Genomic DNA, 57,671 nt, shown 5'->3' with positions numbered 1-57,671 from the left:
TGGTGGTACCGCCCGGAAGCGAGGACCCCGATTCGGCCTGGGTATCGCCGATCTGGCACGGATTTGAGTCGTACATAGGGTCCGACACAGTACACTATGGCGCTTTCGAGATTACTTCCCGTATAGTCCCGTCCGCTTTCACAGTCAGTCATGTGGACCCGGCCGATTTCATCAGCATCACAAACCCGACCGGTTTCACCCCTGACACGGTACACTTCACCGTCACCAGCACGGCCCAGACGGCGCCGGGTGTCTATTACGACACACTGAGTATCGAGGTCGAAGGCGCCTACAACAGTCCGCTTCGCGTGTTCGCCTTCCACCGGGTCGTGGAAGCACCGACCGGCGAGTCACTAATCCTGACTCCGGATACAATCGACTTCACCATTGCCCCCGGCACGGACCCGGTGACCGTTACCAGCTTCCTGAGTTCCACTGCTTCGCCGATGAACTACATCGGCTGGCTGGATACTGTCTCGACAATATGGATGAATCTGAACAATACGTCAGGCACCACCGACGAGGAAGTCAGCGTAACCGTATACCCGGCCGGATTCACCGCCGGAACATACGCGGGAACGGCCTTCTTCTCATCTCCGGACGCGGACAACACTGTCAGGCTGCTGATCAGGATGACTGTCGATACCAGCAGCGGACCGCCGCCGAGTGAAATGGCTTGGACAATACCGAATCATGTGTACGTGGCTGCCGATGAAGGTTCAACGACGCCAATTGAAGCCACGGTTAATCTGAATTCGAGCAATGCACCGGCCTGGTATTCGGGTTGGAGTATGAACGCTTCGGGCCTCCATTTCGTAACATTGCCTGATTCGGCCGGACAGACCCCCAGCCCTGTCTCTATCATGATCGATCCATCCGGATTGACGGCCGGAGCGTACGGGGATACGGTTATCTTCGATGTCGCAGGCGTGGTGGATCCGGCGGTGGTTGTGGTCGAGTTGACCATCACTGCCCCTACCAAGGCGCCGACCGGTGTGCAGAACTTCCCCAACCCGTTCAATCCGTTGACCCAGATCAGTTTCACCCTCGGCGCCCCCTCCCGTGTGAATCTGACTGTTTACAACATCGCGGGGCAGGTCGTCACCACGTTGGTCGATCAACATCTGGAAGCAGGCGAGCACGGCTTCCAGTTTGACGGCAGCAGAGTCTCCAGCGGCGTCTATTTCTACCGGCTACAGACGGAAACAGCCATTGAGACACGCAAGATGATCCTGCTCAAGTAGCACCCGTGGCGATTTCGCGATCCCGCGGCAAGTTGGGCCGCCTCTCACCCGAGAGGCGGCCTGCTTTTTTGTGTGCAGGTGGTGTCGGGCGACCCCGCCCGACACAATAAACTTGCTTCTCGCGGTGTGAGCGCTATTCCATTCTTTGCGAGGATTGGGTGGCACCCCCAAACCCGGTTTGGGGGTGGCCTTGGTTTTCACCGTCCCAAACAAAGTTTGAGACGGCCACCCGCCGCCACGCGCTATGTTCATCCTTCGACTCCGCTCAGGATGAGGTGCGAGGCGCTCTGGATCAGGTTTTGTGCTCGCGTGATCTTCAGATCGCGCGAGTATCCGTGGGCGAGTCTGAAGACTCGACCACCACAACTAAAACACGAGTGGAGCCGGTAGTGCGCCCAATGCTCACTGCACCATCGCTCTTCGGTACCCCACCCAGAGGCTCCGCGGCGGGTGGGTTCTTTGGCTGGGTGGCACCCTCAAACCCGGTTTGGGGGTTACAGGCGCAATCCTGTTTTTCGCGCTTCGCGGTGATAAATCACTTCCTCGAGCTTCGCGCGTTGTCAGGAGCACAAGGGCTCCTGACCTACGGTTGTCGAAACCTTGCTTCGCAAACCCTTCGGGTCAGGGGTTTCGACCTACAAGAGCCGTCACGCTACAAGAACCGCCACGCGAGGATCGCATGACGGCCCGAAAAGAAGATGGACCCCGGCCTTCGCCGGGGTGACAGAATCGAGTCACTCTTCGGTACCCCACCCAGAGGCTTTGCGGCGGGTGGGTCCATCCGTTTTTGTAGACTTCCCACAGCAAGCTGTGGGCCACCCGACCTACGAAGATCCGTCTCGTGAATTCGCATGACGGCACAGGCTACTGCAAGGTCACCAGAACTTTTACCGCGCCGGTTTCTTCATTCATTGGCTCCATCGCTTTACCAATGACAGAACCGAAAGCGCGCACTTGATCGGTCGCTTTCATGGCACGACCAGACTCAGAAGAAGTCACCAGCAGATCACCGACTTTGATAGCGCCATTCTCCGAACAAACTTTTACCGGCACAATTCCACTAAGCGCTATCGGCACCTGGTTGGCCGCATGACCAAAGGCGTTCGATCCCAGGTGGAAGCCCGGCACGGTAGAATACACACCCACTACCCGCTGACAGTACGGTTGCTCCGTAAGCTCCAGATGTCCGAGCGTCTTCTCAGACAGAACCAGCACATCACCCGGCTCGTAGTCGGCCATGTTGCCGATCACTGTCATGTTCTCGGCCACATCGCAACCACCCTGCTGCGTGACCGTTCCGTCGAGACAGAGGTTGCCGTCATTGTCAACACGGAGTCGCAGGTTCAGGGGGTTGGTGCTGGACAGTTGCAGCAGATCGCCGGTAGCGGCAGTACCTAGAATAGCGGGACCCGTACCTGTATTCACTGCCTTCACGCCGGCACCGTTACCGGCATTACGACCGGTGATAGCCGCCGTAGAATCGTCCTCGACAACATGCAGGGCCGACTGGGCGGATGTCGTTCCTATGCCTACGCGGCCTTTGAAGTAAGCCTGTTGATCCGATGAAGCAGCCACATCTTCAATAGACCCCGTCGTTGTTCCCGTTGGATCGATCGTATAGAATCCGGCCGCACCGGCATCGGCTCGGGCCAGCAAGCGATCTAGTCCGTCATAGGTCCAGAAAGTAGCTGATTTCAAATAGTCGGCTACAGTAGTAACAGCCGACAGAGTGTCACCGGTCAGTTGATCGATGACCAACATTCGTTCGGTCCCGGTGGGCGAACCAAAAGCTTTGGCGGCGCCGGTCCTTTCCAGGACTGTCTCCCATCGCGCCAACGTGTCACCCGAGGTGTCGGTGGAGACAAAGCAAGCCGATACACCGCTGGACGAATCTGAAAATGTGAAAATGTCACCGGCCACCCGCGCAGCTACTTCTGCAAATGGAACCGCACCAAGATGAGTCCGGGGAGCGATGGTGTCTGTTCCTCCTACCACAAGTTCCAACCACCGCGGCGTCAAAGGGGAAATCAACAAGTCTCCGTGAAACACGTCCGGACTGAGATTGTTGTTGAGACCCAGATAGAGTGAGAACAATCCCTGACTGTCAACATCTACCGGACGGGTCTCTTCCCAGATCGGAATTCCTCCGGCCGGTTGGTCATAAATCAAGAACGTAATACCATAGGTTCCGGCTGCCACCGGATCACCGCTGGAATCCAGCAGTTGTCCCTGATAGTTCATCAGGTCTGTGAAGTCCAGACTGAAAAGTTCGGAGCTAATGGCCGCAATCGACAGCAGACCCATGAAAGCAAGCAATAGCATTCTCTTACGCATGGCTGTGTACCCTTTTGTGTATCGACGTTTCTTTTCGTTCGAATTCCATAACACTGTGCTCACGACTCGCCGTGGTGAAAACACTGGTTGTCGATCCGGCAGTATGGCCGACGAGTTGTGGCTTTGTAGACTGTTGTCATTATAACCTCATCGGTTGAAAAGGTCAACACAATAAGGACCGTAGAACTCTCTGTTTTGGAACAATCAGCCGCCGGTGTGATCTTGAGCAGCCCGGCGCAAGTCGTCTACTACATGTTGAAAATCGGGTTGATCACGCAGGTTGTCCCAATCGGGGCGTGACTCGAAATCGGCATAGTGTCCCAACCCACAGTCCACGCCGCGCCTTAGGTGCTCAATAGCCTGGTCAGGCATGTTGTTCGTGGCCAGCAGCATGGCCGTATCGTAATGGTAGACGGCTGATCTTTCACGAGCCGCAACAGAACAGTTTTCATCCAGACCCTGGCGGGCAAGTTGGAATTGTTTATCGGCTCCGAAAGAACCCGACGACGACCGAAGCACTTGACCGAGTTTCTGATGAAGCGGGTACCGATCAGGAAGTCTCTTTAATCCTTCGCTCAGAATCGACTCTGCCTTATCGGCTTCACCCAGTCTGAGGTAGCAGTCGGCCAGATAGTACAGAAGGTGCACGTTGTTGGCCTCAACTGCACGCGCTTTTTCCAGGGAAGCGGCCGCCTGCGCCCAGCGGCGACGATACCAGGCGAGCGATCCTTCGGTCATCGAGCCAAGAAAACCACGACGATCATTGGCCAGGAGTTTTCGCATCACTTCGTCTGAGCGTTCCTGCTCATCCTGGTAGAAGTAGATTCGGCAGAGATGGGCTCGCGATATCTCCTGAAAGGGATCCAATTGCAGAGCCGTCTCTTCGTGTTCGGCCGCCAGTCGATACCGCCCCGAAAGGACGTAGGCGTGGGCCAGATAATGATGGGCTTCGTTATTGCCGGGATTCAGGGCGACCGCCGTGCGAAGCTCCGTAATACCGCGCCCGAGGTCCTCGCTGCGAATCACCAGGAAGAGGGCCATGTGGGCATCGGACGACCCCGGTTCCAGCTCGACTGCGCGCGTAGCCAGTTGGACCGCTTCGCCGGTAACGCCTTCGGGCCGCCCGTAACCGTAAGTTTGGTGCAGGCTGTGAGCCGCGGCCAACTGGGCATGGGCTTCGGCAAAACTGGAATCGAGCCGGGCCGCTTCGTTGAGCAACCGGATAGCCTTCTCAACCGACGTCTGATCTCTCTTCTTCATATAGTAGCGACCGCGCAGGAAGCAATCGTAGGCTTTGGGATCAACCGTCGGCTTACGTTCAATGAGTTGGGTTTCATTTCCGCTAAGGGTGACATTGAGAGCGGCCGCCACTTGTTCGGCGACGTCGGCCTGCAACTGGAGAACGTCTGCGATAGTCCGATCATAGCTCTCCGACCACAGGACTGCCTGGTCGTCGACCGAAGTCATCTCGATATTGATTCGGATTGTCTCTTCGTGCCGTCTGATGCTACCACCAAGAACGTGGTTGACACCCAACTCGCGCGCAATCTCAAACGGATCGTACTCCTTCCCCTTGAAGCGAAAGACAGCCGTGCGCGAGGCAACTTTAAGTCGTTCCAGTTTTGACAGCCGGGCGATAATGTCCTCACAGATGCCATCGGCCAGATAATCAATCTCGGCGTCGTCACCTGCAAACCGAAAGGGGAAAACGGCCACCGATGCCTGCACCGGCAGAGTGGCTGCGGGTGTCGGCATCGCCGGACGTTGTGCTTCGAGGTCGGCCGCCAGATCAGATACACTCTGATAGCGATCATCAGCCCGCTTTTGCAGCGCGCGGCGGGTGATGTCCCACAGGTATCCGGGAACATCCGAGTTCAGCTTGGTAACCACCTCCGGTTCGTCGTAGACTATTGCATTAATGGTCGCCGCCACGTTGGCTCGGGCAAACGGCGCGCGACCGCTAAGCATCTGGTACATCAGAGCGCCGATTGAGAAGATGTCGCTGCGATGGTCGCACTCCTCGCCACGGGCCTGCTCCGGCGACATATAGTTGGCCGTGCCGGGGGCGGTACCGGTGCGAGTCAATTGTGATTCGCCGATTATGCGGGCAATACCGAAGTCCAAAAGTTTGGCCAAGCCGTCTTCGCCGACAATTACATTGCCCGGCTTGATGTCCCGATGTACCACGCCCTGATCATGTGCTTTCTGAAGACCGCGGCAAATCTGAATGACAGTATTCGACACAACGTCACCATCCAACAAGTCATGTTCCAGCATCTCGTCAAGCGATCTACCGGCGAGATGTTCCATGACTATATACGGACGGCCATCAATCTCTGAAATCTCATGGATGGTCACGATGTTTGGATGGATCAGCATCGCCGCCGCCTGAGCTTCACGCAGAAAGCGGGCACGAATCATCTGGTCAGAGGCTACATGAGCGGGCAGGAACTTGAGGGCCACGAGGCGTTTCAGTCTGGTGTCTTCGGCCAGGTAGACCTGCCCCATGCCGCCTGAGCCAAGTTCTTCCGTGATGCTGTAATGCCCAACGACTCCCTCCTGGCCCGGCCACGCGCTTTCCGACGACACGACATCCAGAGCCAAACCATCCAACAGCGAATGCGACTGCTGATCGGCCCTGAGCATTCGGTTGACTTCATTAAAGAGCTCACTGTCGGTACCGCACTCTTTTTGTAGCCAGGCTTCACGATCAGCTCGGCCCAGTTCAAGGGCAGCTTCAAATAATTCTTGTATCTTGTTGAATCGCTGCTGACTCATGCTGTTGTTAAGTGTAAGGTGGCACCCTCAAAGTTGCTTCGGGGGTGACAGGCACTCCTGTTTTTGCGCTTCGAGGCGATAAGTCGCTCTCTAGTTCGAAACCTCACTCTGAGCGTCCCCACCTCACCCTGAGCACCCCCCACCTCACCTTGAGCACCCCCCACCTCACCCTGAGCGGAGTCGAAGGGTGATACCGTCCAGGTGGTGTCGGGCGACCCCGCCCGACAGTCTTGTGAATCAACCCACAGAACCGTCATTGCGAGGTATCCAGCGTCTCGCGGGATACCGTGGCAATCTCGATTCGTGGCGCGACTTGCTGTGTGAGATTGCCCCAGCCATGCTGAAACCGTGGCTTCGCAATGACGGCTGCCGGTGCAACTGGACAGACTTTGATGGCAAGCCATCACCTCGGCTCCTCGTCCTCGTTCAACTGGGCCGACAGCCAGGCTTTGGCCAGACGCCAGTCTCGGTGTACGGTGGGGACCGAGACTTTCAGCACCTCGGCGATTTCTTCGTGTGTCAAGCCGCCAAAAAACGAAAGCTCCACCACTCTGGCCTGCCGCTGGCTGAACACGGCCAGGTTTGACAACGCTTCGTCCAGATCGATCAGTTCTTCAGCTTTGGCTTGTCGGGTGTGAAATTCCTCATTGAATGTCGCCAGGGCGTTGCCTCCCCCCCGTTTTTCAGCCATCCGGCTCTTGGCGTAGTTGATCAGGATACGGCGCATGGCCATCGCGGCCACCGACATAAAGTGCGCTCGGTTCTGCCAGTTCACTTTTTCCTGCCCGACCAGCTTGACATAAGCCTCGTGAATCAGGGCCGTGGCGTTAAGGGTGTGATCGGCCCGTTCGCGACGCAACTGGCGCTCGGCCATCTGGTGCATCTGATTGTACACCACCGGCATTATGGCATCGACGACAGCCCGGTTGCCGCCAGTCAATTCGCTGAGCATTTGGGTTATGTTGCCGGAGTCGAGGGTCATTATGTTTCTGCCTGTCCGCCATAAACGGCCACTTTGTCGGTCCATCAGTGTTGGTTTTTACAATTTACACCGCGCCAGATCAAAAAGCAACGCTGCAAATCGGCCAACATGCCCCAACATGCCACCGTTGAGCTTATTCGTCCGGCAAGATTATCAGATTCGATCTGTCGGTAACAGCATGCGACAAAAGATGCCTGGACGGCAAAGTGCTACCACGAAAAACCAGCGGACCGGCCGTGTGGACGTGATGTCAAAAGTAATTCTGGACATTGTGGTCGGTGGTCTGTATTCTGGGTTGGCATTGAAGCTCAGCCGGGCTGAGTTCTTCGGGTTCGCAGATTCAAGTACGGGGTACGGTAGGCATGTGGTCTTGCGACGAGCAGGCCGGACTAAAGAGGAGGTTGGACTATGTTGTCATGTCAGATTAATACTATTCATTACTCTCTCCGAGTTGGCACAATTTTAGTCTGTGCTTTGATGGTTGCGATCGTCACGCTTTCCGGCGCGACAAAGGCCGCCTGTCCACCCGGCGCCTCGATTGCGGTTTCACTGAAGGCATTGCAAGACAGCCTGGAAAAATGCGCGCCATCAAACCACTGCTCAGACGATCTGTTGCTAATGGGGGGAATGACCGAGCTTACCGGCTATGTACTCGACAGAGAAAACCGCGACCTGATTCTAATCGGGCGATGTCTGCCCGATCTGCCGCCGCTTCATCTTGAGGACTTCGTTGTCGCCTTGCGCAACGCCTGGCTGAAATACGCCCCACTGGAAGGTAACACCTACATATACTCGTATCCCGGTTGTTCAATCGACCCCGATGTCGCAGTCATGAATCGGCTGAACCAGATCAGTCAGCGGATGAACTCCAAGCCGGGTATCGATGCAATGGACGGCGTGCTAGAGGACTGGCGTCGCGAGTGCGGGAATCCACAAGCGGTGCGAGTCCTGGGTATACCATTTGACTGCCGCTTTGCCTCGGTGATGGTGACTGCGGACTACGACATGAAGACTCTTGTAGATGGAAGCGACAGCCTGGATTTACCGGGGTTCACCTCCACCGTTGATGCGGCGCTGGCGCAGTTGCGCCGGGCCGTGATCACCGGTGGCGCCATGCCCGGACTGGCCAGCTATAACCGATTCTGGTTTTATCCAGGATCGATCCGCTTTGAGGCGCAGGGGAATGTGGTTCTTATCAGCCAGTCGCCCGTCAAACTTTTGACCGAAGCGATGCATTCAGGTGGCGGGGCCATGGATCCTCTGGCCGAGAGCTTCGCCGACCAGTTTTCCATACTGTATGATGAAGTAGCTGCCCGGCGGCCCATTTACCAAGAGTTGGAAGGCTTGTTCAGGTTTGTAGCCATTGCCAAGGCGATGAGATTCCGATCCGAACAAGATGACCTGCCGGTTGACCTGGGCTACCTGCTTGAGGGATTCCGTATTCCAAAACTACCTGTCGACCGCAGCCTTCCCGGCCGGAGTGCCGTTCGGACTTTCACTCACAGCCAGACAACAGACCGCGGCGTGGCGACTACCTACTTGTGGCTGCCCAGCTGCGGTGGTGTTGGTGTGGATATCGATGTGACTCCGGAGAGTTTTGATCCAGCAATGTCTGCCGACATTGATCGGTATCCACAAGCAATCGAGCGCGCAAGGCCATCGCCGTCGACACCTTCCTGGTCGTACACGGTACCGTGGCAGCAGCGGTGGGATTTCTTGCGGGCAGTGGACAAGTTCAAAACTGACAACCAAAATTGTCGTCTGGTCGTTCTTGAGTACGATCCGGTTCGGACCAAGGTAATTACCAAGTCGTCATCGTCACCCATCGAAATCCGGGAATTCGCCGAGCAGGTTAGGGATATGACACGGGCTGAACGATCCAAACCGATCTATTTTCTGCCGATGAATTTCCCCACACCGCAACAGTATGAGGCGGCGCTGTCTGCCGTTCGCACGGAGCTTCGCCACAGCGACCTAAATGTGAAAGACTGGGCACTCCCTGCCGACTTGAATCTCTCCCAAATCGAACCGCTGTTCAAGCCGGGCGTACAGATCGACGCTACCGAGGCTAACATTCAACCCTCCTCCGATGGTACAGGGTTCATCTCACAGTTTGGCATGAAGGTATCCAGTCGGGGCAGGATCGAAAAATACCGCGTCAAGGTTTTTGGCAGGCTCGAGGAGATCGTTCAGGATACTTTCAATCGTATCAAGGAACGTTTTTCATCGCCCACGGCTCAACCAACCAGCCTGTTTAACCAGATTCGGCAGTTCCTGCACGAAATGCAGATCGAGCACGACATGACCGACGAGGAACTCAGGAACCTGATCGAAATAGAATTGAGAGGCAGACATTTCATAGATATCTGTCAACCGGTTGTGGGAAGAGCCGCATGATGGCCGTACAGTCTTCCCTGCCCAATGTCAAACCCCACGAGTGCGTTCTTATCTGCGGTGTGCCGATCACCCAGGCGAATTTCGACCAAGCACGCGAACGGCCGGACAAGAGCTACGCCAAGCTGTACCGATCTGTCTTATACCGACCGGTGTGGGAAACATACGACTCCCGATTTGCCGGCATCTTCCAATCCGTTGCCAAGGACATGCGACAACTGGGGGTAAAAGTGGCCACGGAGGTGACGTTACCATTATTCCGGGAGTTGTGTGAACAGTTCCAAACCGGCGTAATCGTGCTCTTCACCCATTGCGAAGGAAACCAACTGGAGTTTCACGACGGAATGTATGATATCGAACAGGTGATTGAACTGATCCCACCCGAGTATTCCAGTCTGATGGATGTCTGTGCCTGCAATTCATTGCCGCTGGCTGCCGAGATTCGGCTCAGCCGTCCCACCTGTATTGTACATGATTCCGAAAAGAAAGCCCATCCGGTTTTTTGGCTTTACGTCTATCGCGCGGTGTTCGGTCAACTTAAGGCTAAGAGCCGGCCATACCTTTTGGTCATGGAAGAGGTACGAAGAGAATTGTTGAAAGCGTGGAGGAGAAGATGAAGAGACTGAGGACGCCCGTCAGGGAGTACCTTGACAAACTTGGCTTGGACCGCACTATGGAGTTTGGCGTCGAGGTACGCCAGGCCGGCGAGGCAGACAGCAAGGCTCTGCGAGGAGTGTTGAATGCAGAGAGGAAACATATCAATATCCTCTTTTACCTCTTGATGGTACTGCTGGTTGTGCTCTTCGGAGCCGGATTGTACCTGGTCATGACCACCCCCTATGAGCCGTTGATACTCTGGCTGATTTTCGGGACCGAATTCGCCGCGCTCCTGGGCATCCTGGCGATGCTGCGCAGAATCTGGTATGAGAAGTTCATTATCGCCACTGCTCTGGCCGTGTTGGAGGACTTGCCGCCGGAGGATGCGGCTCAGTTTATATTGCTGCTGCACTCGAAATTTCTGCGCAAAAGATGATCCGGGCATAGAACATTAGCGAGGTTGGCTCAGTCCAATTGTCCTGGGGCTGATCGACGGGGCTGTTTGACAGTACATCGAATTCAACCCGGCAATAACACGCCAAGGGGGCACCGGCTGTTTCGCACAGGTTCAACGGAGATCGACCGCTGCCGCGCCGCGGTCCTCTCACGAATCTCAGTGTGAGTTCGATTGTGTTATCACTTTTCGCCCATTCCCGTGCGTCTCTCTATGACAAACAAAGACAACAAGACTTGATATTACATTACTTCTAATACTTCGTTACGGGATCGGCGCCAACCGATCCCGTTTTTGTATCTAATTGCTTGCGCATTACTTACGCCGCCTATTTAATGTTTCACGCGACCACCCGATCAACTGAGTCCTCTCAAAAAAAGTCAAAATCACGTTATCAGTTCCACCCGTTTCCAGTGCGTTCCCTTTTGAACGACACAGGAACTAGCAGAAGATGAAAGGAGAAACAGATGAAAAACTCACCAACAAGACAAGAGGCACCAGCCGATTCTCGCAACCCTGACAATCAGTAGGAGCTACCAGATGTATATCGAACACAACGACAACGAATCAGCTGCATCGGCTCAGCGCAGCCGCTGTCAGCGCCCCAACAGTCATAAAGAGAATAACCGTTCACAGGAGAACAGAAAAATGTCGAACACAAAGAACTCATTCACAGCCGCCTCGGCCCTATTCGGCCTGATGGCGATTCTCATCGTTACGTTTGCCGCCCCGTTCACTCAAGCCTCAATTCCGCAGAAGATTAACTTTCAGGCGATCCTGACATATCCGAGCGGCGCGCCGTTGGCCAATCAAACAGTTGATCTCACTTTCGAAATCTTCGATGGCTCGACCAGCGGCACATCAAAATGGGGTCCGGAATCACACACAGCTGTCACGACAGACTCCTTCGGCATGATCCAGGTAATTCTCGGCTCCACCGTCACTCTCGACGCGCCCGTTTTTTCCGAAGCCCAGAGCTACCTGGAAATCGCCATCAATGGCCACTCGCCGGTTTCACCGCGTACCAGACTGGTCAGCGTCCCCTACGCCTACCAGACGGCTCGTGTCCAGTCTGTCGACTCCGCCGAGGGTGGTACTATCCTGAGCGCGGTTGATATCGAGGGCACTCTCACTGTTGAAAACCGCATCACGGTCGGTTCATTCAAAATGGAAGATGGCGCTTCGGCCGGTTACCTGTTCCAGTCCAACTCCTCGGGAGCCGCCACCTGGGTTGACCCCGATGAGAAATTCTGGAATGTCTGGGGCAACGACGGGCTGGAAAACTCTAACTGGCTAGGCACAAATGATTCGGCCGACTTCCGTGTTAAGGTCAATGGTCAACAAGCCTTCAAAATCAAATACTCGAGAGGTTCAAGTAACGGCTATTACAATAATGAGTCCCCAAGCATCATTGGTGGCCATCCGACCAACTGGGTCAGCGATGACGTCAACGGCGCTACTATTGGTGGCGGTGGTTACAAGGATGAGACGTTTGGTAAAGACAGACCGAACCGAGTAAGCGGTGACTTTGGTACAGTTAGCGGTGGCACCAATAACAAAGCCGGCAAGTGGGCTTCGGTTCCGGGCGGTACCAATAATCAAGCCACTGGTTATATGTCCTGGGCAGGTGGTTACAACGCTCGTGCTACCCACGATGGGTCTTTTGTCTGGGCCGACTACCGCTCCGATACCGTTTGGTCCAAAGCTGACAACCAGTTTAAGATCCGCGCCGAGGGCGGCGTTGTTCTTGGCGGCGGTGTTGACTCCAAGCTCTCAGTTAAAAGAGCCGACAAAACGACCACAATCGAGCTCGACGGTGCAACCGGCACCACCACCACTAAGATTCTCGAAATCACCGGCGGTTCCGATCTGGCCGAACCGTTTGAAATGACCGGCGGCAATCTCCTCCCCGGTGCGGTCGTTGTAATCGATGAGAACAACCCCGGTCACACTCGCGCCAGCACTAAGGCATACGATCAACGCGTGGCCGGTATTATCTCCGGCGCCGGTGGTGTCAACCCCGGCCTGACCCTGTCCCAGCAAGGTGTCTTGGATGGTGGTCAATTGGTCGCACTGACCGGTCGTGTCTACTGTCAGGCAACGGCAATCAACGGCGCTATCAAGCCGGGTGACTTGCTCACAACATCCGATATCGCCGGACACGCGATGAAAGCGACCGACGCGACTCGTTCACACGGCACTGTTATTGGCAAGGCCATGACCACGCTCGACGATGGTGAAGGTCTGGTCCTCGTATTGGTAAACTTGCAGTAAGGAAAGTGAGGAACATAAAATGACACTCGCAAACATACATAAGAAACTTGGCCGTCTCGTTGCAGGTACCACGCTCGCCCTTCTGATCGGCAGTTCCGCCGCCCAGTCCGCCCCGGTGGACGAAAGCGAAGCCGTCGCCCTGGCCGATGCCTGGTACTCAGCCGAGATCGACGCCAATTACACCAAGCTCTCGAAGTCCGAATGTGAAGAACGCCTGGCCGCCATTTCCGGCCGCCGGGTCCGCTACCTGGTCGATGAAGATGCTTTGCTTGATGTGTATCCCGCCGACGGCAAGCTGATGGCCTACGTCGTCAGCTATGAACCATCCGGCTACGTGATAGTTGCCGGTGAAGATGCTATCCAGCCGGTGGTCGCGTTCGATGTCGAATCCGAATTCAAATGGGATGAGGACGACAACGAAAACAACATGATGCGGTTCTTCGTAGCACCAGCAGTCAAGCGACAGATTGCAAACAAATCGCAAACGGTCCACGAGAATTGGTCACTCTTGCGTTCAAGCATGAAAGGTGGCGCCAGGCTGGACAAAGCGGCCGGCGCCGATGATACCGAATACTACAAGTGGCCGTCGGTGCTATGGGGGCAGGGTGGCTTCTATGACGATCTGGTGGTACCCCAAAACGGCGGCGCCGCTGTTCCGACCGGATGTGTTGCTACCGCTATGGCTATCAAGATGCGCTTCTGTGAATGGCCGCTTGAGGGTACCGGTTCTCACAGTTACACCGACAACAATGGCTCCATCCAGTTCAGTCATAGCGTCGCCTATTACACTCAGGAATATCCGTGGGAAAACATGCCTACCTCGAATCTGACGGCTGCCAACACCGATGTTGCCCGACTCATGTATCAGGCCGGGGTGGCCGTCGACATGAACTACGAAGTGGGCGGTTCGGGCGCCTTTCCCACCGTGGACGATCTCGAAGATCACTTCGGCTATCGAGGTACTATCGAGGTCACGGCGGATCACGACGTCTATCTGGAAAAATGCATGAAGGGAATGTTGCCGACATTGATCACCAGTTCCAATCACATGCTTGTTGTCGACGGTTACCGGTCCGATGTAGCGCCCTACTTCTATATCAATGCCGGCTGGTCCGGCTCAAGTAACGGTTGGATCGGTCTCTATGATCTTCCCTCACCCAGCGGATCAGACATCACGAGAACCTATGCCTATTGCAGTCCCACCGGTTGGGAATATATCGACGGCAGCTACGCTGGTCCGACAAATATCGGCACACTTCCGCAACCTTACGATAACTTCGAAGCTGGATACAACGCCGCTCCCACCGAAGGCGGGCGTCTGCTGGTTACAGCCGGTACCTATGAACTGGGCAGCAGTATGACTCTGGATAAAGCTATCAGAATCCACGCACTCGAAGGCACCGTCTGCATCAAGAAGTAGGATGAAAGGAGAGATCACAATGACACACTCAATAAAACACAAGTTAGGTGCCTTAGCGCTCTTGTCGCTGACACTACTGCCCGCACTTGCGGCAGCCGACAGCACGGTAGTAATCGCACGCGTTGCAATAGGAACCGGCGGCTCGTTCGCGGCCGACGGCGCGCACAACATCACCTGCGTGGTCGGACAGTTCGTGGCCGAGCCGGGCGGCGATGGTGAATACGGATGCGGCGGTGGTTTCATGGGTGGCGGCGGACCGGCTGACCCCGATCCAGGTTGCTGCCGGGTGCGTGGCGATTTCAACCATGACGGTTCCGACCCTGACATCTCCGATCTGGTTGAACTGGTCGCCTACATGTTCACCTCGGGCGTGGCCCCGGAATGTATGGAAGAGGCCGACATCAACGGCGATGGTTCCGAACCCGACATTTCCGACCTGGTCATGCTGGTCAGTTTCATGTTCACCGGTGGTGAAGCGCCGCTCGACTGCGGGCAGCAAGCGCCACTGGTGAAGGCGGCGGCGATTAGTGAAGAGAGCGCCCTTAAGTTCACCTACGATGGTGAAAAGACCACGATTCGTCTCGATTCCGAGGTTGCAATCCGTGGTCTGCAGTTTGATCTGCTCGGCGATGGCGCCCTGCAGGTTGAAAAACTGATCGACGATCATGTCGATATGGTGGCCGGTTTCGACGAACGTGAGGTGCGCATAGGTATCCTCGATCTCGACGGCGGTGAGTTGATAGCTTCCGGTGAGCAAGTCCTGCTAATGCTTGACGGTCGCTATGACGTAACCTCTGCCATGGCCGTGGATGCTGCAGGTCGAGCCGTCTATTTGAGCGCGGTTGAAGAAGAGGCGTTACCGGATGAATACGATCTGGGTGACAACTACCCCAACCCGTTCAACCCGTCGACGACGATTGCCTTCAGTTTGCCGAAGTCGTCCGAGGTTCGGCTGGATGTCTTCAACATGCTGGGTCAACGGGTGGCGACAATCGTCAACGCCCGTCTTGAAGCGGGTAAGCATGAGGTCACCTGGGGCGGCAAGAGCGACCGAGGTGGTACGGCGGCCAGTGGTGTTTACTTCTATCGTCTGACGACTACTCAGTTCAGCGATACCAAGAAGATGATACTGCTGAAGTAGACTGTCGTTGTAGCGCCTTGCGACAAAGGGCAGCGCCTCATGGCGCTGTCCTTTTTGTGATAAATCACTTTCTTGTGATAAATCACTCTTTCGCGCTTCGCGCGTTGTCAGTCTTGTAGGTCAGGAGCGCAGGGCCCCTGACCTGCTTCACTTGGGTGCACCCTCAAACCCTGTTTGGGGGTGATGAATCACATACCCTCGCTACGCGCGCCCCGCCGTCATTGCGAGGAGTCCCGCGCCACGCGCGACGACGCGGCAATCTCACTTGCCCGCCATGCCGGACTCGATCCGGCATCCATTCTGTGTCTTGGGTGGTGTCGAGCGACCCCGCCCGACACTGTCTTCGTTGGTGGACACCCCTGCCCCGCAAGGGGAAGAAACACGGCTTGACCGTGTCGTCCACGGATTGACCGTGTCGTCCACGGCTTGACCGTGTCGTCCTGAGCGCAGTCGAAGGATGAACTTCGGTAGCCCACCCAGAGGCTCTGCGGCAGGTGGGTTCTTCCGGTTTTGTTACCCTCCAACAAGACCGCTACCGACGCTAACATCGGGGAATCAATAATAGGGAAAACGGACCCATTTGTGGAGGGGCCAACTTGCCCACCGGTGTCATTCTGGCGAAGGCCAGAATCCAGTCTTTGAGTTCGGAACTGGATTCCGGGTCAAGGCCCGGAATGACACCCATAAATGGGTTTCTTGCCCTTCGCACCTTTGCAAACTCACCCTGAGCGGAGTCTAAGGATGACGCGGCGGGCAGCCTACGCCTCTTTCACGCTCTTTAGCAAGTCGCGGGAAATGACCAGGCGTTGGATCTCTGAAGTCCCCTCGCCGATTTCGCACAGTTTGACATCGCGCCAGATTCGTTCGGCCGGGTAGGGACCGGTGTAGTAGCCGACCTCGGCCAGTATGTCGACTGCCTTGGCGGCTGAGCGCGTGGCAACTTCGGAGGCATATAGTTTGGCCATGGCTGAGTTGCGCGAAAACGGCAGTTTGGCATCTTTCATCATGGAGGCTTCATAGATCAACAAGCGGGCTGCTTCGATTTCGGTAGCCATCGTGGCCAGTTCGAAACCTATCCCCTGCCGGAAGCCGATCGGTTTGCCGTCCTCTTTGGTGACAGCGGCATACTTTAGCGCACAGTCCAACGCACCCTGGGCCAATCCGAGCGCCATGGCGCCGATAGAAATGCGACCACCATCGAGCGTGATCAACATTTGCTTGAATCCATCCCCCATTTTGCCGAGGAGGTAGTCATCGGTTAACTTGACATCGTCGAAGTGGAGGGTGGCGGTGTCGGAGCCGCGCAGGCCCATCTTGTTTTCTTTTTTACCGACTGAGTAACCGTCCATCTCTTTGTCGAGAATGAAACCGGTGATAGTGGGATCTTTCGGGTCGGTGGATGTCTTGGCTGTGGCAACGGTCGCGATAGCGTAGCTGGCATTTGTAATAAAACACTTCGATCCATTGACGATCCAATGGTCGTTTTTGCGCTCGGCGTAGGTCTTGGTGCCGCCTGCATCGGAGCCGGCTTCCGGTTCGGTCAAACCGAAGGCGAGCATTTCCCCTTTGGCCGCGCGCGGCAGGTATCTTTTCTTCTGGCCCTCGTTGCCGAAGGCTACCACCGGGAAACAGCCGAGCGAGTTGTGCGCGGCCAGTGTGATACCGGTCGAACCACAGACGCGGGATGCTTCCTCGACGGCTATCGAGTAGCTGACGGTGTCTATGGGCTGCCCGCCGTAATCTTCGGAGATCAACATGCTCATGAGACCGAAATCGGCCATCGGCGCCAGGCATTCGGTTGGGAAGCGTTGTTCGAGATCGATATCGGCGGCTCGGGGAGCTATCTGCTCGTTTATGAAAGCCTGGACTTTTTCTCTATACTCGTGGTGTTTTTTCTCAAGCACTGTTTAGTCCTTAAGTATGTCGCGTGAGATGACCATCCGCTGTGCTTCAGTGGTGCCTTCATAGATTTCTGTGAGTCGTGCGTCGCGGAAGTATCGTTCGACCGGGTATTCTTTCATGTAACCATAGCCGCCGTGAATCTGCAACGCTTCGTTGACGACATAGTTGGCCATCTGCGAACAGAACAGCTTGGCCATGGAGCACTCGCGATGGCAGGGCTCTCCCCTGTCCTTCATTTCGGCGGCGCGATAGGCCAGCAACCGGGCGGCATCCAGGCGGGTGGCCATGTCGGCGATTTTGAACTGGATGGCCTGGAAGGCGGCAATCGGTTGACCGAACTGCTTGCGCTCCTTGGAGTACTTGATCGCTTCATCCAAAGCCGACTGTGCGATTCCGATAGCCTGAAAAGAAACACCCAGCCGTCCGGAGTTTAGAATCGTAACGGCCATTTTGAAACCGTCGCCCGGTTCGCCCAGCATGTTCTCTTTGGCAACCTTGACATCGGCAAAGTTGATCTCCCGCGTATCGGATGCTTTCATGCCGCACTTCTTCTCCGGCTTACCCAGCGTGACACCATCACTGCCGGGTTCGACAACAAAGCAACTAATCCCCTTGTGCCCCCCTGCAGAGTCGGTCCGGGCGAACACTATCAATGCTCCGGCCAGACCGCCGGAGGTGACAAAAGCCTTGGTGCCGTTGACCAGATAATGATCGCCTTTGTCTTCGGCCGTCGTCTTGATCGATGTCACATCGGTACCGGCATCAGGCTCGGTGAGACAGTAGGCGCCTACCCATTCGCCGGTGACCATGCGCGTGAGGTACTTCTTTTTGAGGTCAACGGAGCCGAACTTATCCACGATCTCGCAACAAAGTGAATTGTGCACCGACACGAGGATGCCAAAGCCGGCGCAACCGGCGCAGATTTCTTCCAGGACACCACCAAAAGCAACCGCGCTCAAACCCATGCCGTCGTATTCTTCAGAGGCGGTGAAACCGAGATAGCCCAGTTCACCTGCTTCGTCGATCAATTCTCGCGGCGTGGTTTCCTTTTCGTCGTATTCTTCAGCGTGTGGGTATAGCCGCTTCTCGGCGAACTCACGCGCCATCTGTTTCAATTCCAAATCGTCTTCTGAAAGTCTAAAATCCATCTACAGTCTCCTCAACTGCTGTAATTATAGAAACCGCGTCCGCTCTTGCGACCGAGATAACCGGCCTGGACCATCTTTTTCAACAGCGGACAGGGTCGATACTTGGGGTCCCCGAGCCCTTCGTGCATCACTTCGAGGATGGCCAGACAAATGTCCAGCCCGATAAAGTCGGCCAGGGTCAGGGGACCCATCGGATGGGCCATGCCCAGTTTCATAACTTCGTCGATCGCCTCCACCGTACCCACGCCCTCCATGTGGGCGAAGATCGCCTCGTTGATCATCGGCATCAAAATGCGATTGGCAATGAAGCCGGGGAAATCGTTCACTTCGACCGGCGTCTTGCCAAGTTTGGTCGAGAGTTCTTTAATCAGATCAAAGGTCTCATCCGAAGTGGCGATGCCTCGGATAAGTTCGATCAATTCCATCATCGGCACCGGATTCATAAAGTGCATGCCGACAAACCGGCTTGGTCTTTTGGTCGCGGCGGCCAACTGCGTGATCGGCAGCGATGAAGTGTTCGAGGCGAACAGCGTCTCCGGCGGACAGACATCTTCAAGTTTCTTGAAAATGCCCAGCTTGACCTCGAGATTCTCGGTAACCGCTTCGATCACCAATTGCGAATCCCCGGCCACCGACAAATCCGTCGACAAATGCAGACGACCCAGTGCGGCTGCTTTGTCTTGTTCGGTAATCTTCTCCTTTTTGAGCAGTCGGTCGAAACTCTTGGTAATCCCGCCCAGCGCGCGATCAAGAAACTCCTGTTTGATGTCGACCATGTCGACTTCATAGCCTTTGGCCGCGAACACCTGGGCGATACCGTTGCCCATGGTGCCGGTGCCGACCACCGTCACTCTTGTGATATCATCGACATTCACTATCTTATCTCCCACAATTAGTATCTTAGCACATTTCAATAGCCAGGGCCACGGCGTTGCCGCCACCGAGACAAAGCGTTGCCATCCCAGTTTTCAATCCACGATCTTTAAGAGCATAGATCAACGTAGTCAGCACTCTTGTACCCGAGGCGCCAATGGGATGCCCCAGGGCCACCGCGCCACCGTGGACATTGACGCGATCCCAATCCCAACCGAGCGCTTTGCCGTCGGCCAGCGCCTGCACAGAAAAAGCCTCGTTGGCTTCTATCAGGTCCCAGTGGTTAATGTCGACGTTCATCTTCTTCATGAGGTTCTGTACGGCGTAGATGGGAGCATAGAACAAGAGCTTCGGCTCGGTACCGGCGACTGCATAATCCACCACTCGCGCCAGAGGGGTCAGGTTCTTGTTTTTGAGGTATCCCTCGGAGACAACCACCGAAGCGGAAGAGCCGTCGTTCAGACCGGGCGCATTGCCGGCCGTGACCGTGCCGTCCTTCTCAAAGGCGGGACGAAGCTTGGCCAGCTTCTCAATGGATATATCGGCGCGCGGGCATTCGTCGCTATTGAAAATGATGGGGTCCTTCTTGCGCTGGGGCACTTCTACATCGAATATCTCATCTTTGAACTTCCCGTCGGTCTGGGCGGCAACTGCTTTCTGGTGTGAACCGAGCGCAAAGGCGTCTTGTTCATCGCGCGAGATAGACTCCTGCCGGGCGACGATCTCGGCCGCACAGCCCATGTGAAAATCGTTGAAACTATCCCAGAGTCCGTCCGAGACCATAATGTCGTCGAGCTTCTTGTGTCCCCAGCGCAGACCGGTCTTGGCCTGTTGCAGCACGTAGGGTGTGTTGGACATTGATTCCATACCACCGGCGATGAAAACATCGGCATCGCCGGCTCGGATCGCCTGCGTGGCCAGCATGACGGCCTTGAGCCCGGAACCGCACACTTTGTTGATGGTCAACGCGGCTGAACTGGGCGGCAGTCCGGCATTGATCGCAGCCTGGCGAGCCGGCGCCTGGCCGCTGCCACCCTGCACCACCTGGCCCATGATTACTTCGTCGACGTCGTTGCCGTCGACACCGGCGCGCTGGATCGCTTCTTTCACGGCTAAGGCGCCAAGCTGCGGCGCGGTGAATGATCCCAGTCCACCATGTAGCGTGCCTATGGCACTGCGACAGGCTGACACTATATAGGCTTCGTTCCTTGCTGCCATTCTATATACCTCCAATGCTGTTATACGTCACTTTCCTCGGCCTATATAAAATAAATGGGCCGCCGAAAAGCAAGTGAACTCTTTCACAATATCTATTTTTAGACATAAAACTGTCCATGCCGCCCGCTGGAACCACCTACAGTTTTTGGTTGATCGAGCCGTGCGATGCGGCTAGTCTTGGAAAAGGATTTTGTAAGACTCTCAGAAACGGAGGATATTATGACCAAGACAGTCCTGATAATAGCATTGGTTGCTGCGATTGCTACTTCAGCCATGGGACAGACTCCTTCCAAACCTTTCAGCGTGTACTTGCAGGGTGGAGCTTCCATGCCGCAACAGGACTTCAAGGACCTTTACAAGTATGGATACCACGGCGGTGGTGGTCTGGGATTTTCGATTTTCCCGCGCATGGAATTGGTAGCCAGGGGCAGCTACCATAAGTATTCAGCCGAGTCACTAAACAGCATCCTGCCCGATCAGAGCACGATCGATGTTACCGGCGGCGATCTGTCGATGATAATGTACGGCGCTGAGCTCAAACTCAACCTCGGCGTGTTTACGTCCAACCCCTACCTGCTGGGTGGCTTCGGTAGGGCTCAGTTTGACATTGAGGACGTCACAGTCAACGCTTTCGGGCTTGAACAAACACATGAGTTCCCATCGCACACGGAAACCTACAGGATCCTCGGCGCTGGTCTGGAGTTTACACGGACTTTTCTTGAGGCCCGTTACTACACCTTCATGGAAGACATAACCGAGGAGACCAGCACCCGGTTGATCACTGTATCGTTTGGGATCAGGTTGTAGAGCACCCTTCGACTGCGCTCAGGGTGACACACTCAGGCCATGTCGCGCTTCGCGCGCTGCCGTCCCCAATGCCGGATCACATCCGAGTGTGGCTCGCAGGCGAGGACGGAGTCCACCTTACATCTGCTCGTGATCGGTCCGCCCCAAACAGGCAGGCTGCGTCGCAATGGCAAGTTCCTCCGGTTCCTGCCTTCGCCGAAAACGAGCCTGTGACCGATGGTTCAGGAGGCTGCTCTCACACAAAACAGTGCCGAGAATCGCAGGGTCACAATCCAGACTGCGTTGAGATCAGGACCCTGCGAAACTCTAAGCAGCACAATTGCCGCCCACAGTTTAGCTTGACCCACCCGCCGCGATTGCATATACATTGGTCCACAAAAACAAGGGAAGGTTTTGACAATGCGCAGCATCACAGCAATGAAAGCTATCACGACACTGACTACAATCTTGATCCTGGCAACGACCGTCTCGGCACAATTACCCAGCCCTATCAAAGTTTACGCCGGTGGCGGCCTGAGTATACAGCACAAACCGCCAACTTTCGATGGCTGGTACAAGATAGGTTGGCACATGACAACCGGTGTTGGCTACAGCGTGGCGCCGATGGTCGAATTGGTCGGTAGTTTCGACTACCACACCTTCACATCCGATTTCACAAAGAGCGGAGACGCCACCCTTGGCCGGGTCGGCGGCGGGGATATCAAGGCGGCGATGTTCGGGGTGAATGCAAAAGTGAAACCAAGTTTACCGATGATTCCGATCAAACCATACGGGGTGGCAGGCATCGGTATGGCCAAAGTAACTCAAACGGATTTTGACTGGCCGCCTTTGACCAAGGTCGGCACAGCCCGGTTCTGGGAGGACGTGCTGGGGCTGGAAGATCAGACGAAGTTTTACTACCGGTTCGGCGGCGGCGTGATATACTCGTTGTTTCCCAAAGTGAGCCTTTATGCCGAGGCGCGCTACACCACGATTCAGATCGATGGAGCCAACACTGTCTTTGACAAGCCGCTTCGGTTCTGGGCGGTGACCGGTGGTGTCCGTCTGATGTAGGTGCGGATAGGATTCGGACCGGGGAGGAATACGTGCACAAACACTTGATTGGTACCTGTCTGGTTGCTTTGTTGACTTTACCGGTCACGGCGGCCTGCGGAGAAGTGTCTGCGCCCACCGATAGCATGCCGGTCAACTATGGTGGCTTCTGGGCGACGGTGCAATTCGCATTACCGGGTACACCAGACCCTTTTGACGACAATTACTCGACCGGCCTGGGCGGCGTGATCGGTTTCGACCACCGTTTGGCCAAAGGACTTAGGTTTCTCATCCAAGTATCCTACACCGGATTCCCCGGCCGAGGGTCCGACTATCGTGGGCACACCATCGGACTGGCAACGGCCGGCACCGGCTTGAAATGGACTCCGGGGCGTTCCGGCAGACTATTCAGGCCATACATCTTCGGTGACATTGGCGTGGCTGTCGTGTGGCAGCCGCTGGATGATACGTCGGAGCTTGATGAGCACGGCAACTCAGCAACTCTGTGGGACCTCCGGGGCCGCGAGTCTTTTTACTATCACCTCGGTGTCGGAATAGAGCGGCGTCTATCGGGGAAGTTCTGCGTTTTTGCACAGGTAAGCTCGATCAATGTGGTGACTATCAAGGACAATTGGCCTGATGCCAATCAAATGCGCGTGACCAATCTGTCGCTTGGCTTTCAGATTGCCACGAGGTGACGAATGACGACAATGCACAACAGTGAACGAAGCACCGCTGGAATTCAACGATGACAACACAAGACTTGACACTCAACAGAAATCTTCCAAACAGGCTGGGCCTGGCTCCCCTATTGCCAGTTGGTTTTGATAGCCGGTGACGGCTGGGATTATACAGTATGCTTTTTCGCAGCTTTGTTACACTGATCGTACTTACATCAGGATTCGTGAGTGTGGATGCCAGAGAAGTGCCCTATGGGAAAGCCTACGCCGGAGTGGGGTTTTGCTTTGGAGAACACCAGCTTGACGGCAGGGACCCCGGTTATCATCTCAGCATCGGTCTGGGGCGAGTCTACTCCCAATTGAACGAAGTGGTGGCCCGGGCTTCAGCCATGTTCTACAAAGGTGCGAATAACGAGGGCTTGAGCCTGCCCACGGATTTGCACGCTTACGCTGTTGGCTTGGACCTGAAATGGAACCTCGGTCGGCACCGCTCGCCCGTGCGAACATACTTCTTCGTGGGTACCGGCGGTCTGGGCATGTATCTGGGTGAAAGGTGGAGGTCGGATGCTTATCTGGGCGGCGGCTTCGGAATGCATAGCGGCTCCGGAAAAAGGACGTTCAATCTCGAACTAAGGTGGCTGGAGGGAATAGGCCGCTCCCTCGGTGACGACGCTCGGATGATTATGCTGACCTTCGGCGCAGCGATGTAGTCCCAGACCCCAACTTCGCCTGCCCTGCACTTGGGTCGGAAGTTTGTTGCTTGGTAGGCAGGCCTGTTTATTCGTCAACAGTCTTGGGAAAGTCCGGCGGGGCTACGAGATCGTGGGGAATGCGCTCGCCCGGTTCTGCGGGCTTCGGTTGCGAGATCAGTTCATGACCCAGGATGGCAATGGCGCAACTGTTGAGCGCTTTGGCTAAATCCTTGGCACGGAAAGTCTGTGTCCACAGATTATGCTTGGCCTTCAGTGAGCCGTCGAATTGTCCGGCATACGATTGCTCGACTGCTTCCTGTCTGCGATACTCAACCTCTTTCCAGTTGACATGAACAGTGGCGAAATAGACGCCCCGACTCTGGGGATCGAGCGACTCAAGTAGCGTGATCATGTAGCGATTGGTTCCGGTGTTCAAACGCACTGTCAGACGAATACAGGTCCCTTTCTCCGACTTGGCATCCTCAGGTTCAGCCGGAAACTCCCGGACCATTTCCTCCCAACCGGCCTCTTTGTCGCCCGGCGCCGGCCACTGTTCCAGCCATCGCAGAAGCTCTTCCTTGGTCGCAGCCAGGTCCATGAGCGGCTCACCTTTCAGAAGCTCTTTCTTAACGGCGGATTTGGTTGCTTTGGACACCGGCATTAGCGGACCTCAAGAAGTCGGACAGGTTCGACGAAGTACTGCTACACAATGCTAATATCGGCAGTCTCAGGCGGAACTTTGACAGTCACGCGGGAGGGATTGGCAACCGCAGTTTGCGACCATAGAAGAAATCGTCGGCCCAAATAGAAATCCGGCGGGCCAATGATGACCTTCGACAACCCGAGCGAACCAGATTGTGAATGAAGGTTGGTGGATGGCTGTAGGGGCAGACCTTCATACACAAACCGCAGTCGGTGCCGATGACGCGCCAGTACTGAATGCACTGTTCGATATTGAGCTGCCACTTCTCTACCCCACGGACATTGACCTTCCCGCCCGATGGGATAGCGCTTGACGGACAATTAATGGAACACTTTAGGCATTTATCGCAAAAGTCTTGTACGCCAAATGTTATTGGTTCATCATTCAACAACGGAAGATCGGTTGTGAGACCGCCGAGTCTGACACGGGCACCGGATTTCGGCGAGATCAAATAGCCCATTCGCCCCAACTCTCCAAGTCCCGCATCGTGGGCCACCGGCGGCAACATGATCTGGTAGTTGCTGCCTGCAATATGGGCACGGGCCGGATAGCCCATTTCGCGAATTCGTCGCGCCAGACCGATCGAAATCCGGGCGGCTTGCTTGTAGCGCCTGGCCGTTTCGCGCGTGATCGGCAGACGTGGCGCCTTTTCAACATCGAAGTAATCCATCTCCAGTGAGAACATAATCGCATATTTGTGAGCGTTGACAATCGGCTGCCCCCAGGCTTCCGGCCCACGCCCCACATGCGAGTAAACGTACATCGGATTCAGTTTCGCAATCCCGACTTCGTCGGCACCCATCGCAAGCATCTCCCGCTTGACCCACGCCGTCATCTCCCCCGGTTCGACGGCCTCCGGTTCAACAGCCACCTGGCCGTCAACGGTTGTAGTCATCGCTTCGATCTCGCGGAAGTCAGAGGAGACCAGAGCGGCCACGGCACCGTCATAGTACTTCCCACCGGGCGCCAGAAGTTCGGGTAGTCGACGCATGCGGTCATCGGCGTCCTTTAGACGGGGGTGGGCGCCGTAATACTCGTCGTACCTCGCCGTTCCCGGTTGGTACTCTTCGCGGGCGAAAGCGACGTCGCGTTCGTCTACACGCTGGGTTATCACGCCGATGGACAATGGGACCGGTTTGCCGGTCGGCCAGTAGAATACAACGATACCAAGTACAGCGATAGACGGTGGAATCAATAACAGCGCTGAGTGCGTTCCCACCAGCAGATACCAGCCGACCCAAACGACGTTGAACTCCGCCAGCAACAATACCGCTTTGCCCGCAGCCTTGAATCGCTTCTCACGCATGCATGTAATTAGTAACAGGACCAGCAGCGCCGAAAGGATCAGACCAAAGATTGGGTAATAGAGTTCAATCGGTGTCATTCTACCTTCACCATCCAGCTAGCGAATGTACGGCCAATCGTGGCTTTTCGCAACCGGGTTGCTCTTGTAGGGCGGGTCCGTCTTCGGGCTCGTCGATTCCGGCGGCACCCCACCTGCGAGGGAATGACAGCGGGGGCGCGAGAAAGCCATATATGGCCCTTGGACAATCTGGGCAGATTCCTTACATTGTCCGGCATTGTGCGATGATCGCGCAGGGATAGAGTGAGAGTCAGAGGTTGAGTTTTATAGAGCCACACTTCGGAGAGATTATCGCCCTGCTGACGGCGGTCGTTTGGGCGGGAGCTGTAATCCTGTTCAAGAAGAGCGGCGAGACCGTACATCCTATCGGGCTGAACCTGTTCAAGGATTTGCTTGCACTCCTGCTCTTTCTGCCCACCATGTGGATACTGGGTGAATCGCTCTTTCGGTCGGTGCCCGTTTGGGATTATATTCTGCTGCTGGCCTCCGGGGCTTTGGGTATCGGTTTAGCTGACACGCTTTACTTTAAGAGTCTCAACCGGTTGGGCGCCGGACTCATGTCCATTGTCGTCTGCCTTTACAGCCCGTTTATCATTGTGCTGTCGATGTTCTACCTCAACGAAACGCTGACGCTGTGGCAGGTTTTTGGCGCCGGGCTGATTGTGTCGGCGGTGTTGGCCGCATCGTTTGAACGACAGTCGAACGGCCTCACCCGCCGCCAGATCGCCGAGGGAATGATCTGGGGAATCCTGGCTCAGATAGCCAACGGCGTCGGGATCGTGATGATCAAACCGCTTCTGGATCGCTCCCCCCTGCTCTGGGTCACCGAGGTGCGACTGGTTGGAGGAGTGGCGGTGTTGTTGATTGCTGTGGCGGTACACAAGAAGCGGCGGGAGATCATACAGTCGGTCAAGTCCAAACAGCGCTGGGTTTACACACTGAGCGGCTCGATTATGGGAGGATTCCTGGCGATGGTTTTGTGGCTGGGCGGGATGAAGTTTACGCAGGCATCTATTGCCTCGGCGTTGAATCAGACAGCTTCTGTTTTCATATTCATATTCGCGGTACTATTCCTGAAGGAACCGATCACCCGGTACCGATTGATCGGCATCGGCCTGGCCATGCTAGGCGTGATGCTGGTCACGGTGTTGTAGCTGGCGCATGGGCGTCGGTCTTCGCGGCTCTGGGTGGCACGCTCAAACTCGGTTTGGGGGTGGCTCAATAAATCCCCCGTCCCAAACGAGGTTTGAGACGGCCACCCGGCATGAGATGGCGGCAGATGTGGACATCTACCGAGCACGGGAATGCTGGTTACGGTGTTGTGACGACACGTCTGCAGCATCACAGGGATGCTGCCCTACTGGCTACGGACACGCCACCGGCTCAGGGCCTATATGGAACAGGTAGTCAACCAAATATACCAGATCGCCAATGTTAACTCCGTTTACATCATCGGGACCAACACCGTCGACGTTGGCTTCCGACCAACAGGGAGGAAGTTCGCCCTCTTCGAACATGTAAAAAACAAGCCACGTGACATCCGCGATGTTTGGGTATTCACTCATGAGGTTGACATCGCCTCGGATCGGCGGTATGCAGCAGCCAAAGGGGCCGCTAAGTTTGGCAACGAAACCATCACCGCCTCCCTGATATGTTTGATAGGGATCGGAGGTCGGAAAATCTGGGGAGTCAGTAGACCCAGTCACGTATACGTTGCCACTGTCGTCAAGCGCCAAACCGTGACCTCTGTCCCTGCCGCCGCCGCCCAAATAGGTGCTGTAGAGCAGGCCTTTGCCGGAACCGTCCAGTACCGTTAAGTAGACGTCCGCGTTGACGTTGTCTCCCGGGTCAGTTTGAAGGGGGTTAAGGGTCGGGAAGTTACGTGAATCAGTGTAGCCCGCTACGATAGCGTTGCCCTGACCGTCCGCAGCGGCGCCGAAGACGTAATCATGATCGGTGCCGCCCAGATAGGTGCTGTAAATCAGGCTGTCTCCAGCCCCACTCAATATGGTAACAAAAGCGTCATAATAACCCCGATGTAGGTGGAGAGGGTATTGGACTGGAAAGTCCGACGACCATGTAGAGCCCGTCACAATGATGTTGCCGCTGTCGGTCACTGCAATATAGGCGCCCACGTCCGCTCCGCTACTGCCCAGGTAGGTGCTGTAGATCAAGCTGTCGCCCGTGCTGTTAAACTTGGTTACAAAGACATCCCTTTCACCCTGATCTGTTTGAAAAGGGTTTTTCGTCGGGAAATCCGACGAAAACGTGTAGCCTGCCACGAAAGCACTGCCTCGGTCGTCTACTACGATACACCAACTGTAGTCGATGTAACTGCCGCCCAGATACGTGCTGTAAATCAGGCCATTGCCTGAACTGTTCAGCTTGGTCACAAATGCGTCCGTTGCGTTTAGTCCGGGGTCTATCTGATAGGGATTCTCGGTCGGAAAGTTGCTTGATAGAGTATTCCCCGTCAAGAAAGCATGGCCGCTATCATCCAATGCAATACTATTGCCATATTCCCAACCGCTGGCACCCAAATAGGTGCTGTAAATCAGTCCGTTGCCCGAGCTGTTCAGTTGCGTCACAAAGACATCTGCTTCTCCCTGTACCGTTTGAAAAGGGTTTTCGGTCGGGTAGTCCGACGAAAACGTATGACCCGTCACAAAGGCATGACCGTTGGCGTCTACCGCGATAGCCCGAGCCCTGTCTACACTGCCACCGCCCAGATAGGTGCTAAAGATCAGACCGTCGCCCGTGCTGTTCAGTTTTGTCACGAAGGCATCTTGATCCCCCTGGTTTATTTGGTAGGGGGTCTCGATCGGAAAGTCTGATGAATAAGTACCGCCTGTGACAACAGCCATGCCGCTGTTGTCTACCGCGATAGCCCAACAAGTGTCGTCGGCACTACCCCCAAGATAGCTGGAGTATTCGATTGTCGGGTCAATTACGACCGGAATGGCAGGGTCGTAGTCGTGGCCCAACTCAAAACCGAAGGTGTTATCATCCAGTAAAACGTACATACCGGCAAGCTCGCGGCGTGTCGCACCGTCGTCCTGATAGACAAACGGACGGGCTTCCGTGATCGTGTTCCACTCCGTCTCCACAATCAAATCACCCCGCGAGTTGACCGTGACGGATTTCGCCCCTTCGTATTGCACACGGATCTGCGCAACGTCCGCGCCCGGTGAGACGATGAAATCGTACTCCATCTGTTTGCCGTTACCGTAGTATTTCAGGTCGATACCGGGATAGATATCTTCGTAGATGATCGCCTCGAAGTTGGGGACATCGGTGTGCCACTCGTCCGGGTCGTTGCCGATGAAGTAGTTGCATTTGTACCCCATGGCATCTATGCCGGTCATCTGAGGGTTGGGATTTGCACCGACGAAAGAGGTTTTGATGGCGATAGATTCGATACTGTCGGGTTGGTGAGGTCGCCCCTCGACTCCGCTCGGGGTGACACCTTCAGATCGGGACACTTGCCCTTCGACTGCGCTCAGGGTGACACGGTTCAGCCGCCCACTGTGTTCGTCAGGATTACGAGGGTCCTGGCCTACAGGAACTCGCCTGGTGAATTGGTAGTATGCGCCGCCTGTAGTGAACCACATCTTGGCTCCTGAGGCGTTGGCGCGGAACAGAACGCGATCGTCCCACTGCCCCCTGTTTTCCGTGAAAGCCAACGGCATTGACGCGATGTTGCGGGTCACGGTGACGGATTGGTCGACAGCAGCCGCAGAAGCACACAGAGTCACCACTGCCGCAAGCCACACCACGCTTCTTGAAGTGTTGGACATTAATCGCCTCCTCAGGTTACCGGATCCCTTGCTTTTTCAAAGGCTAGAGCACATGGTAATGTAGATAATCATAGCCAGGTTGTCAAGATGAGAGCGGCAGATGTGGACGTCTGCCGGGCACGGAAACGGGAGTGTGGGCATCTGCCGAGTACGGGGGGCGCGGGAAAGAGGAAGATGAGGACGTCTGTCACCCACCCGATCATACTATCGTGCGCCCATAACTAATTTGAAAGTTGCGTTGGAAGCCGCAGGCTCTCTTTTTGCCACCATGTTGGTGATAACTCAATTCGACAAAGGTGTCATGTATGCTCGATAATGCAAGAGACTGGTTTACCGGACAGGGTATCTCGGAGAGTATCGCTGAGCCGCTGGGATGGGCAAGTCTGATCGTGGCCACAATCATCGCGGCCTGGCTGGCGCACTTTGTGGCGCGTCGAATTCTGCTGGTGGCCGTGTCCTATGTCGTCAAACGGAGTCGCACGCGATGGGACGATGTCCTTCTGGAGCATCGGTTTTTCTCCAGGCTCTCGCACCTGGCCCCGGCTCTGGTGATCTACTATGTGGCCAACTTATTTCCGCCGATAATGGGAGCCATCCAGCGGTTCTCTACCGCCTACATGGTGCTGGCCGGTCTGTTGGTAATAAACGCCTTTCTCAATGCTGCCGTGGATATCTATCGGTCGCTTGAAACTTCGCGCGACCGGCCGATCAAGGGATACGTTCAGGTGGCCAAGATCATCATCTTTGTTTTCTTAGGTATCTATGTTGTAGCTATCCTGCTCGATAGCGATCCCACCGGCATACTGACCGGACTGGGAGCCATGACAGCGGTGTTGATTTTGGTATTCAAGGATTCCATACTCGGTTTTGTAGCCAGCATGCAGCTTTCGATGAACGATATGGTGCGCATCGGTGACTGGATAGAGATGCCCAAGTTCGGCGCCGATGGCGACGTGATCGACGTCACCTTGCACACGGTCAAGGTGCAAAACTGGGACAAAACGATTTCGACGATTCCGGCCTATGCTCTGATCTCCGACACATTCAAGAACTGGCGCGGGATGAGTGAGTCTGGTGGACGCAGAATCAAACGCTCACTGAATATCGACGTTAACAGTATCCGTTTCTGCGATGATTCGATGCTCCATCGGTTTGAGAAGATCAACCTGCTCAAGACCTATCTGAAAACCAAGCGCACTGAATTGACCGAACACAACGCCCAACATGCCGACGACCCGCAGGACTTGATCAACAGTCGACGCCTTACCAACGTCGGGACCTTTCGCGCCTACATGGTTGAATATCTGAAGAACCATCCAAAGATCCATCAGGAAATGACATTTCTGGTGCGGCAGCTTCCGCCCGGCGATCACGGCTTGCCTATTGAGATGTATGTTTTTTCCAACGATCAGGACTGGGTCAGGTTTGAGGATATTCAGTCGGACATATTTGACCATCTTCTGGCCATAGCGCCTCAGTTTGGTCTGCGCATTTTCCAGCGTCCGTCGGGGGCGGACCTGCATGCGCTGTCCGGGCGCGCCTGAGCGCGGAGCGATGTCCGCGCTCCGCTTGGCGTCCGCCCTATGTCAACTTGTCGTGCCGATAGAGCAGGCGCTTAAACGGCGCCAGTATTAATCGCAGCAGATAGATCGGCCACTTTTGCTTCTTAAGCTTGAAGTGGCTGTCCATCGCCGTCAGTCCGGTGAACCACCAGTTGCTGAAGTGATAGGCTTCTTCGATCAAATCCAATGACTGGATGATGACATTGCTGACATTGTCCCAGGGCCGGTAGACAGACTGGTCACCCACCCATGTGATTTCCGGTTTCCCGAACGCTTCCTGAGCCAGCGGCAGGAACCTGCCCACGTGAGGATCGTCCGGATCGAGTCCCATCTTGGACGCACCCACCCAGTCGACAGCCAAGAGGTTGTCGCCTGCGATTATCGTGTCGGTTTGTCGCGGCGACGGATCAACGATGACCCCAAACTGTCCGTCGGCGCTGATAACGGCATCGATGATCCCGAAATGGACCGGGAAGTGTTTGAGCGTTTCGATGGTCGGCCAGTCGTACTCGCGCTTGGTATGGTACTCTTTCAGTTTATTCTGCTCAGGCAGTGTGCCGTAAATATTCTTGAGGGTCAGGGTGTAGTTACAGAAAACATGTGTCTTGTTCTTGGCGAATGATACACGGAAGTCGGCATCTCGCCAGGTCGGCCCGACAACATGCAATCCCAGACGACCACCGTAGTCATAAGGAACTTTCTCCTGGGTCAAATCGACAATGCGATAGTTTCCAGCGGTTGAGTATCCGACGTATTCGGCCACGGAAAGAACCTCGCGGTTGGTGTAGTAGTTGCCATAGGTGCTCTGAGCCTCGACCAGGGTGATGTTGGTGTATCCAAGGGCCGCAATACGGTCTACGAGCGCTTCGACCAAGGTCGGGTCGGTATAGGTCGAGGGGTCTTCGCGGGAGTGCATGAACATGAAGTTGGGTTTGACTACCACCGCGAAGCTACTTTTCTCTTTACCTGACTCTTCGAACTTCTTGTTGAGCACCTGGTCGAACCCCGATCGGTCCAGAGCTTCCTTCAAGATGGCGAACTTGTCGGGACCTTTGAGCGAGACCACAGTGGCTCTCGGTCCCTTTTTGAGTTGCTTTGGCCGCTTGCGCAGATAGGCGGTTTGGGCTTCGAAAAAGGCTCGATTCGCCCTCAGATAAAAGTAAAGAGTGACCCAGAAAATGGAACCATCGACAACGAAGATGACCAGATAGGCAAGGAACTTAGCCGACCACAAGAAGAAGGCCAGTGAACACAAAGCTGAGGCGGTCTTGGACACCAGGACAACGACAACAAAGCTCTTGTTCTTTCTGATACTATTGGCCGCCATAAAACAGGCCGCGGTAATAGTCATCATCATCGAAAAAGTCATGGCCAACCAGAATTTCTCGGGCGAGGGCTCTGTCGTGGGCAGGCTGGGCAGGAGCCACTCTGACAACTGGTTGATCAACCCCAGAATCCGGTCCGGGATGATCGCGAAGGCGAAGCCGACGGCCAGATAGGTCCATCCGCTGATGTTCATCAGTAGTCTGAGATGCTTCTCGTTCGGTGTCGGCGGCACCTGGTCCTTGGGCGGCTGCTTAATGGTTGCCGGCTTTTGGCCATCAGGCTGAGAAGGAAGCGTCTTCCCTGCCGACGAAGCGACCTGGAATGACTCCCCAGCCAGCAGTCCGGACAGAAAATACTGCGCCACTATCTCCAGGGGCCAGCAGGCAAGGACCAAATACAATGGCGGAAAACCGATGTCAAATGGAAATGACCAGAGATCGCTACCGGTCGAACCGGAGTATTCACTGGGTATACCTACCGCTATGGCTGCGACAGCCACGGCGACGAATATAGAGAACTCCATCTTGAATGAAGCATAGACGGCCACCGCCAAAAGCAGAACGTATAGAACCCAGAACTCAAGACCGGCCAGCGGTCGACTTGGACCCATCAGAATAAGTCCGGCACCGGCCAGGGTGACGATTAGAATCGTGTTCAGAATTCTGGGAATTGGTGTCTTTATGCGGTTGAGAACCTTGGCCAAAACAAGTTGAGCCAGCGCGAATGAGGTCATGGAGGCCAGTACCCAGATCCAGACAGAGAACAAAAGCGAGGGACGAGCATAAGTCCAGAGTTCGTAGTTGGTGCTGATAGTCTGGTTGAGATACTCTATCACTACTACTACAAAGATCAGCGATACCAAGCGCTTGGTGGAAATATTAAAGGCAAGCCAGAGAGACAGGCAGGTCGCCCCGGCCAACACCAGCCAAAACAAAGGGGTGATCAAAGACAGGTATTCCTCCTGTCGGGCGGTGAATACCGCCATGAGAAACACTGATATCACCAAGATCAGATTAATGCTGTGTGAACTTCTGGTTTCCATGAGCGCTTTCCTTTCCCCTACGGTGTGTCCGCCAACCAACCGCTAACTGCGCACAAAGTACTTCGACCGACATGACTAACCTTGAGCGCGACCCACCCGCCTTAAGGGTCATAGATTAATCTGGTGCGATGACAACTGTTGCCTGACTCTTGAGTCGAAGACTACCTGCTCAGTTTACCCGATGCAAGTTTTTTCCATTAGAAATACGTTAGTTTCGGCCATTTTGGCGGCAGTTCGTGTACGCCATTAGCAGAAGTAGGATTACCAAGGAACCTGCCAACTGGTTTCCGGGTTATGGGAATGACATCAAGGATTCTACATTCTTGAAAGCCCGTCGGCGAACCTCCTCCCGCGTCGGCGGGCTTGCTATTTTTCTACTCGCGGAACTACGACTAATTTAATCTTGTTTTAGTAAATACGAGCGGGCCGCAAAAGCAAAAAACCTTTGCTCTGGCCGTATTGTTGTGTATTATTCGGGGTAGGTTGGTAATCAGCCGTACTGCCTGCGGGCGGCGGGCGGCAAAGACATCTCGGAGGTAGACGCGTCATGACCGTGAGATTACTGAAGTTGTGCTTGATTGTAATGGGAGCCCTGTTAACGATCCATACAGGAGGGCCCATCTGGGCAGACGATGCGGCCAAGAGCGTCGAAGTGTTTGTGGATTTGGACGGCGACGGATTTGACGACAACGAATCCGATGTCAATAAAGACGGCGTACCCGACCAGGTCGTACCGGTTGTCGTACCAAAGATGCTGGCGTCGGCCGCTGATGTGTTTGGTGGCCAATCCACCGGACTGCCTTTCAAGCCGGTACTCTTTTCCAAGTCTCAGAGTTTTGGGCAACGGAAGTTCGTCACGCGTTCGGTCTGTATCTCCCGCTGCAGTTTGACGGCAGGTTTCATGAGTAACAGTGGGGAAGATCTGGTCGGTTCCGAAGCCTGTCCCGGCGGTAACTGCGGGATATGAGCAGCCTCCCCCCTCCGACCGGTCTCATAGTTCGGCTGGCGCTGGTGCTCTGCACGCTGGCCGCAGTCTCAGTGCAAGCTGACGTGGCAGTGGAGTTGAGCGCCAACGAAGGTTACAACGGCAACCTGTTCGATGTCGAAAACCGTGTCACCGATTACTCAACCGGTGGCCATGCCGGCCTCAGGTACTACCCCGTAAGCAGTCTCGAACTTTCCGGTAGCGGAGATTACAACCGCTACAAAGAAACATCCCCGCTGTCCAGTTTTGCACGAGGTTTGCAGGCCACCTACATTCCTTTGACGCCCGGCTCCAGACTGGCCTTGCACATCCAGGGTGAGTTTGAACGCAAGAGCTTCTCAGGCGACAGTCTGCAAGCGTACAATACCAACGCGTATGCTGTTATGTTGTCGACCGGTTATCAGTTCAGGCCGCGAGTGCACTTACGAGCCAATAGCTCCTGGCGGTTTACCGACTATACGGAAACTGTACCCGGTGACGGTGTCATCAACGATAAAATTGAACTGGACATCGTGGCCGGCGCTAATATCAATGTCTTCGGCTCCAACGCTCTTGATCTGGAAGTGGGAGCAGCCCAGACCAGATACGATGAAGACATTCTGGTCGAGTTTTTGAATTTCGAGACTCTCAGCCTCGACACGGCGGAAGTGTCTTATGGTCGAAGACTACGCACTCTCTACTTCTCTCCCACTTTCTCTCGACCTTTGGGGACTAAGTCCGGCTTGAACGTAACGGCGGCCTTCAGAAAGTTCGCATCGGGCGGAAATGTGATCGTAGCCGGAGCTGCCTCCGGTGTACTTGACCCCTTATCGCCGCTTTACGAAGGGATCGGCGTTTTCATGAAGATCAAGACCTTTCTTGTACCGAAATTGATTACTACTTTTGGCGTAGGTTATTGGGACAAAACACATCTGGCTACACTGGTGCTGGACTCAATACCGCACCCGCAGATTGAAGATGCATGGATTCCGGCCTACCTGCCACATGATCGTGAAGATGACCAGTCGCGTGCTTTTGTGAGCGCCCAAATGCCGATCCCCGATGGAATCTCAGGCTTTTATGTCGAGCCGTCTCTGCTGATATCGTATCGGGACAACTCTTCAACCATCAAGGAATACAATTACTACGGCTGGATGGTAACGGTGGGTGTGTCGCTGAAGCGTTGAGGGCACCGGTTTTGTGCTTGACTTGACAGATAAAAAAAGTATATTTCGTTCGATGTAAGTCGTTGTTAGAAAACGCTGAACACACTTATTGTGGACAATTAGGATTTACTTTATATAACGAGGCAGAGAAGAAGAGGAGACAACCATGAAAAGCGGTATTAGGTTCGCGGTCGTTCTCGCCCTGATTGTGGCGATTTCGATCATGCCGATGGCCCAGGCTTTTGACGCCACACCGGTGCCCGAGCTAATCGGCGATCCCATCGAACTCGTTCAGCCTGTGTCCGGCGGCGAGAAATCGCTCTATCAGGGGACATTACGGATCTATATGTCGGAGCCGGTGTCGCGCTACACCGACTTGAACAATGACAACTATGCTTTCGGCATGCTGGATTGGGCTGGCCCCACCGTTACACTGAGCATCAACGACCTTGAGGTGTACACACACGTGGTTCAGTGGGACGCCAGTGACAACGGGTTTTACAGCATTGATCCCGACAACCTTGTGGCCCAGTCGGTAGTGTTCAACGCCACCCCTTACACCCAGTACTCCGACCCGCCCTCGGGCAACCCGTTCTTTGCATACTGGGCCGAGGCAGCAGCCATGGCCGCACCGGGCGCTCCCGGTCAAAACATTAGCAATCAGGACTACACGCACACGGTGTTCGTGGAGGAACTGACGCAAAAGTACTGAGGGAGCTGTCCCGCAGCGCGGGTCGCGCTGCACGGTCTATACGGCGCAGGAACGTACAATTTCCTGTACACAGCTCTCGTTGTCAGTCACAATTCCAACGCCAGTATGCGCGGCAATGAACTCAATGCCGCCTGGACGCCCACGATTTATTCCGACGGCGGCCACCTGCTATATATCGGAACCTCATCCACCGCTATGCGCAACATGATCGGCACCTCCAGCCAACGCGTGGTACCCGACTTGGACCTGATAGTCAGAATGGAGCAAGTCGGTGGCACCGGTGACAACTATGAAGTCACGGTGCGAATCGGCAATGGTGTCTCGGCCAACAGTATGCCGGATCAACCGGTAGTCGATGCGGGACCGGACAACGGTGTCGATGGCGTCGAATACATGTTTGAGACCGCCACTTCCGATGTCGACGATGATGACCTACAGTATCAGTGGGATTGGGGTGATGGCTCCAAAGTCAGCGAGTGGTATGGTCCGTATACTTCGGGTGCACCCTGCACAATCGGTCATACCTACGCCGAGGGTGACTACGAGGTTATGGTTCGGGCAAAGGATGTTTTCGGAGCGCAAACCGAGTGGTCGGCCGTCCACCCCGTTCACATCCAGTGCTGCGTGGTGCGCGGCAATGTCGATGATGACGCCGGTGGAAACATCGATATCTCGGATTTGGTTTATCTGGTTGACTTCATGTTCACCGGTGGGCCTCCCCCACCATGCCCGGAAGCCGGTAATGTTGACGGCAGTATCGACGGCACTATCGACATTTCCGACCTTGTCTACCTGGTTGACTTCATGTTCACCGGCGGACCGCCGCCCCCGACCTGTGCTCCGTAAAGCATCAGGTTTCAATAGTTGACAATTTCGACCGCTCCTGTAATCCGGGAGCGGTCTTTTTTATGGTCGTCGCGCGATCTTTTCCGACACGCGATGGTCGAAATTCGACATCGAATCGCATAATAATGCTTGCCTGCCGCGCCACGGTTCGTTACCTGTTACAAACGCGAAGTTGACCGAGTTAGTGCCGAACGAGACAATCGACGGCCGGTTGTTGAACCTGAAACCAGGCAGAGCACATTTCCAATGAATAGTCAGTTGCGATTTGACATCGCCGATCAACGAATAGTATACGATGGACAGCGAGAGGTCCATGAGTTCAACGAAGATCGCATCATCGAGTTTAATCACCGCCATGGTACCGTCCTTAGGAACTGCGGCCTTCAATTGGACTCTGCCGCTGTGACGGTTATTTGCGACAAGTTTAACCTGCAATCAAACCTGGGAGCGCTACGCAATCGTCAATTGCGTGAATCCGCAATTGTGGCAGCGGCTCTCTCGGCCGTAGCCGTCGGACTCACCGGCCGCGGCAGTTTGAACAGAGTACCCAAAGAACAAATCACAAAGGAACTGACAAACTCTCTCAAAAGGGACAACGACCGAACGGCCGCCCAGGTCATGGCTCAGGTGCTTCAAACCACTACAGAGCGCTTACCCGTTGGTGAAGAGGTTCTCATTGAAAGCACCATAACCGAAGGAGTACGAGTCAAACCGGGTTACGAAGCGGGCGGCAATCCCACCATCGCAGTCGGAGCGCTGTTCGGAAAACCGCAACATAGGCAGCGCTACGGAACATCGATGCCGGCCAGCGTGACTTTGCTGTCGATGGGCAACGACGTGATCGAAGGCACCACCAAATCGGTGACGGGGCAGCACTCCAGTCTGACTGCCTTGTTTCTGACTGAGTCCAATGTCAAGCGTCACCTCCCCGACATTTATGTGCAGCGCTGGATGGCCGGGGCGTGGTTTCATGATTTCAACCCTCGTGAAATGAGTCTGGTCGACAGCGCGGCAGCCGTGGCCGCAGCCTATGGCATGTCTGAGGTAAACGAACTGAGCGCCTTCTTCCTCGACCGCAAACGACACTACCCGGCCATGGACCAACTGAATGAGGCTGGAATCACCACCCCCTATGACAAAGACGGCGACCTGTTTCCGGCGGTAGTTCTGGGTCACGAGGGAATCAGTTTCCCCAATGGACGAAGGCTTGACGCTATGATAGGCGAGATTGGCGGCTCGGCCGAGTGGGCGGTGGGGGTCCTGCCGCTGGTCTGGCGAGGCGGGCAGGCAATAGGTATGCTGACCAGTCAGTCGGCCTTGTCGCGAAAAGACCGGGACCCGGCCAAGCAGTGGAACGAGCGATTCAATTTTACCGAAGATGAATTCATCATGATTCAGGATGCCCGTTTCGAACACAAACCACACTTCACAATTCACGATATACTCGAAGACCCATTCGCGGGCGGTATCGCTGCCTTCGGCGCCATCACCGACAATTACTACCTGCCCTTGATGGAGGGTGTAAAAGCAGACCATGAAGCCGATTGTGTCACGGTCAATGTTTTCGTCGTCAACTCGATGGGCTTGATGGAATGTTGGTGTCTGCGTCTTAAGGCTGAGAACTCCCTTGAGCATTCAACCAAACTCTTGTCGTCGCCGAAGACGGACCTGACCGAACTCAAAGGTGCCGATCTTGAACGAGCTATTGGCGATCACCTCGCCGATGAGGATCGACGTAAACAATTCCGTATCTTCTTCAACAATGAATACTATCCGGCCATGATTCCCATGCGTGACCGGGTGGTGATGTTGCACCGCGTAATCGACGATCTGATAGAACGCGGCGCATTAGCAGAACTGGACAGCAAGATCGTAGCAATCACCGAACGACTGGCCCCTGAGTGGTTTGTGGAGCCGGGGGACTGAAGAATCTACAAACCTAGTTAATCGCACTTCACGTTCTGAGCATCAGCAAGCCCGGCGCATCGGATGACACGCCGCCCACACGGTCAAGCCGTGTTTCTCGCGCTTCGCGCGCCATGCCGCGAAGCCAGTCTTGTAGGTCAGGCCTCTCTTCTCATAGAGACCTGACCTCACGGAGATCTGACTTCAAGGGACTCCCTCTCGTCCAGAAAGTCCTTCTATTTCAGCAGCACCATCTTCCTGGTGTCGGTGAAGTCACCCGCTGTCAGTCGGTAGAAATAAACACCACTGGCAAAGCCTGAGGCGTTCCAGTCGATCCGCTCAAGGCCGGGACCGGAATGGTCGCTGAAGGTCTTCACCGTCTGACCGAGACTGTTATAGATAACAAGTTCATAGTCCACCGATGATGCCAACGCGAACGATATCGTCGCGACTGGGTTGAACGGGTTCGGGTAACTGGGATACAACGCGAACTCATCCGGCACCAGTTTGGTCGTCACTGGTCTGCCCTCGTAGGTGGCCATCTCCAAAGTCATGACGTTGCCGTCGATACCGCCGAGGAAGCCACCTGAGAACCGTCGATCCTTCTCCATGCTGTAAACGAGTATACGGGTCAGGTCATGATCGGCGTCGTAGTTGTACTTCATCTCCATCGACTCAGCCAACAGATGCGGCGTGATGGAACTCTGCACAACGACATAGGCTGCACCCATCTCGCCATCGACCGACAGCACACCGTTTGCAAGATCGGCCTTGGCCGGTTCCGGGGAGAGTTTAGGATACGGCGGGGCATCGCCGGTGATGATGCGAATCTGGTAGACCAGATCGGCTACCGACAGTGTGATACCATCGGCGTTAACATCGGAGGCCGCGATCTGTCCGTCGATGTTGACGTTGAAGACGGAGATACCATGCACGAAGTAATTGCTGTAGAGCACGGCGTCGGCCACTTCGTTGACCACACCGTTGAGGTTGATGTCACCGCGATCATCGATCGAGTCGGCACAGACAATGTCGATGCCGCCGTGGCGAAAACTGACACATCGTTTGGGGCCAGGCTTGTCTTCGCCGTCGCCGACCACGCATGAATCCGGCGTGCCCACACCGAATGGACGGTTGTCCTCGGGATAGATATCCCGTCTCAGTTCGTTCCACACCATGGTACTGTCATAGTCATATATCTTGGCCGTTACGAAAGCAGTATCACCGGTCACGCTTGAGATCAAGTTGTCGCCGCAATCCATCCAGTAGAACCTTATGGGAGCGTACTGACACTCCAGCGTACGGTCGTTCGACACTAGAAAGTCAAGCGTTGCTATGACCACCCCGTCCTCGTCCATACTGCTGTCAGGAGAGAAACATTGCGGGTGGTTGGGACCATTGTTGGTTTCAGCCAAACCAACCAATCTAATCATGCCGCTGGGACAGGCGTCACCACAGTTGCCGAAGGGACCTGTACGATACGTGAAGTACTCCCAACCGCAACTGTCGTAGAGAGCGGCTCCCGGCGTGGCTGACTGGAAGTTCATGGCCGAGGCATCATAGGCAATGAGCAGGTCGAAGGCGGCAAAGTCGTCGCCTGACCTCTCCATGACAACGTCAACCGTCTCGATTTGACCCTGGATAGTGCTGTGCGTTTTCTCTATGCGCATTGAAAACCCGATTTCGACCAGGACGACGGTGGTTGCCCTGATACCGGTCGTGTCGTGGCCCACCGTAATGGAGTTGAATCCGGCCTCGGCTGTATCGGGTATGTGAGCCGTGAATACTGCGTGGCCGGATGTATCGGTGTACACGTCTCCAATGTCGACGGAAGCGTCCTCGATGCTCAGCGTGAGTCTCGATTCGGGAAGCATGTAATCCACTTCGAGTGTTATCTTACCGCCGGCACAAGTAATTTCGGGATCGACCGTTACTTTCGGGGTGCTGGCGTCATCAAAGGTCAGGATTTCCGAGTGAGTCGTATCAGTCAAGCCGGTGGCCTGATCCCACGAAGCGGCCTTCATAATGACCCCACTCGTATCGGCCAGCAGCGAATCAGTTCTCAAGAGAACGCGTTCCATGAACTTGACCGTATCGGCAGTACCATCCTTGCGGGCGCCGACGGCGTAGATGGTAGAGATACTACTACTGCAACTGGCATCTGTAATCTCCTGGAATCCCGGACCGTCCTCCCATCGCCATATCCTGGCTTCCGCACTGTTGACTGTTCCGTTAATGTCGATACCCACCATTCCAACGATCTCGATGCCCGCCACAGTCGGCGCTCCGCTGAGACCGAGCCCTGACGGGTCGCCGCCGGTTAGGGTATCTTCATCGTTGTCGAGCATGAAGAAATAACTGGTGGTTGTGTTCAGATTATCCGGCAATTCCGGAACGATAATCTCAAAGAAATTGCCGCTGTCGGAACGCTGCACCAGCGAAACCACCAAAATGTTGATCTGCGGCGCACCCTCGTACAACGAGTCGGGCTCGAATAGTTCATCGAAAAAACGACCCCTGTAGATATCGCGTGGCAGGTCATTGCCGTCCTTGAAGCCCAGGCAAGTCAGGACAGAACCGAAGAAATTCCTGATCCAATTGGTTCCAAACTGGTACTTCTTCGCCCTGTTGCGCTGCCCCCTGTCCAGATGATCCCCTCCCTCGATTTGTCCTTGCATGAGGTTATCCGGTTCATTATCCAAATCAGGCAGCGAGAAAGTGTGTCCCAATTCGTGGGCATAGATCGTCCGTTCTGCTGCGTCGGCCTCGGTCTGATTTCCATACACGGTGAGGATCGTGGCCGGGTCGACGACTGCGCTCCAAGGCGCCAACGGGTTGCCGATGATAGCCCAGCCGATGTGCTCGGAGTGGGCACCGTTGTGATCGATAAAATCCCTGCAGTGCACCGTAATCGGCCCCTGTGGCCAAGTAGCGCTGGTGGTCAACAAGTCGGCCAACAGCATAGTGTAGAGAAAGTCGAGTCGATCGACGGCATCATCGGGATTGAGAATATCACCGGGTTGGCCATATAGGCCAACAGGATCGGCCATGGTCGGGTATCGCCGGTGGAACACGTTCAATGCAGGTTCGATATTTATCCGTGCCTCCCCTGACCAGATTCTGTCGGCCGCTCGAATCCGGGCCAGCATCACATCATTGAATGTTCCATCATTGACTGCCGGCGCCCCAACAAGCCCGACGGCGCGAGCCCGGACATGCTGGCCGATAAGGGCATTGAAGCAGGTCTTAAGCCAACCCAGAATCTCTCCCAGGATATCTTCCAGGAAGTCGACAAACTCCCGAAAAATGTTTCGAATCTGACGGAATAGATTGCGGAAGAAATTGAACAGTCTTCGATGAAAAAACCTGGACTCGTGGTTGACAGTGAATCCTGTGAAGGCCTCTTCACCTCCGTGATCACGATCCGCCGAAACCTCTTGGCCTGGGTCCGGTGAATTCTCCGTGTGCGCCCCATCGCTGAACAAAACAATAGCCAGCAGACTAAGTAAGACCATCATGATCGGAAGGGCTGCATGGCGCCTATTGGTTGATCGGATGAACCTCCAACATTGTTTGCGGTCACTCTCTTCAGTCACTGTATCCTCCAGTCGTTGCGGGATCATGAAACGAACGTTCCCTGTCCAATAGGTTCTCGGCAAGATTGACTCTACATCTTGTCGCCGTCTCGGCAATAAGGGGACAGCTTTGTCTGTTTAGGTCCTTGGCCGGCATCCTAGCCCGATGCCCACCGGCTGCACTGCGTATGGCGGTGTGCCCATTATCACAAACTCTGTTTGACTCCCCTCCTTTCTCATCCACCGCATAGCCTCAAATAGAAGCCGCAACAGATTCCATCAGGAGCATCCTCAGACCCCACCGTCCCACCACGGAACAGTGGCTATTGCACGTATAAACATGCGCTCCGGGATTATTGTTTTCATGCTGTAGGAATCCGGCGTGTTGTGAAATGCAAGATTGTGGATTCCTAATCTTCGTCCACCAGCAGCATACGGATTATAGACTCGCCTGTCAAGTACAAGTTCACCCAAAAACATCCTGTTTCCAGGCTTCGATGAGCAGTCGTGGCAACCAATGGCAATGTATCCCCCGGCCTGAAACATATACCACACAAATCCGTTTAACCTGCTGTGGTATTATGGCTACCCAAATGTGCGGGAGACGGCCTCTCCCCCAATTCCAACACCGGACTTGACAACCGGTGCTACTGGTCTTTTATTCGCATGCAGTTGAAAACAAATGCTAACCATAATTCGATCTCGGAGGATTCTATGAAAGGGAATTCCGTAAGGCTGTTTACTATTGTCGGTGTGATGCTGCTGGCAACAACAGCGTTTGGATTCGATTTTTCCATACTGGAAGAAACGGTCTCCGAACACACCCTCGACAATGGCCTGAAAATCATCGTAATGGAGCGCCATGAAGCCCCGGTGGCCTCGTTTGTGACCTTTGTGAATGTCGGCGGTGTCGACGATCCCAAAGAATACACCGGTATGGCTCACATGTTTGAGCACATGGCTTTCAAAGGAACCACCACCCTTGGCACTACCGACCTGGACGCCGAGCTGAAAGCTATGGCCGTTGAAGACTCGATCTGGGCGCTGCTGCGAGCAGAAAAAAAGAAGGGCCTCCTGGCCGATTCGGCGCGACTGGCCGAACTACAGCAGGCCTTCGACGATGCTATCGATGCCGCCAACGAGTATGCCGTTGACAACGCTTTCGATCACATTCTGGAAAAAGAGGGCGGCACCGGTATCAACGCCGGGACCGGTAAGGACCAAACATCGTACATCATCAGTCTTCCCTCCAATAAACTCGAACTGTGGATGATGATGGAGTCGGAGCGGTTTATCAATCCGGTGTTGCGCCAGATGTATCGTGAGCGAAATGTCATCACCGAAGAACGGTTGCAGGTGCTGGAGAACAACCCGATCATGCGCACCATCGATGCCATGGCCTCGACCGCTTTCTCGGCCCATCCGTATGGCATCTCGATTGTCGGTCACATGTCCGATATCAAAAACTACAACCGCAAGACGGCGGCCGATTTTTACGCCAGGTATTACATTCCTTCGAACATGATTCTGGCTATTGTCGGCGATGTGAATCCGAAAGAAGTTTTCAAGCTGGCCAAGAAATACTGGGGCCGCATTCCATACGGCGACAAACCCGAACCGGTGGCCACAATTGAGCCGCAGCAAAAAGGTGAGAAAACTGTAACGCTGGGTGATCCGGCACAACCACTCTTTGCCGTGGCCTACCATGTGCCGCAGGGAACCCATCCTGACTGGCCGGTGATAGAAGCTATCGCCGACTATCTTGGTTCCGGTCGAACTTCGCTGTTGTACAAGAACCTTGTCAAGGAGAAGAAAATCGCCTCCAACGTCGGCGTCTTTGCCGGCTGGCCGGGGAACAAATATCCCTGCCTGGCCTTCGCATACGTTATGCCGGCTACCGACCACACCAACGAAGAATGTGAAGAGCAGGTATTTGCCGAAATCGAACGGTTGAAAGAAGAATTGATCCCGGTTGAGGAAGTAGACAAAATCAAAGCGCGGGCCAAAGCCGGATTCGTGCGAGGTCTGCGCAACAATTTGGGCATGGCCAGCCAGTTGGCCTACTTCGAGAATGCCTGGGGATCCTGGCGAGACATGTTCAAGGAACTCGACCGGATCAACAGCGTCACACCGGAAGACATACAACGCGTGGCCAAAGAGTATTTCACAACAGAAAACAGGACCATCGCCAAACTGAATACGGTTGAAGGTTAGCAGGGAGCACAAAATGAAAACCAGGAAACTTGCCCTAACAGTAATCCTTGGCGCCTTCCTGCTGATCCTTGTGGCATCGGGAGTTTGGGCGCAGGATGTCGACAAACTGAAATTCCCCAAGCTGAACAAGCTGGAGATACCTCAGACAGAGAAGGTAACGCTGGACAACGGTATTCGATTGTACTTCCTCGAAGACAAATCGTTGCCGCTGTTCAATGTCCGAGTTCGCATGAACGTCGGTAGCTATCTTGATCCGTTCGACAAAGTAGGTCTGGCCTCTATCTGCGGTTCAACCATGCGCACCGGCGGTACTCAAAAATGGACCGGCGACGAGATTGACGAGATGCTGGAAGGGATCGGCGGCTCGGTCGAAGTCGGTATCGACGACATTTCGGGAAGTGCCGGAATCAGCGTTCTCAGTGAATACTCCGACCTGGCGCTGGAAGTGCTGGCCGAAGTGTTGCGTCGTCCGGTGTTCGATCAGGACAAGATCGACTTGTCCAAGATGCAGGAACGTTCCGGAGTCTCGCGACGCAACGACAATCCCGGCGGCGTGGCGCTCAGAGAATGGCGCAAACTGGTCTACGGCCCGGACTCACCCTTCAGCCGTCACACTGAGTATGCCTCGATTGAGGCCATCGCACGGGACGATCTTGTCAACTTCCACAAGGCCTATGTCGCCCCTGAAAACATGCAGATGGCCATTATCGGCGATTATGATCGTGACGCCGTTATGGCCCTGCTCGATCAGTACTTCGGTGACTGGGCTCAGTCCGGTGTACCGGTGCCGCCTCTGCCGAAAGTAGATTACAACTGGCGCTCCAAAGTCTACTATGTCGAGAAGCCGGAAGCGGCCCAGTCTTATGTCCGTATCGGGCACCTCGGTGGTTTGGTGACGGATGACGATTACGCCGACAAAATCGTGATGAATGCGATTTTGGGCGGAGGGTTCGGTAGTCGCCTGACAGATGCCGTGCGCACCCAGATGGGTCTCGCTTACTCGGTAGGCGGTCGTTATATCTCAAACATCGCTTACCCCGGATACTTCTTTGCCGTCGGTTCCACCGGCCCGGAGAACACGGTCAAAGCGGCCAAAGAGATGATTAAGCAGATCAAATCGATGCAGACTCGCGGACCGTCGGAAGAAGAGATGCAGAAAGGTAAGGACGGATACCTCAATTCGTTCGTGTTCAACTTCGACACCAAGCAGGAAGTTGTGACGCGGATGATGACCTACGATTTCTATGGTCTTCCCGAAGATTTCCTCCAACAGGAAAAAGAAGGCGTCGAGAAGGTGACACCCGAAGATGTTATGGAAGCAGCCAAACGCAACCTGCATCCGGATTCGATGATGGTTCTGGTGGTCGGCAACGGCGAGGCTTTCGACGAGCCGCTGGAGTCGCTGGGTTTGGGCCCGGTTGATACCCTTGATATCACCATACCGCCCGCCGTAGAGGAAAGCCAGGTGGTCATCACACCTGAGTCTCTGGAACGCGGCAAGGGTCTTCTGGATCAAGCGGTGGCGGCAACAGGCGGACTGGACAATCTCAAAGCTGTCCAATCTGTGCATCAGAAGGGCACCATGACACTCGTCATGGGTCCTCAGGAAATGCCGGTCGGGGTAAAGACGATTGAAGTCCTGCCCGACAAACATCGCAACGAGATGAATCTGATGGGCCGAAATATCTTTGAAGTTCGCAACGGTGACGTTGGATGGAAGACCAATCCGATGACCGGCGAACTGGCTGAGATGTCCGGCGATGAGATTGCCAAAGATGACGAGAGTGTTGCCCGCAATCTTATCAATATTCTCTCCCATGCGGACAACCCCTATTACCAGGCAGTGTACAACGGCGACGGCGAGGTGGCCGGAACGGCTGTTGACTGGGTCGCGATCATGGGGGCCGACGGAGAAGCGATATGCCAGCTTGCACTGGACGCCGCCGATCATCATCTGGTTGGGCAGAAATACTGGGGTGAGTCGATGACCGGTGAAGGCATGCTCGAAGAAGCCATGTCGGACTATGCCAGCGTCAACGGCGTCCAGATGCCGATGAAGACCGTGGTGACCATGGACGGTCAGAAGGTCATGCAGGTCGTGGTTTCGGAGTGCGTGATCAATGGCGAAGTGCCTGCCGACGCCTTCGACAAGCCTACGCCGTAGTTAACCCGCCTACAATTGATTCCAAAAGCCGACCTCTCGTGGGTCGGCTTTTTTTGTGTTTGGTTACAGAGGTTTGTGGCACCGCAGATCAGAATCCCCGCGACTTCGACATCCTGCGGAGCGGGATTCCTCATAAAAGAAGACGGACCCCGGCCGTCGGGAGCGTTGAAAACTCTCCACCTTCCGTCATTAAGTGAGCGTCCAAAGGCACAGGCGCCGTGAGGAGCGCGGCAATCTCAGTTTGCTGCACACGTGTCATGCCGAGCGGAGTCGAGGCATGAGATTGCCACGGCACGTCCTGCGAGACGCGAGACGCCTCGCAAAGACGGCTCTGTGGGTTTATCAACAAGCCGCTTCCCTTAGGTGATAGAAAAACAAACCCTGCTCGGACTCGCTCGTCCTGTTTTACATTGCAAAAATGAAGATTATTGCTATACTTATGGCGAAATGCACAGTTTGGACGATCGTACTAACCGCAGGAAAAAGACATGAGATCAAGATTAGCCCTCTCTCCCGTAATCGCAATCGTACTGGTTGCAATCTTCACAGTAAACGCAATGGCCGGCGGCGCCGCCCAGATCAAACGGCCGACCCCGATCAAACCGGTCTACAAGTCGCTACCGGCCCACGATAACACCAACGAGCTTGTTTTCAAGTTGGTCGAAGGAATCGGCCAACCCGAATTCGACGGCAATCGGTTTCTGAGAGTTACCGCTGAGTGGGATAGACTTAATAACGAAATCTTGTCGCACAACAAGAGCACATCGTGCCAGCCGCATATAATAACGGCAAAGGCGGATCTGGATCGCCTGCGGGCCGAAGGAATGCGCCGAGTCGGCCACACTTTGCCCGACTTAACGCTGTATTACCGGCTGACTATTGCCGACAACGCAACCGCCGACGATAAGCTTGACCTGGTGCGGGCGCTGAACTCTCTGGACATTGTGGAAATAGCATACTTTGCACCAAAGCCGGAGCTGGCCAATATTGAGACCAAAATCGCTCTAACACCGGTCTGGGAATATAGTCAATGGTATCTGCAGCCAGCCCCCACAGGTCTGGATGCATATTATGGCTGGAGCTTTGCCGGTGGTAAAGGGGAAACGGTCAAAATGGTCGATATCGAAGGCAACTGGGTCGAGTCGCACGAAGATTTGCACGGCGGCACTGATTCATGGCATATTGCCGGTTCGAAGATACTTGATCCCGGCTGGTGGCATCACGGCACGGCTGTGCTTGGTGAAGTGGCGGCCGACTCCAACAGTTTCGGCATGACCGGGATTGCTTATAATGTCGATCTGGGAACTGTCTCGATCGGTTCGATGTCCACCGCCAGCGCCCTGACCACAGCTACCAACAACACAGTGGCGGGTGACATAATCCTCATCGAGTTACACGCGCCCGGTCCTCATTACGACTTTCAGTCGGTCAGCGGACAGACCGGCTATGTGGCCATGGAATACTGGCAGGAGAATTTCGACGCTATCGTGAACGCCTCGGCGTTGGGTCGAATCGTCGTTGAAGCAGCCGGTAACGGCGAGGAAAACTACGACGATCAAACTATTTACAATCATTTCTTCGACTCCACCTACAGGTACTCAGGAGCCGTGATGGTTGGCGCTGGTACTTTGAGCCATGTACCGGAATGGTTCACCAACTATGGAGAGCGAGTCGATGTCCATGGTTTCGGGTCCAATGTCTACACGCTTGGCTATGGCGGCCTGTACGGCAGCGACACCACGAATTACTATACCGCAACCTTTGGCGGTACTTCCAGCGCTTCGCCGATCATAGTCGGCGCCTGCGCCATCTTGCAGGGAATACATAAACAAGCCCACGGTCGACCGCTGGACTATACCGAGATGCACGAACTTCTGATGAACTACTCAACACCACAAGCAGCGCACTTCAAGCTTATCGGTCCCATGCCGAACTTACAGGGGTCGTGCGATCAGGTGGTTGGCGTCTCTTTTACGGCCGATACCACTATCGGTTGGGCGCCGCTGGCCGTTGATTTCGAAGCATCATCGGGACTGACTGTGGACAGCTGGGATTGGGATTTTGGCGACGGCAATCTGGACACCGGTCAAACCACCAGCCACACATACTTAGGACCCGGCATGTATGACGTGAGTCTTGAGATACAGGCCGGCGAGGAAACTCGTTCATCGACCAAGAGCAGCTATATAAAAGTGCTCGCCGACTCGATGATTGCCGATACTGCCGAAGCATTGCCGGGCGAGATAGTTGAAATCGCAGTCTATGGGCGCAACAGCATCCCGATCAATGAGATCATAGTTCCGGTAGTGTACGATGGCGATATGGCCCTCACTTATGATCATTTTTCGACTGATAGCTGCCGGACCGACTACTTTGAGGTCCAAAGTCAGGTACATTTCAGCCCGTCCACCAAGAAAACGACTTTCAAGCTGCAAGCCTCGTCCTCGGGCACTGCACCCGATCTGCCGGCCGGCGCCGGTCCGATAATAAGGCTCTTTTTCCAGATCGATGCCGGAGCTCAACATACGGAGACCACGACCATAGCCATAGACGGCTACTCCACTCGCCTGCCGGAATTCAACGGCAACATACTGGACTATGCCCCTCGCACGGTAGGCGGCCTGGTCAAGCTGTGTTTGTCTCGTGGCGACATGGACGGCGAGATCGGAATCACCATTGCTGATTTGGTCTACATGGTGGACTTCATGTTCAACAGCGGTCTGCCGCCCTTTCCTATGGACTTAGGAGATGTGGACTGCTCAGGCGCCGTCGATATTGCCGATCTGGTCTACATGGTCGACTGGATGTTCAGCGGTGGCCCGGCACCTTGTGGCTGTTAGCCATTCTGAAGCCCGGCTTTTCAAGATAGTAGTACCGGGTCTCAGCGTCGATCTTACAGACGTGAGGCCCGGTTTTCTTATTGACTATACTGTAGGGTAGGCCTGTTTTCTGACCTGCCGATAAAGCCGTCATCCCTCCTGCGGCGGACCTTCGGCGCGGGGATGCCGCCCTGCCCTCAGGGGCTTGTTGATAAACCCCGTTTATGTTGTGTCGGGTCCTGGGCGCGCCGAAGGCGTGGTTGTGACCCGACACAGGCAAGCCTGTATTTCGCGCTTCGCGCGCTCGTGTGCCACGTGCTGAATCAAGAGAGAGCCGGCTTGACCGGCCGGCGGGTCACACGAATTCGCTCGCGTCCGCCGCGGCGGACAGGACCCACCGCAAGATATAGTGCTGGGGCTGTCAGGCGAGTCGCCTGACAGCCATTGGGTTGGGCGGCAGGTGTCGGGCGGGGTCGCCCAACACCACCAATGAGCCAAGCTTGTTTCTACAAGCCCTTAGCCACCGGTCTGGGAACCAGGGCTTAGGCCGAAGGCGCTCTTGGCGCAGTACGCCTTCAGGACTACTTTTTTTGCCGAAAGCTCTTGCAAAGCGGTCCGATTTAAGTTAGTTTTTAGGCTTGGTTGGCCGTCGATTCTCTATGAACAGATCAGCGGTCTGGTACGTCAGATAGGAAATGTGAATCTCTTCATGTACTGACAGGTGATATGGTAGTGAAAATCAAAATTATTGGTCTTTGTTTATGCGGGATAGCGCTCTTGAGCAGCAATGTCCGGTCGCGCACGGCGATCGAGGCTGATCCCAAGGGCTACGGCAGCTACTTATCGACAGTGGTTTTGCAGCACCAGACAGCCGGCCATCGCATCGGTGCGATGGAATTGGCCGTCAACAACAACGGCACAATCGGAACCGGCTTCCGAGCCGGCCCACCGGGGGATGTTTTCACCGGTGATAATGTCGCCTCGTGCGAATACCCGCGCGGCTCCAATGTCCAGTACCTGTTTGCCGGCGCTTTCTGGATCGGCGCAGTGGTTGGGCGTGATACGCTGGTATCTGTCGGCGCCGATGGCTGGTCGTTCGTGCGTGAGCTGGCCCCGGATACGCCACCCTTCGGCGCAATGGTCAAACGTTCGATCACCAATCCGGGATCACCGCTCTATGAAGGCGCCATATCCGAAGAGGACTTCATCAGCGTATACACCGACACAATCACCGACGGAATAGCCCCCGACTACTTTGGGCGAATGCACACGCCGTTGAACATTGAGATCACTGATGCCTCATACGCCTGGTCCTACGCCTACGCCGAGGATTTCGTGCTCTTTGACTACCAAATCAAGAATATCGGCTTCCAGAACATTGACGAAGTGTATATGGGTCTCTATGTCGACGCCGACGTATGCTGGGACTGCAACAACACCGCCGGATATGCCGATGATCTTTGCGGTTTCCTTCACACCTATCCGGGCGAGTTCGGTGACTGTGTTTTCAACGATACCGTAAACATTGCCTGGATTGCCGACAACGACGGTGATTTTAGCGCCCCCAACCCGGCCCCGCACGTTACGGCCACCAGGGTGGTGCGTACTCCTTCGGAGGAGATGGAAGTTTCGTTTAACTGGTGGATTTCCAACGGTCAGTCCGCTCTGGATTTTGGTCCGCGGCAAAAGAACGTGGAGAATTTCAGAGACCTCGGTACTGGCGGACTGGGAACACCTGAAGGAGACGTCAATAAGTATAACTTCATGGGAAACCGTGAGTTCGATTACGACCAGGCTTTTGTCAAGAGTATTCAGGCCACGGACACTCTGTGGCTTTACCCCAATCAGACCCAGGTTGACGACTTCGCCGACGGTTATGACACTCGGTACTTGCTTTCTTTCGGGCCATTCTCGATCCGTCCCGGACAGACATTGCCGGTTTCATTGGCATACGTAGGTGGCATGGATTTGCATCAACGCCCCGAGAACATCGGCAACCTGCCCGATGATCCCGGACTTTATTACGAAGGACTCGACTTCTCGGATTTGGCCAATAACGCCACCTGGGCCGCCTGGATTTATGACAATCCCGGTGTAGACACTGATGACGACGGCTTTGCCGGTCTCTTTCACGTCTGCTGTGCCGACGATCCGCCCATGCCTCCGGATACTTTCTGGAAGGACCCGGTGGCGATGGATACCATCGACAGCATAGTATTCCCCTGTGTGGAAGCAGACACGTTTTATTATCAAGGCGACGGCGTACCCGATTTTCGCGGAGCTGCTCCGCCGCCGGCGCCGGATTTCTGGCTGGAGCCTTCGCCCGGGCAGATCAACGTCCGGTTTAACGGCCTTCGTTCGGAGACCACCAAAGATGTCTTCTCTCGCCATGTCGACTTTGAGGGGTACCGGGTCTACCTGGCCCGTGATGAGCGGGCTGCCAGTTTTGGACTCATTGCTTCCTACGATGTTGAAGATTACAACAAACTGGTCTTCGTGCCGGAGGAAGGGATCTATTTGCTTTTTGATGTTCCCTTTACCGTAGACTCTTTGCGTTGTTTGTACGCCGACTCATGTGATGATATGAGCTTCACTCCCGAATCTTACACACGCAGCAGTCCCTACCAGCACCCCGACTACCCGGAATCGACATTCATTTTCGAGGGACAGGACTACAACGCCTCGAGCTATGGGCCGGGTTCGCCGATTCGGAAGAGATTCCCGAATGAGCCGTATCCCAGCAGCTTGATTCCCGATTCCGCCCAGCCGGAAGAGTTGACCCCTGATGGATATCTGAGATATTTTGAGTACGAAGCCATTATTGACGGCCTCCTGCCGACCGTTTCGTATTTCGTGAACGTCACCGCCTTTGACTACGGCTCCCCGGAATCCGGGCTGGCTTCGCTGGAGACGTCGGTATCCGCAGGCGCCCAGAGCGCCTACCCGCTGTCCACTACCGATAGGGTGGCCAGCGAAGGACTTGAGGCCTACATCTATCCCAACCCATATCGACTTGACGGCAACTACAGGGAACGCGGGTTTGAAGGCCGTATCGACGACGACCGTCCTCCCGATCGTACCAGGATTCTGAACTTTGCAAACCTCCCGCCCAAATGCACGATTCGTATTTTCACCGTCGACGGTGATCTGGTGCGCGAGATCCAACACGACAAGGACCCTACAACCGATTCCAAAGCCTCGCATGAAACCTGGGATTTGATTACTCGCAACACTCAGATGATCGTGAGCGGCTTCTACTATTGGACGATTGAGAGTCCAAACGGAGACGTCCAGATCGGCAAACTGGCCGTCATCATGTAGATTCAATTCGATGAAAGTGTCTGTCGGATTCAATGGCCGCTCCGGCGCAGTTGCCTGGTCGGCCTTTATTTTGCTCCTCGCTATAGCTGTTGGCGAAGCACGTCAGATCAATCCCAAGACCGGTCAATACGAACGATCTCAGGAGGGGGCATCCTCGACGGCCGGTCCGGTGGTCGAGTACGCCGCGCACAATCGCGGGAACATCCAATTAGCCATTGCCAATAACGGCACCTTCGGCACGCGCGGGAGTTCAATTCTCGACCCTCTCACCGGCGAAGGAGTACCATCGTGCATCTTCCCCAAAAACAGTAATCTGGTTTATTTATGGGTGGCCGCCGTATGGGCAGGAGCCATCAAGGGCCGTGATACCCTGGTGTCGGTGGGTGACGAGGACTTCTATGTAACGACCGAATTCTGGCCGGACGCCAAGCCGTTCGGGGATTTCAAATATGAATCTATCGACCCCAACAGCCAGTTTTACGCTCCCACGGCTCGCTCCGAAGAAGACATCATCTGCGAGTATACGGACACCCTGACGGACAATCAATATGTCGCCATCGACAATACCGACGGCCGACCGCATAAGCCGCTGGGCATAAAAGTTACACAGCGCTCCATGGCCTGGAGCTATTCCTACGCCGATGACTTCATTCTATTCGATTACCGCGTTGAGAATATCGACACCAAGTTGCTGGAAGATGTATATCTCGGTATCTGGCTGGATGGTGATGTGTGGCACACCACCAACCGAGACGGCGCCCACTGGAACGACGACATGGTCGGATTCCTTCGTACCTATCCGGCGCCCGAAGGTTGCAACTATGTCGACACCATCAATGTCGCTTATCACACCGATAACGACGGCGACCCGGCCGGTGGCGCCTGGGATGAAAAGTCGGTACCGCATGCCGTGGGCGTTCGCGTTGTGCGCACACCGGCGGAGGAACCGGAATACTCATTCAATTGGTGGATTATCGATTATTCCGATCCAACAAGGGATTTCGGACCGCGCATGCAAGGCACCCCGGAAGATCCCTGGCGAAGTTTGGGGGCGCGTTTGGGAACGCCGGAAGGAGATGCCAACAAGTACTACCTGTTGAGCCACAGAGAATTTGATTATGACCAGTATTACGTGGATCAGAATCACAGCATTTCCGGCTGGCTTCCACCACCGGAGAATTCCGAAGACATTGCCGACGGCTACGACTGCAGATACTTGTTGTCATTCGGTCCTTTCGACATCCATCCGGGACAAGAACTGCCGGTGTCGTTCGCATGGTTGGGCGGCGCCTTCGTGCACAGCGATCCCGGCAATTTCGAAGGCTTGTGGGATGTCAATCGACCCGACATTTTTTACGCCTCGCTTGATTTTTCGGGTCTGGCCGCCAACTCTCGGTGGGCTTCATGGGTCTATGACAATCCGGGAATCGACACCGATGACGACGGTTATTTCGGCAAATACAGGGTCTGCTGTACCGATTCGATAATTCAAACCGTCGACACCACTATCGACGGCCAAGACACCACCTTGACTATTATCGAATACACCGCCTGCGACACTCTGTTCTATGAAGGTGACGGCGTGCCGGACTTCAGGGGCGCCGGACCGCCTCCGGCTCCGGACATTGCCGTAGCTCCTTCACCCAGCAGCCTGGTGGTCCGCTTCAACGGGTTGCGTTCGGAAACAACCCGCGACATATTCTCGCAGGTGGTTGATTTTGAGGGTTATCGAGTCTATCTGGGACGTGACGATCGCCCATCAAGTTTCTCGATGATTGCTTCCTATGATCGGGAGGATTACAACAAACTCGTTTTTGTCGATGGTGAGTACCTGCTACTGGATATCCCGTTTACGATTGACTCATTACGTTGTCTCTATGCCGACTCATGCCGGGACGCCGAGTTTGACCCGGAGATCTACACACACTCCAGCCCCTTCACCCACCCCCAATTCCCGGAATCGACATTCGTCTTCGAGGCCCAGGACTATAACGTCTCCGACCTGGGCAGCCAGACACCCATTCGCAAACGTTTTCCAAACCAACCGTACCCCAGCAGCCTTATTCCGGACTCGGCGCAACCGGAGGAACTAACCGAAGAGGGCAAACTTAAATATTTCGAGTATGAAATGGTCATTGATGGGTTGTTGCCCACGGTACCATATTACGTCAACGTTACGGCCTTCGATTTCGGGTCACCCATATCCGACCTGCCGGCCCTTGAGACCTCGGTTGTAAACGGCGCTCAGATGGCTTATGCACTGTCCTCCGCCGACCAGGTTGCTACAGACGGACTGGAGGCGTATGTCTATCCCAATCCGTATCGGATCGATGCCGGATACGTCGACCGAGGGTTGGAGAGCCGTCTGGACCGGGATGAAGCGGAAGATCGTTCGCACCGGATACATTTTGCCAACCTGCCGGCCAAGTGCATTATCAGGATATTCACCCTCGATGGTGACATGGTAAGAGAGCTGCGTCACGACATGGACCCATCCGACCCAACCGCCTCGCACGACCAATGGAATCTGATAACACGCAACACGCAGCTGGCCGTCACCGGGCTGTACTATTTCGTGGTGGAATCCGAAGACCGTACTCAGATAGGCAAATTCGGTATCATTCGATAGTAGCCGGGCTTCACAGCGGCAAGCGGTGCCGATTACGGAATGTGTATTATGGGGCCTTTGGATCGATGCATCGCTCCAGGTTTCATCCCACTTTTTCAACAAAGCCTTTTCGCCACCACAAATATCCGAGGCACGACAGCAGCGCAGCGCCGGAGATAACGGCCCAGGCCATTGCCGGTGATGATTCAAACAAATCAAGCACGATGCCGCCGAAGAGCGGGCCTATCGACCAGCCGGTGGCCACAAAGAAACTGTAGATACCCATATAACGGCCCATACGACCTTCCGGCGCCAACCGCGAGGTCATCGTCAACGAAGGTGGCGACATGGCCATCTCGCCAAGAGTGACAATGACGATAGCGAAGGCAAAATACTCAAACCCGACCATCCATCCAATCAGACTATATCCGACGGCATAGAGAAAAGCGCCCTGGGCCATCTGGGCGGCCAGACTGAACCGGGCCAGAAGTCGGGTGATCGGAATCTGCAGAGCTACTACCATGAGGCCGTTCAAAGTAAACAAGTATCCCAACTGCATCTTACTGATGGCCGATGTGATTTCTACGGCATAAACCGAGAAAGGAACTATCAATTGCGCCACCACCAAGTACAGCAGAAAGACCAGCATGGAATGGCGGGCCAGCCAGGGATCTTTTCTGATGGCGATCATATCCGAAATCCTAAAACGGTCCAGAGGTGAGATCGCTTTCGGAATGCGAAGCATGGCCCAGAAGATTACCGCCGAGACAAAAGTTATCAAGGCCGATATGGAAAACAAGATATCGTAAGAAGCAGCCACCAGAAAGCCGCCTATGGCCGGCCCCACCGCCCAGCCCAGGTTGCCGGCGGCCCGAGTGATGGCGTATCCTTCAAGTCGTTTCTCCTGGGGCAGGAGATCCGAGACCAGAGCATTGGCCACCGGATGAAACACGGCGCCGAAAACCACTGAGACTAACAGCGACAGCGCCACCGCCCAGAAACCCCAGTCAAAATAAATCGATATCGCAATCAGACCGAATGACACCGCCCTGAACAGCTGCGAGTAGACCAGCATCCAACTTCGAGGTAGCCGGTCGGACACCTCTCCCCCGATCAACTGACAGAGTGAGCGCACGATTGTCATCACGCCGAAGAAGAGACCTATCTCAGTCATCGAAAAATCGAATTCACTGTGGAAGTAAATCGAAATAAACGGCATTGAGGCAGAGAAACCCATGGCGCCGACCAGCCAACCGAAAGCCAGCACCCACAAATTGCGATCAAACTGTCGAATGAACTCAAGACTGCGCTTTACCATGATCGGCCCAATATAAGCCGCTGTGCAGAATAGACAAGCTGAAAGGGGGTGGTTGAGTGGCATGGCTGGCCTTGTTTGATTATGCTCCTCACCGCCAGTCCGCCCCAAACCAGGGTTGGGACGGCCGCCCGAACTCTGTCATTCCCGTCCCTCCCTGTCATTCCCGCGAAGGCGGGAATCCATCTTCTCTTCGAGTGGCCCGGAACTCACTCCTCTTAACAGTAGGTCGGGTCTCTCTTCTCTTAGAGACCCGACATCACGCGCTTCGCGTGATTCTCCAAAGGCAAAAACTATAT

General features: G+C 54.9%; 37 protein-coding genes (1 of these 37 only partly in view). 23 read left to right on the top strand and 14 right to left on the bottom strand.

What is annotated here, in order from left to right; genetic code table 11:
* Positions 1-1,244 carry the final stretch of a S8 family peptidase gene (locus OEV49_14490; GenBank protein ID MDH3892283.1) on the top strand. The gene continues 2,203 nt to the left of window position 1, outside the view, so 1,244 of the gene's 3,447 nt are visible here — the last part of the coding sequence; the start codon falls outside the window, past its left edge; the stop codon is at positions 1,242-1,244.
* An 864-nt stretch (positions 1,245-2,108) separates the two neighbouring features.
* Here the strand turns inward: OEV49_14490 and OEV49_14485 are convergent.
* From OEV49_14485 to OEV49_14475, 3 genes are all read right to left on the bottom strand, one after another.
* Positions 2,109-3,578: a hypothetical protein gene (locus OEV49_14485; GenBank protein MDH3892282.1), complete on the bottom strand. Its 1,470-nt coding sequence runs from the start codon at positions 3,576-3,578 to the stop codon at positions 2,109-2,111.
* 204 nt (positions 3,579-3,782) lie between these two features.
* Positions 3,783-6,356: a protein kinase gene (locus OEV49_14480; protein MDH3892281.1), complete on the bottom strand. Its 2,574-nt coding sequence runs from the start codon at positions 6,354-6,356 to the stop codon at positions 3,783-3,785.
* Between the two features lie 403 nt (positions 6,357-6,759).
* Positions 6,760-7,338 (bottom strand): sigma-70 family RNA polymerase sigma factor, encoded by a 579-nt coding sequence (locus OEV49_14475; protein MDH3892280.1) that lies wholly within the window; start codon positions 7,336-7,338, stop codon positions 6,760-6,762.
* A 408-nt stretch (positions 7,339-7,746) separates the two neighbouring features.
* Between OEV49_14475 and OEV49_14470 the strand changes: the two genes are divergently transcribed.
* The 6 genes from OEV49_14470 (at position 7,747) to OEV49_14445 (ending at position 15,618) form a co-directional block, all read left to right on the top strand.
* A complete protein-coding gene (locus OEV49_14470) occupies positions 7,747-9,735 on the top strand; it encodes a DUF1598 domain-containing protein (GenBank protein ID MDH3892279.1) in 1,989 nt (662 codons plus the stop codon).
* The gene (locus tag OEV49_14465) at positions 9,732-10,349 is read left to right on the top strand and encodes a hypothetical protein (protein ID MDH3892278.1); all 618 of its coding nucleotides are present in this window, start codon (positions 9,732-9,734) and stop codon (positions 10,347-10,349) included. Before OEV49_14470 ends, OEV49_14465 begins: the two co-directional genes overlap by 4 nt.
* Positions 10,346-10,765, top strand: coding sequence for a hypothetical protein (locus OEV49_14460; protein MDH3892277.1), 420 nt, complete (start codon positions 10,346-10,348; stop codon positions 10,763-10,765). The genes OEV49_14465 and OEV49_14460 overlap by 4 nt, the downstream gene beginning before the upstream one ends.
* A gap of 666 nt (positions 10,766-11,431) precedes the next feature.
* On the top strand, positions 11,432-13,057 hold the full coding sequence (locus tag OEV49_14455) for a hypothetical protein (protein MDH3892276.1): 1,626 nt from the start codon (positions 11,432-11,434) through the stop codon (positions 13,055-13,057).
* Between the two features lie 19 nt (positions 13,058-13,076).
* On the top strand, positions 13,077-14,477 hold the full coding sequence (locus tag OEV49_14450; protein ID MDH3892275.1) for a C10 family peptidase: 1,401 nt from the start codon (positions 13,077-13,079) through the stop codon (positions 14,475-14,477).
* A 19-nt stretch (positions 14,478-14,496) separates the two neighbouring features.
* Entirely contained in the window at positions 14,497-15,618 is a 1,122-nt protein-coding gene (locus OEV49_14445; protein MDH3892274.1) for a T9SS type A sorting domain-containing protein, read from the top strand.
* 758 nt (positions 15,619-16,376) lie between these two features.
* On the opposite strand, the gene OEV49_14440 is transcribed toward OEV49_14445, so the two are convergent.
* From OEV49_14440 to OEV49_14425, 4 genes are read right to left on the bottom strand one after another with little or no spacing between them, the layout of a single operon-like run.
* The gene (locus OEV49_14440) at positions 16,377-17,522 is read right to left on the bottom strand and encodes an acyl-CoA dehydrogenase family protein (GenBank protein MDH3892273.1); all 1,146 of its coding nucleotides are present in this window, start codon (positions 17,520-17,522) and stop codon (positions 16,377-16,379) included.
* A 3-nt stretch (positions 17,523-17,525) separates the two neighbouring features.
* Positions 17,526-18,668 carry an acyl-CoA dehydrogenase family protein gene (locus OEV49_14435; GenBank protein ID MDH3892272.1) on the bottom strand — a complete coding sequence of 381 codons (1,143 nt, stop codon included), beginning with the start codon at positions 18,666-18,668 and terminating at the stop codon, positions 17,526-17,528.
* 11 nt (positions 18,669-18,679) lie between these two features.
* Positions 18,680-19,558, bottom strand: coding sequence for a 3-hydroxybutyryl-CoA dehydrogenase (locus OEV49_14430; GenBank protein ID MDH3892271.1), 879 nt, complete (start codon positions 19,556-19,558; stop codon positions 18,680-18,682).
* Positions 19,559-19,568: 10 nt separating this feature from the next.
* Positions 19,569-20,759: an acetyl-CoA C-acetyltransferase gene (locus OEV49_14425; GenBank protein MDH3892270.1), complete on the bottom strand. Its 1,191-nt coding sequence runs from the start codon at positions 20,757-20,759 to the stop codon at positions 19,569-19,571.
* 219 nt (positions 20,760-20,978) lie between these two features.
* On the opposite strand from OEV49_14425, the gene OEV49_14420 reads away from it, so the two are divergent.
* The 4 genes from OEV49_14420 to OEV49_14405 all read left to right on the top strand — a co-directional run bounded on the left by OEV49_14420 (position 20,979) and on the right by OEV49_14405 (position 23,988).
* Complete coding sequence (locus OEV49_14420) at positions 20,979-21,566, top strand: outer membrane beta-barrel protein (protein ID MDH3892269.1); 588 nt, start codon at positions 20,979-20,981, stop codon at positions 21,564-21,566.
* 399 nt (positions 21,567-21,965) lie between these two features.
* Positions 21,966-22,619 (top strand): outer membrane beta-barrel protein, encoded by a 654-nt coding sequence (locus OEV49_14415; protein MDH3892268.1) that lies wholly within the window; start codon positions 21,966-21,968, stop codon positions 22,617-22,619.
* 32 nt (positions 22,620-22,651) lie between these two features.
* Positions 22,652-23,296 (top strand): hypothetical protein, encoded by a 645-nt coding sequence (locus tag OEV49_14410; GenBank protein MDH3892267.1) that lies wholly within the window; start codon positions 22,652-22,654, stop codon positions 23,294-23,296.
* A gap of 158 nt (positions 23,297-23,454) precedes the next feature.
* Positions 23,455-23,988, top strand: coding sequence for a hypothetical protein (locus OEV49_14405; GenBank protein ID MDH3892266.1), 534 nt, complete (start codon positions 23,455-23,457; stop codon positions 23,986-23,988).
* Between the two features lie 67 nt (positions 23,989-24,055).
* Here the strand turns inward: OEV49_14405 and OEV49_14400 are convergent, their stop codons facing one another.
* On the bottom strand, positions 24,056-24,631 hold the full coding sequence (locus tag OEV49_14400) for a hypothetical protein (protein MDH3892265.1): 576 nt from the start codon (positions 24,629-24,631) through the stop codon (positions 24,056-24,058).
* Between the two features lie 85 nt (positions 24,632-24,716).
* Entirely contained in the window at positions 24,717-26,057 is a 1,341-nt protein-coding gene (locus OEV49_14395; GenBank protein MDH3892264.1) for a 4Fe-4S dicluster domain-containing protein, read from the bottom strand.
* A gap of 236 nt (positions 26,058-26,293) precedes the next feature.
* Here OEV49_14395 and OEV49_14390 point away from each other — a divergent pair, with 236 nt between their 5' ends.
* Positions 26,294-27,190 carry a DMT family transporter gene (locus OEV49_14390; GenBank protein ID MDH3892263.1) on the top strand — a complete coding sequence of 299 codons (897 nt, stop codon included), beginning with the start codon at positions 26,294-26,296 and terminating at the stop codon, positions 27,188-27,190.
* A gap of 210 nt (positions 27,191-27,400) precedes the next feature.
* Here OEV49_14390 and OEV49_14385 read toward each other — a convergent pair whose 3' ends face one another.
* Positions 27,401-29,833 (bottom strand): SBBP repeat-containing protein, encoded by a 2,433-nt coding sequence (locus OEV49_14385; protein ID MDH3892262.1) that lies wholly within the window; start codon positions 29,831-29,833, stop codon positions 27,401-27,403.
* 305 nt (positions 29,834-30,138) lie between these two features.
* Here OEV49_14385 and OEV49_14380 point away from each other — a divergent pair, with 305 nt between their 5' ends.
* On the top strand, positions 30,139-31,377 hold the full coding sequence (locus OEV49_14380; GenBank protein MDH3892261.1) for a mechanosensitive ion channel family protein: 1,239 nt from the start codon (positions 30,139-30,141) through the stop codon (positions 31,375-31,377).
* Between the two features lie 37 nt (positions 31,378-31,414).
* Here the strand turns inward: OEV49_14380 and OEV49_14375 are convergent, their stop codons facing one another.
* The gene (locus OEV49_14375; GenBank protein MDH3892260.1) at positions 31,415-33,763 is read right to left on the bottom strand and encodes a DUF362 domain-containing protein; all 2,349 of its coding nucleotides are present in this window, start codon (positions 33,761-33,763) and stop codon (positions 31,415-31,417) included.
* Between the two features lie 547 nt (positions 33,764-34,310).
* Between OEV49_14375 and OEV49_14370 the strand changes: the two genes are divergently transcribed.
* The 4 genes from OEV49_14370 to OEV49_14355 all read left to right on the top strand — a co-directional run bounded on the left by OEV49_14370 (position 34,311) and on the right by OEV49_14355 (position 37,451).
* Positions 34,311-34,730, top strand: coding sequence for a hypothetical protein (locus tag OEV49_14370; GenBank protein MDH3892259.1), 420 nt, complete (start codon positions 34,311-34,313; stop codon positions 34,728-34,730).
* Positions 34,727-35,914, top strand: a complete 1,188-nt coding sequence (locus OEV49_14365; protein MDH3892258.1) for a hypothetical protein — start codon at positions 34,727-34,729, stop codon at positions 35,912-35,914. Before OEV49_14370 ends, OEV49_14365 begins: the two co-directional genes overlap by 4 nt.
* Positions 35,915-36,059: 145 nt before the next feature.
* Entirely contained in the window at positions 36,060-36,605 is a 546-nt protein-coding gene (locus OEV49_14360; GenBank protein MDH3892257.1) for a hypothetical protein, read from the top strand.
* Positions 36,606-36,710: 105 nt separating this feature from the next.
* On the top strand, positions 36,711-37,451 hold the full coding sequence (locus OEV49_14355) for a PKD domain-containing protein (GenBank protein ID MDH3892256.1): 741 nt from the start codon (positions 36,711-36,713) through the stop codon (positions 37,449-37,451).
* Between the two features lie 60 nt (positions 37,452-37,511).
* Here the strand turns inward: OEV49_14355 and OEV49_14350 are convergent, their stop codons facing one another.
* Positions 37,512-37,808: a hypothetical protein gene (locus OEV49_14350; GenBank protein MDH3892255.1), complete on the bottom strand. Its 297-nt coding sequence runs from the start codon at positions 37,806-37,808 to the stop codon at positions 37,512-37,514.
* Between the two features lie 30 nt (positions 37,809-37,838).
* On the opposite strand from OEV49_14350, the gene OEV49_14345 reads away from it, so the two are divergent.
* Positions 37,839-39,377, top strand: coding sequence for a fructose-bisphosphatase class II (locus tag OEV49_14345; protein MDH3892254.1), 1,539 nt, complete (start codon positions 37,839-37,841; stop codon positions 39,375-39,377).
* Positions 39,378-39,592: 215 nt separating this feature from the next.
* Here OEV49_14345 and OEV49_14340 read toward each other — a convergent pair whose 3' ends face one another.
* Positions 39,593-42,952: a T9SS type A sorting domain-containing protein gene (locus tag OEV49_14340; GenBank protein MDH3892253.1), complete on the bottom strand. Its 3,360-nt coding sequence runs from the start codon at positions 42,950-42,952 to the stop codon at positions 39,593-39,595.
* Positions 42,953-43,645: 693 nt separating this feature from the next.
* Between OEV49_14340 and OEV49_14335 the strand changes: the two genes are divergently transcribed.
* From OEV49_14335 to OEV49_14315, 5 genes are all read left to right on the top strand, one after another.
* Positions 43,646-45,145, top strand: coding sequence for an insulinase family protein (locus OEV49_14335; GenBank protein MDH3892252.1), 1,500 nt, complete (start codon positions 43,646-43,648; stop codon positions 45,143-45,145).
* Between the two features lie 13 nt (positions 45,146-45,158).
* Positions 45,159-47,309, top strand: coding sequence for an insulinase family protein (locus OEV49_14330; GenBank protein ID MDH3892251.1), 2,151 nt, complete (start codon positions 45,159-45,161; stop codon positions 47,307-47,309).
* Positions 47,310-47,797: 488 nt separating this feature from the next.
* Positions 47,798-50,149: a S8 family serine peptidase gene (locus OEV49_14325; protein ID MDH3892250.1), complete on the top strand. Its 2,352-nt coding sequence runs from the start codon at positions 47,798-47,800 to the stop codon at positions 50,147-50,149.
* 711 nt (positions 50,150-50,860) lie between these two features.
* Positions 50,861-53,449 (top strand): hypothetical protein, encoded by a 2,589-nt coding sequence (locus OEV49_14320; protein MDH3892249.1) that lies wholly within the window; start codon positions 50,861-50,863, stop codon positions 53,447-53,449.
* Positions 53,450-53,459: 10 nt separating this feature from the next.
* On the top strand, positions 53,460-56,078 hold the full coding sequence (locus tag OEV49_14315) for a hypothetical protein (GenBank protein MDH3892248.1): 2,619 nt from the start codon (positions 53,460-53,462) through the stop codon (positions 56,076-56,078).
* 82 nt (positions 56,079-56,160) lie between these two features.
* On the opposite strand, the gene OEV49_14310 is transcribed toward OEV49_14315, so the two are convergent.
* On the bottom strand, positions 56,161-57,375 hold the full coding sequence (locus tag OEV49_14310) for an MFS transporter (GenBank protein MDH3892247.1): 1,215 nt from the start codon (positions 57,373-57,375) through the stop codon (positions 56,161-56,163).
* Between the last annotated feature and the right edge of the window lie 296 nt (positions 57,376-57,671).

It is taken from the genome of Candidatus Zixiibacteriota bacterium (genome assembly GCA_029860345.1).
In the GTDB taxonomy this organism is placed as follows: Bacteria; Zixibacteria; MSB-5A5; order GN15; family FEB-12; genus JAJRTA01.
The sequence above is the reverse complement of the archived record's forward strand: the minus strand, read 5'-3'. Positions and strand labels throughout refer to the sequence as shown.

Bases quoted from the DNA above. Each gene is read 5' to 3' on its own strand.
- OEV49_14485 (MDH3892282.1), bottom strand. From the start codon at position 3,578: ATGCGTAAGAGAATGCTATTGCTTGCTTTCATGGGTCTGCTGTCGATT.
- OEV49_14480 (MDH3892281.1), bottom strand. From the start codon at position 6,356: ATGAGTCAGCAGCGATTCAACAAGATACAAGAATTATTTGAAGCTGCC.
- OEV49_14475 (MDH3892280.1), bottom strand. From the start codon at position 7,338: ATGACCCTCGACTCCGGCAACATAACCCAAATGCTCAGCGAATTGACT.
- OEV49_14470 (MDH3892279.1), top strand. From the start codon at position 7,747: ATGTTGTCATGTCAGATTAATACTATTCATTACTCTCTCCGAGTTGGC.
- OEV49_14465 (MDH3892278.1), top strand. From the start codon at position 9,732: ATGATGGCCGTACAGTCTTCCCTGCCCAATGTCAAACCCCACGAGTGC.
- OEV49_14460 (MDH3892277.1), top strand. From the start codon at position 10,346: ATGAAGAGACTGAGGACGCCCGTCAGGGAGTACCTTGACAAACTTGGC.
- OEV49_14455 (MDH3892276.1), top strand. From the start codon at position 11,432: ATGTCGAACACAAAGAACTCATTCACAGCCGCCTCGGCCCTATTCGGC.
- OEV49_14450 (MDH3892275.1), top strand. From the start codon at position 13,077: ATGACACTCGCAAACATACATAAGAAACTTGGCCGTCTCGTTGCAGGT.
- OEV49_14445 (MDH3892274.1), top strand. From the start codon at position 14,497: ATGACACACTCAATAAAACACAAGTTAGGTGCCTTAGCGCTCTTGTCG.
- OEV49_14435 (MDH3892272.1), bottom strand. From the start codon at position 18,668: ATGGATTTTAGACTTTCAGAAGACGATTTGGAATTGAAACAGATGGCG.
- OEV49_14425 (MDH3892270.1), bottom strand. From the start codon at position 20,759: ATGGCAGCAAGGAACGAAGCCTATATAGTGTCAGCCTGTCGCAGTGCC.
- OEV49_14420 (MDH3892269.1), top strand. From the start codon at position 20,979: ATGACCAAGACAGTCCTGATAATAGCATTGGTTGCTGCGATTGCTACT.
- OEV49_14415 (MDH3892268.1), top strand. From the start codon at position 21,966: ATGCGCAGCATCACAGCAATGAAAGCTATCACGACACTGACTACAATC.
- OEV49_14405 (MDH3892266.1), top strand. From the start codon at position 23,455: ATGCTTTTTCGCAGCTTTGTTACACTGATCGTACTTACATCAGGATTC.
- OEV49_14400 (MDH3892265.1), bottom strand. From the start codon at position 24,631: ATGCCGGTGTCCAAAGCAACCAAATCCGCCGTTAAGAAAGAGCTTCTG.
- OEV49_14395 (MDH3892264.1), bottom strand. From the start codon at position 26,057: ATGACACCGATTGAACTCTATTACCCAATCTTTGGTCTGATCCTTTCG.
- OEV49_14385 (MDH3892262.1), bottom strand. From the start codon at position 29,833: ATGTCCAACACTTCAAGAAGCGTGGTGTGGCTTGCGGCAGTGGTGACT.
- OEV49_14380 (MDH3892261.1), top strand. From the start codon at position 30,139: ATGCTCGATAATGCAAGAGACTGGTTTACCGGACAGGGTATCTCGGAG.
- OEV49_14375 (MDH3892260.1), bottom strand. From the start codon at position 33,763: ATGGAAACCAGAAGTTCACACAGCATTAATCTGATCTTGGTGATATCA.
- OEV49_14370 (MDH3892259.1), top strand. From the start codon at position 34,311: ATGACCGTGAGATTACTGAAGTTGTGCTTGATTGTAATGGGAGCCCTG.
- OEV49_14365 (MDH3892258.1), top strand. From the start codon at position 34,727: ATGAGCAGCCTCCCCCCTCCGACCGGTCTCATAGTTCGGCTGGCGCTG.
- OEV49_14360 (MDH3892257.1), top strand. From the start codon at position 36,060: ATGAAAAGCGGTATTAGGTTCGCGGTCGTTCTCGCCCTGATTGTGGCG.
- OEV49_14355 (MDH3892256.1), top strand. From the start codon at position 36,711: ATGCGCGGCAATGAACTCAATGCCGCCTGGACGCCCACGATTTATTCC.
- OEV49_14350 (MDH3892255.1), bottom strand. From the start codon at position 37,808: ATGGCGGTGATTAAACTCGATGATGCGATCTTCGTTGAACTCATGGAC.
- OEV49_14335 (MDH3892252.1), top strand. From the start codon at position 43,646: ATGAAAGGGAATTCCGTAAGGCTGTTTACTATTGTCGGTGTGATGCTG.
- OEV49_14330 (MDH3892251.1), top strand. From the start codon at position 45,159: ATGAAAACCAGGAAACTTGCCCTAACAGTAATCCTTGGCGCCTTCCTG.
- OEV49_14325 (MDH3892250.1), top strand. From the start codon at position 47,798: ATGAGATCAAGATTAGCCCTCTCTCCCGTAATCGCAATCGTACTGGTT.
- OEV49_14315 (MDH3892248.1), top strand. From the start codon at position 53,460: ATGAAAGTGTCTGTCGGATTCAATGGCCGCTCCGGCGCAGTTGCCTGG.
- OEV49_14310 (MDH3892247.1), bottom strand. From the start codon at position 57,375: ATGGTAAAGCGCAGTCTTGAGTTCATTCGACAGTTTGATCGCAATTTG.